Annotated in this window: 50 protein-coding genes and 3 tRNA genes; 10 read left to right on the forward strand and 43 right to left on the reverse strand. The window is 74.7% G+C overall.

Features of this window, described 5'->3' with window-relative positions:
- From ACYVG5_RS17345 to ACYVG5_RS17395, 11 genes are all read right to left on the reverse strand, one after another.
- A partial coding sequence (locus ACYVG5_RS17345) for an AAA family ATPase (RefSeq protein WP_460683389.1) occupies positions 1 to 2486 on the reverse strand: 2486 nt, incomplete at its 3' end.
- Between the two features lie 127 nt (positions 2487 to 2613).
- The gene (locus ACYVG5_RS17350; RefSeq protein WP_222049320.1) at positions 2614 to 2820 is read right to left on the reverse strand and encodes a hypothetical protein; all 207 of its coding nucleotides are present in this window, start codon (positions 2818 to 2820) and stop codon (positions 2614 to 2616) included.
- 225 nt (positions 2821 to 3045) lie between these two features.
- Complete coding sequence (gene mutM, locus ACYVG5_RS17355; protein ID WP_222049253.1) at positions 3046 to 3921, reverse strand: bifunctional DNA-formamidopyrimidine glycosylase/DNA-(apurinic or apyrimidinic site) lyase; 876 nt, start codon at positions 3919 to 3921, stop codon at positions 3046 to 3048.
- A gap of 3 nt (positions 3922 to 3924) precedes the next feature.
- Positions 3925 to 4722 carry a ribonuclease III gene (gene rnc, locus ACYVG5_RS17360; protein ID WP_460683390.1) on the reverse strand — a complete coding sequence of 266 codons (798 nt, stop codon included), beginning with the start codon at positions 4720 to 4722 and terminating at the stop codon, positions 3925 to 3927.
- 23 nt (positions 4723 to 4745) lie between these two features.
- Positions 4746 to 4925, reverse strand: a complete 180-nt coding sequence (gene rpmF, locus ACYVG5_RS17365) for a 50S ribosomal protein L32 (protein ID WP_222049252.1) — start codon at positions 4923 to 4925, stop codon at positions 4746 to 4748.
- A gap of 2 nt (positions 4926 to 4927) precedes the next feature.
- Positions 4928 to 5590 carry a YceD family protein gene (locus tag ACYVG5_RS17370; RefSeq protein WP_222049251.1) on the reverse strand — a complete coding sequence of 221 codons (663 nt, stop codon included), beginning with the start codon at positions 5588 to 5590 and terminating at the stop codon, positions 4928 to 4930.
- Positions 5591 to 5717: 127 nt separating this feature from the next.
- Positions 5718 to 6407, reverse strand: coding sequence for a hypothetical protein (locus ACYVG5_RS17375; RefSeq protein ID WP_222049250.1), 690 nt, complete (start codon positions 6405 to 6407; stop codon positions 5718 to 5720).
- Positions 6404 to 6889: a pantetheine-phosphate adenylyltransferase gene (gene coaD, locus ACYVG5_RS17380; RefSeq protein WP_222049249.1), complete on the reverse strand. Its 486-nt coding sequence runs from the start codon at positions 6887 to 6889 to the stop codon at positions 6404 to 6406. The genes ACYVG5_RS17375 and coaD overlap by 4 nt, the downstream gene beginning before the upstream one ends.
- On the reverse strand, positions 6886 to 7440 hold the full coding sequence (rsmD, locus tag ACYVG5_RS17385; protein WP_222049248.1) for a 16S rRNA (guanine(966)-N(2))-methyltransferase RsmD: 555 nt from the start codon (positions 7438 to 7440) through the stop codon (positions 6886 to 6888). The genes coaD and rsmD overlap by 4 nt, the downstream gene beginning before the upstream one ends.
- A complete protein-coding gene (gene recG / locus ACYVG5_RS17390; protein ID WP_222049318.1) occupies positions 7437 to 9623 on the reverse strand; it encodes an ATP-dependent DNA helicase RecG in 2187 nt (728 codons plus the stop codon). Before recG ends, rsmD begins: the two co-directional genes overlap by 4 nt.
- Before the next feature lie 86 nt (positions 9624 to 9709).
- Positions 9710 to 11332, reverse strand: a complete 1623-nt coding sequence (locus tag ACYVG5_RS17395; RefSeq protein WP_222049247.1) for a DAK2 domain-containing protein — start codon at positions 11330 to 11332, stop codon at positions 9710 to 9712.
- Positions 11333 to 11565: 233 nt separating this feature from the next.
- Here ACYVG5_RS17395 and rpmB point away from each other — a divergent pair, with 233 nt between their 5' ends.
- Positions 11566 to 11748, forward strand: coding sequence for a 50S ribosomal protein L28 (gene rpmB / locus ACYVG5_RS17400; RefSeq protein WP_425487829.1), 183 nt, complete (start codon positions 11566 to 11568; stop codon positions 11746 to 11748).
- Positions 11749 to 11941: 193 nt separating this feature from the next.
- Here rpmB and ACYVG5_RS17405 read toward each other — a convergent pair whose 3' ends face one another.
- From ACYVG5_RS17405 to ACYVG5_RS17415, 3 genes are read right to left on the reverse strand one after another with little or no spacing between them, the layout of a single operon-like run.
- The gene (locus ACYVG5_RS17405) at positions 11942 to 12565 is read right to left on the reverse strand and encodes a cytidylate kinase-like family protein (RefSeq protein WP_222049246.1); all 624 of its coding nucleotides are present in this window, start codon (positions 12563 to 12565) and stop codon (positions 11942 to 11944) included.
- Positions 12553 to 13119 carry a GNAT family N-acetyltransferase gene (locus tag ACYVG5_RS17410; protein WP_222049245.1) on the reverse strand — a complete coding sequence of 189 codons (567 nt, stop codon included), beginning with the start codon at positions 13117 to 13119 and terminating at the stop codon, positions 12553 to 12555. The genes ACYVG5_RS17405 and ACYVG5_RS17410 overlap by 13 nt, the downstream gene beginning before the upstream one ends.
- Entirely contained in the window at positions 13103 to 14137 is a 1035-nt protein-coding gene (locus tag ACYVG5_RS17415; protein WP_460683391.1) for a thiamine-phosphate kinase, read from the reverse strand. The genes ACYVG5_RS17410 and ACYVG5_RS17415 overlap by 17 nt, the downstream gene beginning before the upstream one ends.
- A gap of 107 nt (positions 14138 to 14244) precedes the next feature.
- Here ACYVG5_RS17415 and ACYVG5_RS17420 point away from each other — a divergent pair, with 107 nt between their 5' ends.
- Positions 14245 to 14478 (forward strand): Lrp/AsnC ligand binding domain-containing protein, encoded by a 234-nt coding sequence (locus ACYVG5_RS17420; protein WP_222049316.1) that lies wholly within the window; start codon positions 14245 to 14247, stop codon positions 14476 to 14478.
- A gap of 130 nt (positions 14479 to 14608) precedes the next feature.
- Positions 14609 to 15148, forward strand: a complete 540-nt coding sequence (locus ACYVG5_RS17425; protein ID WP_460683392.1) for a DUF3515 family protein — start codon at positions 14609 to 14611, stop codon at positions 15146 to 15148.
- A 160-nt stretch (positions 15149 to 15308) separates the two neighbouring features.
- On the opposite strand, the gene ACYVG5_RS17430 is transcribed toward ACYVG5_RS17425, so the two are convergent.
- The 6 genes from ACYVG5_RS17430 to ACYVG5_RS17455 all read right to left on the reverse strand — a co-directional run bounded on the left by ACYVG5_RS17430 (position 15309) and on the right by ACYVG5_RS17455 (position 21722).
- Entirely contained in the window at positions 15309 to 15962 is a 654-nt protein-coding gene (locus ACYVG5_RS17430; RefSeq protein ID WP_222049244.1) for a hypothetical protein, read from the reverse strand.
- The gene (locus ACYVG5_RS17435; RefSeq protein ID WP_222049243.1) at positions 15959 to 17158 is read right to left on the reverse strand and encodes a D-alanine--D-alanine ligase family protein; all 1200 of its coding nucleotides are present in this window, start codon (positions 17156 to 17158) and stop codon (positions 15959 to 15961) included. The genes ACYVG5_RS17430 and ACYVG5_RS17435 overlap by 4 nt, the downstream gene beginning before the upstream one ends.
- 31 nt (positions 17159 to 17189) lie before the next feature.
- Positions 17190 to 18362, reverse strand: a complete 1173-nt coding sequence (locus ACYVG5_RS17440; protein WP_460683393.1) for a cystathionine gamma-lyase — start codon at positions 18360 to 18362, stop codon at positions 17190 to 17192.
- Positions 18363 to 18376: 14 nt separating this feature from the next.
- Entirely contained in the window at positions 18377 to 19372 is a 996-nt protein-coding gene (locus ACYVG5_RS17445) for an NAD(P)H-dependent glycerol-3-phosphate dehydrogenase (RefSeq protein ID WP_222049241.1), read from the reverse strand.
- Positions 19369 to 20178, reverse strand: a complete 810-nt coding sequence (locus ACYVG5_RS17450) for a lysophospholipid acyltransferase family protein (RefSeq protein WP_222049240.1) — start codon at positions 20176 to 20178, stop codon at positions 19369 to 19371. Before ACYVG5_RS17450 ends, ACYVG5_RS17445 begins: the two co-directional genes overlap by 4 nt.
- Positions 20179 to 20282: 104 nt before the next feature.
- Entirely contained in the window at positions 20283 to 21722 is a 1440-nt protein-coding gene (locus ACYVG5_RS17455) for a serine hydrolase domain-containing protein (protein ID WP_222049314.1), read from the reverse strand.
- Between the two features lie 97 nt (positions 21723 to 21819).
- On the opposite strand from ACYVG5_RS17455, the gene cofC reads away from it, so the two are divergent.
- From cofC to ACYVG5_RS17470, 3 genes are read left to right on the forward strand one after another with little or no spacing between them, the layout of a single operon-like run.
- Positions 21820 to 22494, forward strand: coding sequence for a 2-phospho-L-lactate guanylyltransferase (gene cofC / locus ACYVG5_RS17460; RefSeq protein ID WP_460683394.1), 675 nt, complete (start codon positions 21820 to 21822; stop codon positions 22492 to 22494).
- Positions 22495 to 22535: 41 nt separating this feature from the next.
- On the forward strand, positions 22536 to 24638 hold the full coding sequence (locus ACYVG5_RS17465; RefSeq protein ID WP_460683395.1) for an RNA degradosome polyphosphate kinase: 2103 nt from the start codon (positions 22536 to 22538) through the stop codon (positions 24636 to 24638).
- Between the two features lie 9 nt (positions 24639 to 24647).
- Entirely contained in the window at positions 24648 to 25589 is a 942-nt protein-coding gene (locus ACYVG5_RS17470) for an NUDIX hydrolase (protein ID WP_222049237.1), read from the forward strand.
- Positions 25590 to 25635: 46 nt separating this feature from the next.
- Here the strand turns inward: ACYVG5_RS17470 and leuD are convergent, their stop codons facing one another.
- On the reverse strand, positions 25636 to 26241 hold the full coding sequence (gene leuD / locus ACYVG5_RS17475; protein ID WP_222049236.1) for a 3-isopropylmalate dehydratase small subunit: 606 nt from the start codon (positions 26239 to 26241) through the stop codon (positions 25636 to 25638).
- A 4-nt stretch (positions 26242 to 26245) separates the two neighbouring features.
- On the reverse strand, positions 26246 to 27685 hold the full coding sequence (gene leuC / locus ACYVG5_RS17480) for a 3-isopropylmalate dehydratase large subunit (RefSeq protein WP_222049235.1): 1440 nt from the start codon (positions 27683 to 27685) through the stop codon (positions 26246 to 26248).
- 86 nt (positions 27686 to 27771) lie between these two features.
- Here leuC and ACYVG5_RS17485 point away from each other — a divergent pair, with 86 nt between their 5' ends.
- Both ACYVG5_RS17485 and ACYVG5_RS17490 read left to right on the forward strand, forming a co-directional pair.
- Positions 27772 to 28473, forward strand: a complete 702-nt coding sequence (locus tag ACYVG5_RS17485; RefSeq protein ID WP_460683396.1) for an IclR family transcriptional regulator — start codon at positions 27772 to 27774, stop codon at positions 28471 to 28473.
- A gap of 97 nt (positions 28474 to 28570) precedes the next feature.
- Positions 28571 to 29686: a sulfite oxidase gene (locus tag ACYVG5_RS17490; protein WP_246630522.1), complete on the forward strand. Its 1116-nt coding sequence runs from the start codon at positions 28571 to 28573 to the stop codon at positions 29684 to 29686.
- On the opposite strand, the gene ACYVG5_RS17495 is transcribed toward ACYVG5_RS17490, so the two are convergent.
- From ACYVG5_RS17495 to ACYVG5_RS17555, 13 genes are all read right to left on the reverse strand, one after another.
- A complete protein-coding gene (locus tag ACYVG5_RS17495) occupies positions 29683 to 30018 on the reverse strand; it encodes a hypothetical protein (RefSeq protein ID WP_222049233.1) in 336 nt (111 codons plus the stop codon). The two genes, ACYVG5_RS17490 and ACYVG5_RS17495, sit on opposite strands and share 4 nt — an antisense overlap.
- Positions 30019 to 30050: 32 nt before the next feature.
- A complete protein-coding gene (locus ACYVG5_RS17500) occupies positions 30051 to 31733 on the reverse strand; it encodes a sodium:solute symporter family protein (RefSeq protein WP_222049232.1) in 1683 nt (560 codons plus the stop codon).
- A gap of 218 nt (positions 31734 to 31951) precedes the next feature.
- Positions 31952 to 32024 (reverse strand) — tRNA-Glu (locus tag ACYVG5_RS17505).
- A 131-nt stretch (positions 32025 to 32155) separates the two neighbouring features.
- Positions 32156 to 32228 (reverse strand) — tRNA-Glu (locus tag ACYVG5_RS17510).
- A 53-nt stretch (positions 32229 to 32281) separates the two neighbouring features.
- A tRNA-Gln gene (locus ACYVG5_RS17515) sits at positions 32282 to 32353 on the reverse strand.
- 88 nt (positions 32354 to 32441) lie between these two features.
- The gene (locus ACYVG5_RS17520) at positions 32442 to 33875 is read right to left on the reverse strand and encodes a CPBP family intramembrane glutamic endopeptidase (RefSeq protein WP_222049231.1); all 1434 of its coding nucleotides are present in this window, start codon (positions 33873 to 33875) and stop codon (positions 32442 to 32444) included.
- Positions 33872 to 35362, reverse strand: coding sequence for a glutamate--tRNA ligase (gene gltX, locus ACYVG5_RS17525; protein WP_222049230.1), 1491 nt, complete (start codon positions 35360 to 35362; stop codon positions 33872 to 33874). The genes ACYVG5_RS17520 and gltX overlap by 4 nt, the downstream gene beginning before the upstream one ends.
- Positions 35359 to 36171, reverse strand: coding sequence for a fumarylacetoacetate hydrolase family protein (locus ACYVG5_RS17530; protein WP_222049229.1), 813 nt, complete (start codon positions 36169 to 36171; stop codon positions 35359 to 35361). The genes gltX and ACYVG5_RS17530 overlap by 4 nt, the downstream gene beginning before the upstream one ends.
- A gap of 81 nt (positions 36172 to 36252) precedes the next feature.
- Positions 36253 to 37884: a thiamine pyrophosphate-dependent enzyme gene (locus ACYVG5_RS17535; protein ID WP_222049228.1), complete on the reverse strand. Its 1632-nt coding sequence runs from the start codon at positions 37882 to 37884 to the stop codon at positions 36253 to 36255.
- A gap of 3 nt (positions 37885 to 37887) precedes the next feature.
- On the reverse strand, positions 37888 to 38862 hold the full coding sequence (locus ACYVG5_RS17540) for an ABC transporter substrate-binding protein (protein WP_222049227.1): 975 nt from the start codon (positions 38860 to 38862) through the stop codon (positions 37888 to 37890).
- Between the two features lie 44 nt (positions 38863 to 38906).
- On the reverse strand, positions 38907 to 39773 hold the full coding sequence (locus ACYVG5_RS17545; protein ID WP_246630521.1) for an ABC transporter ATP-binding protein: 867 nt from the start codon (positions 39771 to 39773) through the stop codon (positions 38907 to 38909).
- Positions 39773 to 40561: an ABC transporter permease gene (locus ACYVG5_RS17550; RefSeq protein ID WP_460683397.1), complete on the reverse strand. Its 789-nt coding sequence runs from the start codon at positions 40559 to 40561 to the stop codon at positions 39773 to 39775. Before ACYVG5_RS17550 ends, ACYVG5_RS17545 begins: the two co-directional genes overlap by 1 nt.
- Before the next feature lie 2 nt (positions 40562 to 40563).
- Entirely contained in the window at positions 40564 to 41409 is an 846-nt protein-coding gene (locus ACYVG5_RS17555) for an ABC transporter permease (RefSeq protein WP_222049226.1), read from the reverse strand.
- Between the two features lie 275 nt (positions 41410 to 41684).
- On the opposite strand from ACYVG5_RS17555, the gene ACYVG5_RS17560 reads away from it, so the two are divergent.
- Positions 41685 to 42428, forward strand: coding sequence for an IclR family transcriptional regulator domain-containing protein (locus ACYVG5_RS17560; RefSeq protein WP_222049225.1), 744 nt, complete (start codon positions 41685 to 41687; stop codon positions 42426 to 42428).
- A 76-nt stretch (positions 42429 to 42504) separates the two neighbouring features.
- On the opposite strand, the gene cimA is transcribed toward ACYVG5_RS17560, so the two are convergent.
- From cimA to serA, 3 genes are all read right to left on the reverse strand, one after another.
- The gene (gene cimA, locus ACYVG5_RS17565; protein ID WP_222049224.1) at positions 42505 to 44109 is read right to left on the reverse strand and encodes a citramalate synthase; all 1605 of its coding nucleotides are present in this window, start codon (positions 44107 to 44109) and stop codon (positions 42505 to 42507) included.
- A gap of 245 nt (positions 44110 to 44354) precedes the next feature.
- Positions 44355 to 45377 carry a 3-isopropylmalate dehydrogenase gene (locus ACYVG5_RS17570; RefSeq protein ID WP_222049223.1) on the reverse strand — a complete coding sequence of 341 codons (1023 nt, stop codon included), beginning with the start codon at positions 45375 to 45377 and terminating at the stop codon, positions 44355 to 44357.
- Positions 45378 to 45505: 128 nt separating this feature from the next.
- Positions 45506 to 47119 carry a phosphoglycerate dehydrogenase gene (serA, locus tag ACYVG5_RS17575; protein ID WP_460683398.1) on the reverse strand — a complete coding sequence of 538 codons (1614 nt, stop codon included), beginning with the start codon at positions 47117 to 47119 and terminating at the stop codon, positions 45506 to 45508.
- Between the two features lie 184 nt (positions 47120 to 47303).
- Here serA and ACYVG5_RS17580 point away from each other — a divergent pair, with 184 nt between their 5' ends.
- Complete coding sequence (locus ACYVG5_RS17580) at positions 47304 to 48113, forward strand: hypothetical protein (RefSeq protein ID WP_222049222.1); 810 nt, start codon at positions 47304 to 47306, stop codon at positions 48111 to 48113.
- A 139-nt stretch (positions 48114 to 48252) separates the two neighbouring features.
- On the opposite strand, the gene ilvC is transcribed toward ACYVG5_RS17580, so the two are convergent.
- The 5 genes from ilvC to ACYVG5_RS17605 form a co-directional block, all read right to left on the reverse strand.
- Positions 48253 to 49281 carry a ketol-acid reductoisomerase gene (ilvC, locus tag ACYVG5_RS17585; protein WP_222049221.1) on the reverse strand — a complete coding sequence of 343 codons (1029 nt, stop codon included), beginning with the start codon at positions 49279 to 49281 and terminating at the stop codon, positions 48253 to 48255.
- 99 nt (positions 49282 to 49380) lie between these two features.
- A complete protein-coding gene (gene ilvN / locus ACYVG5_RS17590; protein ID WP_222049220.1) occupies positions 49381 to 49905 on the reverse strand; it encodes an acetolactate synthase small subunit in 525 nt (174 codons plus the stop codon).
- Between the two features lie 2 nt (positions 49906 to 49907).
- The gene (locus ACYVG5_RS17595) at positions 49908 to 51851 is read right to left on the reverse strand and encodes an acetolactate synthase large subunit (protein WP_222049219.1); all 1944 of its coding nucleotides are present in this window, start codon (positions 51849 to 51851) and stop codon (positions 49908 to 49910) included.
- Between the two features lie 271 nt (positions 51852 to 52122).
- A complete protein-coding gene (locus ACYVG5_RS17600) occupies positions 52123 to 54807 on the reverse strand; it encodes a bifunctional diguanylate cyclase/phosphodiesterase (protein WP_222049218.1) in 2685 nt (894 codons plus the stop codon).
- The gene (locus tag ACYVG5_RS17605) at positions 54804 to 57467 is read right to left on the reverse strand and encodes a putative bifunctional diguanylate cyclase/phosphodiesterase (RefSeq protein WP_460683399.1); all 2664 of its coding nucleotides are present in this window, start codon (positions 57465 to 57467) and stop codon (positions 54804 to 54806) included. The genes ACYVG5_RS17600 and ACYVG5_RS17605 overlap by 4 nt, the downstream gene beginning before the upstream one ends.
- Between the last annotated feature and the right edge of the window lie 23 nt (positions 57468 to 57490).

Here is a 57490-nt window from a genome sequence, read left to right on the forward strand (position 1 = left end):
TCCCGCACGCCGGCCGCGACCCGGGCGCCACGCTCCCGGGCGGCCCGGGCGGCGGCGGCCCGGTCGCGGGCGGCCCGTTCCTGGCGGGCCTGCCGGCGCAGCTGCTCCGCCCGGCCGGACAGCGACCGGGCGCGCTCCTCGGCGGTGCGCACCGCCAGCCGCGCCTCGGTCTCGGCCTGCCGGGAGGCGGCCGCGGAGGCCCGCAGCCGGTCGCGCTCGTCCGGGGACGGCTCCTCCTCCATCGCGGCGGCCTCGGCCTCGGCCTGCCGTCGCTCCAGGTCGGTCAGGCCCTCGCCGGCCTGCTCCGCCGCCTGTTCCGCGCGTACCCGGGCGGCGGCCAGCTGCTCGGCCTCGGCGAGCGCCGACCGGCCAGCGGCGCCCAGCTCGGCGATCTCGGTGGCGACCGCCGATCGGGTGCGCTCCCCCGCCTGCCGCGCCGCGAGCGCCGCTTCGACGTCGGCGGAGCGGTCGGCGGCCGCGGCGCGGACCGCGGCGAGCGCGTCGGCGAGCGCCGCGGCCCGGTGCTGGGCCCGGGTCAGCTCGGCGGCCGCCTCGTCGACCCGGGCGCGGACCTCGAGGCCGGACGGCGCGTCCCGCTGCCCGCCGCGGGCCCAGTCGGCACCGAGCAGGTCGCCGTCGGCGGTGACCGCCCGCACCCGCGGGTGCACCCGCAGCAGGTCCACGGCCGCGGACAGGTCGGCGACGACGGCGACCCGCTCCAGGGCCCGGGCCAGCGCCGGCCCCAGCTCGGCGGGGGCCTCGACGAGGTCCAGCGCCCAGCGGGCGCCGTCCGGCAGCTCCGGCCAACCCTCCCGGCCCACCGGCGGCAGCCCGCCGGTGACCAGCAGGCCCACCCGGCCACCGGCCCCGCCGGTGAGGTGGCCCAGGGCAGCGGCCGCCTCCGCCACCCCGGCGACGACGACGGCATCGGCCATCCCGCCCAGCGCCGCGGCCACCGCGACCTCGTCGCCGGGGTGCACGACCAGCTGGTCGGCAGCCGGGCCGAGCACCCCGGGCAGGCCGCTGGCCAGCACGGCCGCGGCCCCGTCGGCGGGGGTGAGCCCCAGCGCCAGGGCGTCACGACGGGCCTGCCACCCGGCCCGGTCGCGCTCGGCGGACCGTTCGGCGTCGGCGAGCCCGCTGACCCGGCGGGCGGCGGCGGTGTGTGCGGTGACCGCATCGGCGTGTGCGGTGACCAGTTCTCCGTCGCCGTCGGCGGCCTCCGCCACCGAGCTGCGGCGCTCGGTCAGCCGCCGCCCGGCCAGCTCGGCACGCTCGGCCGCCTCGGCGGCCGCGGTGGCCAGCCGCTCGATCTCGGCCTGCCCGGCGGCAGCCCGCGACCGCCCGGCGGCGACCTGCCCGGACAGCCGGGCGAGCTGCTCGCGCCGGTCGGCCAGCGCCCGGGCGGCCGCGACCAGCGCCCGCTCGGCCTCGGTGAGGGCCTGTTCTCCCTCGGTGCGGGCAGCGACCGCGGTGGCCAGCCGGGCCCGCTCGGCGGTGAGGTTGTCGGCCAGTTCCGCCTCGGTCGCCTCGACCCGGTCGGCCTCGGCGTCCAGGGCCTCGGGATCGCGGCCGGCGGTGCCGGCGGGCGCGGCGGCGGTGAGGTGCCGGTGCCGCTCGGCCGCCAGCTGCGCCACGCTGCGGAACCGCTCGGCCAGCGTGGACAGCCGGTACCAGGTGTCCTGGGCGGTGGCCAGGCGCGGCGCGTCCGCGGCCAGCTCGGTCTCCAGCCGGGACTCGGTGGTGGCGGCCCCGGTGAGCGCGGCCTCGACCCCGGCCCGGCGGGCGCGGGCGGCGCTCTCGTCGGCGACGTCCCGGTCCAGGGCGTCACGCAGCGCCACCAGGTCGTCGGCGAGCAGCCGCAGCCGGGCGTCGCGCAGGTCGGCCTGGACGCCGGCGGCGCGGCGGGCCACCTCGGCCTGCTTGCCCAGCGGCTTGAGCTGGCGGCGGAGCTCGGCGGTCAGATCACCGAGCCGGTCGAGGTTGGCCTGCATCGCCTCGAGCTTGCGGAGCGCCTTCTCCTTGCGCTTGCGGTGCTTCAGGACGCCGGCGGCCTCCTCGACGAAGGCCCGCCGGTCCTCCGGGCGCCCGGACAGGACGGCGTCGAGCTGCCCCTGGCCGACGATGACGTGCATCTCCCGGCCGATGCCGGAGTCGCTGAGCAGCTCCTGGACGTCGAGCAGGCGCACCTTGTCGCCGTTGATCTCGTACTCGCTCTCCCCGGAGCGGTACATGCGGCGGGTGATCGACACCTCGGTGTACTCGATCGGCAGCGCGCCGTCGGTGTTGTCGATCGTGAGGGTCACCTCGGCCCGGCCGAGCGCCGGGCGGCCGGCGGTGCCGGCGAAGATGACGTCCTCCATCTTGCCGCCGCGCAGGCTCTTGGCGCCCTGCTCGCCGAGGACCCAGGCGATGGCGTCGACGACGTTGGACTTCCCCGAGCCGTTGGGGCCGACGACGGCGGTGATGCCCGGTTCCAGCCGCAACGTGGTCGCGGACGCGAAGGACTTGAAGCCCTTGAGCGTCAGGCTGGACAGAAACAGGGCCCCGTCCCCCTCACCACTCGCGAGCTCGCGGCGAGCCTCTGGACGGGGCCATGCAAGCAGAGTCCGATTATGCCGAGGTGCTCGCGAGCGCGGGGGCGCCGACCGGCTCCTCGGCCATGCCGAGCAGCTCGCGGGCGATGGTCGCGTCGCGCTCCTCCTGGAGCACCGCGACCTGGGCCTCGAGACGCCGGACCCGGGCCCGCAGAGCTGCGTTCTCCTCGGCTACTCGCAGCTCGTGCGGAGCGACGACGGAACCGAACAGGGCCTTGGCCATGGCTTGGGCGGCCTTTCCAGTGCAGGAGGGACCCCGTGGCACCGTCCGGAGGCGGTCTGCGCGCGGGGGCGGGGTGTACTCAGGGTGACACCGGACCGGACCTCGGTCAACGGCACGGGGGCGACTCACTCGTGTCGGGGCGGTGTCGTCTTCGTCACGCCAGGGTGCAGCAACGGCCTCCGTCGTCGGCACCCGCAGCCGCCTCGGGACCCACCTCGACGCCGGTCACCCTGCGCTCCGGGTGCGGGGTCGCGGCTGGCACCGCGGGCAGCTGTAGCTGGATCGGTTCATGAACGACTCCCGGACCACCGGCGTCCCGCAGCGCGGGCAGGGCCGGTCCTGCTGGCCGTAGACGGCGAGGTGGCGGGAGAAGTAGCCGCTCTGCCCGTTGACGTCGACGTACAGCGAGTCGAAGGAGGTGCCGCCCTGCTCGAGGCTCTCGCCGAGCACGTCCCGGACGCCGTCGAGCAGGTCGGCCGCCTGCGCGCGGGTGAGCCGGTCGGTCGGCCGGGTGCCGTGCAGCCGGGCCCGCCACAACGATTCGTCGGCGTAGATGTTGCCCACTCCGCCGATGAGAGTCTGGTCCAGCAGGGCGCGCTTGACCTCGGTGCGCCGGCGCCGCAGGGCAGCGCTGAAGGCGTCGACGTCGAAGCCGGGGTCCAGCGGGTCGGTGGCGATGTGTGCCAGTCGCGGCGGCAGACCCCCGCCGTCCTCCTCGACGGCCAGCCCACCGAAGGTGCGCTGGTCGACGAACCGCAGCTCGTGGCCACCGTCGGTGAACCGGAACCGGGCCCGCAGGTGCACCTCGTCGGGCTCCTCCGGCTTCTCGACCAGCAGCTGGCCGCTCATGCCCAGGTGGGCGACGAGCGCGCGGCCGGAGGGCACCCCGTCCGGCTCGGTCATCGGCAGCCACAGGTACTTGCCGCGCCGGTGGGCGGCGGTCAGGGTGCGGCCGGTCAGCGCGGCCACGAAGTGGCCGGCGCCCTCGAGGTGCCGGCGGACGGCCCGGGGGTGGTGGACCTGCACCTCGGCGATCGTGCGGCCGGTCACCCAGCGGTCCAGCCCGCGCCGGACCACCTCGACCTCGGGTAGCTCGGGCACGGATCAGTCCTCGACGGTGAGGGCGCGCCAGGCGGCCTCGGCGGCTTCCTGCTCGGCGGCCTTCTTCGTGCGCCCGGTGCCGCGGCCGTGCACGGTGCCGCCGAGCATCACCACGGCGGTGAACGTCTTGGCATGGTCGGGGCCGTCGTCCTGGACGTCGTAGGCCGGGGCACCCAGGCCCTGGGCCGCGCCCAGCTCCTGGAGGCTGGTCTTCCAGTCCAGGCCGGCGCCACGGGTGGCCGACTCGGCCAGCAGCGGGTCGAACAGCCGGTGCACGAGCGCGGCGGCGGTGTCCAGCCCGAGAGCCAGGTGCACCGCACCGAGCAGCGCCTCGAGGGCGTCGGCGAGAATCGAGTCCTTCTCCCGGCCGCCGGTGGTCTGCTCGCCCCGGCCCAGCAGCAGGTGCGGGCCGATGCCGCCGTCGCCCAGGGCACGGGCGACCTGCGCCAGGGACGTCATGTTGACCACCGAGGCGCGCAGCTTGGCCAGCTGCCCCTCGGGCAGGCCGGGACGGCTGCGGTAGAGCTCGTCGGTGACGACCAGGCCGAGGACCGAGTCGCCCAGGAACTCCAGGCGTTCGTTGGTCGGCAGCCCACCGTGCTCGTAGGCGTACGAGCGGTGGGTCAGCGTCAGGGTGAGCAGGTCGCCGGGGAGCTCGACACCGAGGGCGTCGAGCAGCCAGGCGGCGGCGCGCTCGGAGTGCGCCGGGCCGACGTCGTGCGGACCCGGCGGACGGCCGACGGTGGCCCCGGTCGCGGCCTGGCCGCCCGGGGACACCGTCGGAGAGGTCGTCCTCGTCACGCCGGGCCTACGCGGGGTCCGGGTCAGACCGCGAGGACCTGGCGGCCGTCGTGCTGGCCGCAGGTCGGGCACGCCTGGTGCGGGGGCTTGAGCTCACCGCAGGCGCGGTTCGGGCACGGGGTCAGGGTGGGGGCACTGGCCTTCCACTGCGACCGGCGGGAGCGGGTGTTGCTCCGGGACATCTTCCTCTTCGGGACGGCCACGGTCAGATCTCCTCTGGGTTGGTGCGAGCGGACCCCGGCTGGGGCCCCTCCGCGCTGTCGGTCTTCTCGGCACTGTCGGTCTCTCCGGCGAGGCGGGCGGCGAGCCCGGCCCATCGGGGGTCGAGAACCTCGTGCGAGTGGTCGGCGGGCAGGTCGTCCAGCCGCTCTCCGCAGTCCACGCACAACCCGGCGCAGTCGGGGGTGCAGGTCGGGGACAGCGGCAGGGTCAGGACGACGGCGTCCCGGACCAGCGGGGCCAGGTCGAGGTGCTCGCCGTCGATCCGGCGCACCTCGTCCTCCTCGCTGGTGGCCTCGGTGGTGCTGCCGGCGTAGGCGTAGAGCTCCTGGACGTCCAGCTCCAGGGAGTCGGTGACCGGCTCCAGGCAGCGCGCGCACTGACCGGCCACGGGGACGTCGACCTGGCCGGAGACCAGCACGCCCTCCATGACCGACTCCAGCCGCAGGTGCAGCTGCACCGGGGCGCCCTCGGGCACGCCGATCATCTCGACCCCCCAGCCCGCCGGGGCGGGCAGGGTGGCGTTCCACTCCCGCATGGAGCCGGCGCGCCGGCCGAGCTCCCGCAGGTCCAGCTTCCAAGGGTCGGCGGCGGAGCGCCGGACGTCCGTGGACGCGGCACCAGGGCGGGGCGATGAGGCAGCAGGCATGTCAGTACTCGTTGTCGGCAGTGGGGGCGGCCGGCGCGGGACCCTCCGGAGGAGGGGCGTCAGCGACCGGACAGAGCTGTCAGCCTACCCGATCGCCGCACCGCGCCTCGCTGGCCGCCGGGAACGGTCAGGGCTGGCGCAGGTTGGTCCGCGCCTGGTCGACCGAACGCACCATGTGGGCCAGCGTGTTCCCGAAGTCGGCCAGCCGGGTGTCGACGTACCCGTCGACCTCGGCGCGCATGCGCGCCACCTCCGCCACGGTCTGCGCACCCAGTTCGTCGGCCCGGCCGACCGCGCTGCGGTAGACCTCGGTCTCGGTGACCAGCCGGTCGTGCTCCTCCTGCGCGGCGGCGACCAGTTCGGCCCGCCGGGCCTCGCCGTCGGCGATCAACTGGTCGCGCCGGCGTCGCCCCTCGGCGACCAGCGCCTCGGCCTCGGCCTCGGCGTCGGCCAGGACCTGGTCGGCCTGGTCCTGGGCCGCGGCGATCACCTCGTCGCGCTGCCGGCGGGCGGTACCGATCAGCTCGTCGCGCTGCAGACGGGCCGAGCCGATGACCTGCTCGGTCTCGCTGCGGGTGCGCCCGGTCAACCGCTCGGCCTCGGCCTGCGCCTGCTGCAGGATCTCGGTGCGCTGCTCGACGATCGCGCCGGCCTGCTGCACCTCCTCGGGCAAGGACTCCCGCAGCTCGTCGAGCAGGTCGAGCAGGTGGTCGCGCGGGACCATGCACGATCCCGACATCGGCACGCTGCGGGCGTTCTCGATGACCGTGGTCAGCTCGTCGACGGTCTCGTAGAGCCGGTACACCACCTCGGTCATGGCGTGGGCCCCATCCCCTGCGCCACGAGCCGGTCGTTGACGCCCGTGGGCACCAGCGACGAGACGTCGCCGCCGAACTTCGCGATCTGCTTGACCAGGCTGGAGGACAGGTGCCCGACCTGCGGGGCGGTGGGCACGAAGAGCGTCTCGATCCCGGCCAGCTCACGGTTCATCTGGGCCATCTGCAGCTCGTACTCGAAGTCACCGACGGCGCGCAGCCCCTTGACGATGACCGGCACGTCGTTGGCCCGGCAGTACTCGACGAGCAGGCCCTCGAAGCTGTCGACGGTGACGTTGGGCAGGTCCACGACGGTCTCGCGCAGCAGCGCCATGCGCTCCTCGACCCCGAAGAGGCCGGCCTTGCCCGGATTCACCAGCACGGCCACCACCAGCTCGTCGTAGAGGGCGGCGGCACGGGTGATGACGTCGACATGGCCGTTGGTGACCGGGTCGAACGAACCAGGACAGACCGCTCGCCTCACGGTGCCCGACCGTACCGGAGCACGGCCTCCCCGTAGCGCCGATCGCGGACGGCGGTCAGGGGTGTCGGCCACGCCCACGGTTCCTCGCGGCTGGACCGCTCGACCATGACCACCGCCTCGGGAGCCAGCCACCCGCCGTCGAGGAGGGCCTGAAGCACGCCGAGCACCTGCGGGACACCCACCGCGTACGGCGGGTCGGCCAGCACCAGATCGAAGGCGGCCGGCGCCGGCCCGGTGACGACGGAGGACACCGCGGCGCCGATCACCCGGGCTCCAGGGAGCCCGACCGCGGCGACGTTGGCCCGCAGCACCGGCAGCACCCGCGGCCCGTTCTCGACCAGCACCGCCTCGACGGCCCCGCGGGACAGCGCTTCCAGCCCCAGGGCGCCCGACCCGGCGTAGAGGTCGAGCACCCGGGCGCCGTCGAGGTCGAGCAGGGAGCCCAGCGAGTTGAACAGCCCCTCCTTCGCCCGGTCGCCGGTCGGCCGGACGCCGGAGGAGGGCACGGCCAGCCGCCGGCCCCGGGCGGCCCCGGCGATGACCCGGGTCACGCCTTCTCCAGGTAGTCGGCGCGGTCGTCCAGGGCCAGCGCGGCGACCTCGGCGGCGAGCTCCGGGTGGTCGGCCAGCCCGCCGCCGTGCTCGACCAGCGCGGTGGCCTCGGCCCTGGCCTCGGCGATGAGCGCCTCGTCGTCGAGCAGGGACAGCAGCCTGACCCCCGACCGGCGGCCGGACTGCGCGGCGCCGAGCACGTCGCCCTCGCGGCGGGTCTCCAGGTCGAGCCGGGCCAGCTGGAAACCGTCGGTGGTGGCAGCCACCGCGGCCAGCCGCTGACCGGTGGCCGAGGACGAGGACACCTCGCTGACCAGCAGGCACAGCCCGGCGTGAGCGCCGCGCGCGACCCGGCCGCGCAGCTGGTGCAGCTGGCTGACCCCGAACCGGTCGGCGTCCATCACCACCATCACCGTCGCGTTCGGGACGTCCACGCCGACCTCGACGACGGTGGTGGCGACCAGGACGTCGACCTCGCCGGCGGCAAAGGCCCGCATCCGGGCCTCCTTGTCCTCCGGGGTCAGCCGGCCGTGCAGCACCTCGACCCGCAGCGCCGACAGCGGCCCGGCGCGCAGCCCCTCCGCGACGTCGAGCACCGCCAGCGGCGGGCGCCGGTCGCCGGCGCCCTTCTCCTCCGGCGGGGCACCGTCGGCGTCGTCGGGGCCGTCGTCGTCCCTGCCGCCGGCGCCCTCCTCCTCGCCGATCCGCGGGCAGACGACATAGGCCTGCCGGCCGGCGGCGACCTCCTCGCGCACCCGGGCCCACGCCCGGTCCAGCCAGGCGGGCTTCTCCCCCACCGGCACCACCGAGCTGGACACCCCGCCGCGGCCGGCCGGCAGCTGGCGCAACGTGGAGGTCTCGAGGTCGCCGTAGACGGTCATCGCCACCGTGCGCGGGATGGGCGTGGCGGTCATGACCAGCACGTGCGGCGGGCGGGCGCCCTTGGCGCGCAGCGCGTCGCGCTGCTCGACGCCGAACCGGTGCTGCTCGTCGACCACGACCAGCCCGAGGTCGGCGAACTCGACCCCCTCCTGGAGCAGCGCGTGCGTGCCCACGACGATCCCCGCGCTGCCGTCGGCCACCGCGGCGCGGGCCGAGCGCCGGACGGCCGCCTTCTGCGAGCCGGTGAGCAGGGTGACCCGGGTGCCCGCCGGATCGCCGTCCAGCTCCCCGGCCCGGCCGAGCGGACCGAGGATCGCGGCGAGGCTGCGCGCGTGCTGCGCGGCGAGCACCTCGGTGGGGGCCAGCAGCGCGGCCTGCCCCCCGGCATCGACCACCTGGGCCATGGCACGCAGCGCGACGACGGTCTTGCCCGAGCCGACCTCACCCTGCAGCAGCCGGTTCATCGGCTGCTCGCGGGCCAGCTCGGCGGCGAGCTCCGCACCCACCTCCTGCTGCCCCTCGGTGAGGGAGAACGGCAGCCGCTCGTCGACGGCGTCGAGCAGGCCGCCGCCGCGCCGCGGCCGGGCGATGCCGGGCTCGAGCGCGGCCGCGCGGCGCCGCGCGGCCAGGGTGACCTGCAGGACCAGCGCCTCGTCCCACTTGAGCCGCTCATCGGCCTGCTCGACCTGCGCCGTGCTCTCGGGCCGGTGCTTGTGCAGCAGCGCCGTGGCCAGGGTGACCAGCCCGTGACGGCGGCGGACCGCCTCGGGCACCGGGTCGTCGAGCGCGCCCTCCAGCGCGTGCGGATCGGCCAGCAGCAGCTTGACCGACTTCTGGATCACCCAGCTGGAGACGTCCTTGCTGGCCGGGTAGATCGGCACCAGGGCACGCGCCCAGTCGTCGTCGTCCCCGGTGATCACGTGGCAGTCGGGATGGGTGAACTGCAGGGCGCCCTGCCATTTCCCGACGGTGCCGGCGAACAGCCCCCACTCCCCCACCGCGAGGTGGGCGTGCCGGTGGTTGAAGAAGACCAGCCGCATGCTGCCGGCGCCGTCGCCGACGGTGACCTCGGTGAGGTTGCCGCGGCGCTGTCGCATCGGCCGGGTGGAGACGCTCCGGACCTGGGCCAGCACGGTGACCCGGTCGCCCACCTCGAGGCCGTCGAGCCTGGCCATCTCACCGCGCCTGGCGTACCGGCGCGGGTAGTGCCGCAGCAGGTCGCGCACCGTGCGCAGGGCCAGCTGGTCGGCCATCGCCTTCGCCGTCCTGGGCCCGACCACCTTGACCAGCGGGGTGTCCATCGCGATCACTGCTCAGCCACCTCCTCGCTGCGCTCGTCGGCCGCTCCGCGGACGTGCTGTGCCCCCGCGTTCGCTCGCGAGCTCGCTCACTCGACCCCGACCAGCAACGGCACCGCCCCCGGCCCGCCGGCGTAGCGGACCACCTCCACGGTGGGGTGCACCGTGGCCAGGTGGGCACAGACGGCGTCACCGAGCGCGGCCAGGTCGCCGTCGCCGTCGGCACCGACCACCACGGTCGCCAGCTCGCCCCCGGCGGACAGCAGGCGGTCGAGCAGCTCACGGCCCACCGCGGCCAGGTCCGCGCCCAGCACGACCACGTCTCCCTCGGCGGCACCCAGCACGTCGCCGGCCCGGCACCGGCCGGCCGAGGTGAGCGCCTCCTCCGTCGCGACGGTGACCTCGGCCCAGCGGGTGGCCGCGGCGGCCTCGGTCATCGTCACGACGTCGTCGCCCAGGCGCCGGGTGGGGTCGGCGACGGCGAGGGCGGCCAGCCCCTGCACCGCCGACCGGGTCGGGACCACGACGGTGTCCCGGCCCGCCACCCGCGCACGGTCGGCGGCCCGGGCGGCCTCCGCCAGGAGCTCCGCGGAGTTGGGCAGCAGCACGACCTCCTCGGCGCCGCAGCCGAGCACGGCGGTCAGCAGCGCGTCCTCGTCGACCTCGGCCACCGGCGCGGTGAGCACCGTGACGCCCTCGACGGTGAAGAGGTCGGCCAGCCCGGCCGAGCCGGCGACGGCGACGACGGCCCGGGCGCCGGCCGCCGGCGCGGGCGGGCGGACCGGGGCCAGCGGGGTCACCGAGATGCGGTGCGGGCGGCCGGCCTCGACCGCCGCCTCGACCGCCGCCCCGACGTCGGAGACGTGCACGTGCACGTTCCACTCCCGGCCGCCCGGGGTGTCGACGCCCACCACCACCAGACAGTCGCCGAGCGCGGCCAGCCGGGCCTGCAATTGGGCGACGGCCCGCTCGCTGGAATCGGCCAGCAGGAACTGCACCTCGCTGCCGGGCCCGTCGACGGGCTGGTGCACCGCCGCGGGCGCGACCCGGCTGCGCTGCCGGGATCCGCCGGAGATCGGCGGTCGGACCGGCTCGGACCCGGTGACCGTGCCGACCAGGGCATCGAGCACCAGGCACCAACCCGCGCCCCCGGCGTCGACCACTCCCGCGTCGCGGAGCACCGCCAGCTGACCGGGAGTGGCCTGCAGGGCGCTCAGCGCGGCGTCGGCGGCGGCCCGGACCACGTCGGCCAGCGCCGCGCGCCCACTTTCCACCGCGGCCACCGCCGCCTCCGCGCCGGCCCGCGCGACGGTGAGGAAGGTGCCCTCCTCGGGGTCGGCGACGGCGCTGTAGGCCGCCCGGGACGCCCCGGACAGCGCGGCGGCGAGCGCACGGCCGTCGACCGCGGGGGTGCCGGCCAGCGCGTCGGCCAGCCCGCGCAGCAACTGGGCCAGGATGGCCCCCGAGTTGCCGCGGGCACCCAGGACCGCCCCGCGGGCGAGCACCGACCACGGCGACTCGGCGCCACCGGCGCCCTGCCGGACCAGGGCCGCGTGCCCGGCCTCGGCGGTGAGCAGCAGGTTGGTGCCGGTGTCGCCGTCGGGCACCGGGAAGACGTTGAGCTCGTCGAGCCGGGCGCGGGCACGGGAAAGCGTGTCGACCACGGCGCCGCTCCACCGGCCGACCGCGGCCTCGTCCAGCGCCTCCAGCACGTGCGGGAGGTTACCTGCGCGAGCCGACAGGACCGGCCCGGCGCCGGTCGGCGGAGCCTCCGGGCCGGGCTGTGCGACGTCGCCTGCGGAGACCGGCTACAGTGGTCGGAAGCTGTTGCCTGGGCGCACCGGCGCTGCGCTCCGGCGCACCGCCTGCGCGCTCCACCTGCAGGCACTGGGCCTGCAGGAATTTTTCTGAACCAACCTCCTGGGAGTGATCCACCGTGGCTGCCGTGTGCGATGTCTGTGGCAAGGGGCCCGGTTTCGGTATGTCGGTGTCGCACTCGCACCGCCGCACGCCGCGCCGCTGGAACCCCAACATCCAGGCCGTGAAGGCCATCGTCGGCGCGGGCACCCGTCGCCGCATCAACGCCTGCACCTCCTGCATCCGCGCGGGCAAGGTCGTCCGGGGCTGAAGAAGGACCCCCTTGCCCCCCGCCGCTCGCAAGCTCGCGACGGGACCCTGCAAGGGGGCCTGACCGTTCTCCTCACCCCTCGCAAGCTCCGGGGCGAGCCTCTGAACGGGGCCTGACCCTGCCCTCCGGGGTCGACGAGCTCCACGACCCCGGAGGTCTGCTGACCTCCGGGGTTTGTCGCGTGCCCGCCTGCTCAGCCGATGCCGCGGGCGCGGGCGGCGGTGACCACCAGGTCGACCACCACGTCGTGCGGTAGCGCCGTGGGGTCCACGACCAGGTGGTAGTGCCCAGCGTCCGCCGGGTCACAGCGGTAGAAGTGCCGGACGTAGGCCTCCCGCGCGGCGTCGGCGGCGTCCAGTTCCCGCCGCACCTCGTCGGCCGGCAGGTCGAGCTGCACCCGCGCGGCCGCCAGCCGACGCTCGCGCGGACCGTCGAGCCGGACGTGCAGCGCATCGGGTCGGTCGGCCAGCACCAGCGCCGCCGCCCGGCCCAGCACCACACCCCCGGGGCTGGTGGCGATCTCACCCAGCACCCGCTCGGTCTGCTCCCGGTAGGCGCGTTCGTCGGGCAGCGTGCTCACCGGCAGCACGCCGCCGACCGGGTCGGGCATCGACCCCAGCAAGGTGATCAGCCGCCACAGGCCCCGGGCGATCGTCTCGTCGTTGGCTTCCGCCTCGGCCACCGGGACACCGAGCCGGCCGGCCACGAGCGCGGGGATGGCCCGGTCGTGGAAGGGCAGCCCCAGCCGCTCGGCGACCGCCGGGGCGATGTCCGCCCCGCCTGCCCCGAACGACGCCGACACCGTCACGACGCCCATGCGTCCTCCTCCTCGGCCCGGGCCGGCAGCTGCCCGCCCAGGTCCTCGCCCAGGTCCTCGCCCAGGTCCCTGCCCAGGAAGACCGCGTCCGGGGACCCGGCGTAGATCCCGTAGCCGGGTACCGGTGTGTACCCCGCGCGGGCGTACAACGCCAGCGCCTCGGGCTGCCGGTCACCGGAGTTGAGCACCAGGTGCCCGTGCCCGGCGGCCGCGGCCGTCCGCTCCAGCGCGGACAGCAGCCGACGGGCGATCCCGTGGCGGCGGAAGGCGGGTTCGACGTACATCCGCTTGAGCTCCACGACACCCGGGGTGTGCACCCGCCAGCCACCGCAGCCCGCCGGAACCCCGTCGACCTCGGCCACCAGGAACAGGCCCTGCGGCGGGGAGAACTCGGCCGGATCGACGACGGCGCCGTCCCGGCCGCCGTAGCGGACGACGTACTCCTGCTGCACCCGCTCCACCAGCTCGCCGGCCACCGGGTCGCCGTAGCCGACCGCCCGCAGCTCGATCCGCGGCCGCTCGACCGACGCGGCCGGGTCATCCGAAGTGCGCATGTCCGGTCCCTCCCGTCCCCAGCGCGGCGGCGACGTCCGCCGCGGGGACGCCGTCGACCCGGACGCCCGGTGCGCCCTCGGCGACCCGGCCGACCACGGTGAAGCCGTGCGGCAGGGCGGCCGCCGCGGGGAAGGTGGCGACCAGGGCGTGGTCCTCCCCGCCGGTGAGGACCCAGGCCATCGGGTCACCCCCGAGCGCCGCGGCCACCTGCTGGAGCGGCCCGGGCGGTTCGAGAAAGCCGCGCGCCAGGGCGGCGCGGTCCAGGTCGATCCGCACGCCGCTCGCGGTGGCCAGGTGGCCGGCGTCGGCGAGCAGGCCGTCGCTGGTGTCGCACATGGCGGTGGCCCCGGCATCGGCGGCCGCCGGCCCGGCACCGTAGGGCGGCACCGGACGGCGGTGCGCGGTGACCGCGGCGATCGGGCTGGCGAAGCCGCGGCGCAGCACCGCCAGCCCGCAGGCCGACCAGCCCAGCCGTCCGGCAACGGCCACGACGTTCCCGGGCCGGGCACCGTCGCGGGTCACCGGGGCCCGGCCGCCCAGGTCGCCGAGCGCGGTCACGGACAGGACGACGGCGGCGGAATCGGGGGCGCTGGCCACGGTGTCACCGCCGACCACGGCCGCACCGAAGCGGTCGCACTCGTCGGCCATCCCGGAGGCGATGTCCTCCAGCCAGGCCGCCGGGGTGCCCGCGGGGCAGGCCAGCCCGACCAGCAGAGCGGTCGGGACGGCGCCCATGGCGGCGATGTCGGCCAGGTTCGCGGCCGCGGCCTTGTGCCCGATGTCCACACCGGAGGACCAGTCGCGGCGGAAGTGCCGGCCCTCCACGAGGACGTCCGTGCAGACGACCACCCGGCCGTCGGGGGCCCGCAGCACGGCCGCGTCGTCCCCCGGGCCCACCTCGGCGAGCGCCGCGGTGCCCGACCGGGCGAGTACCCGGGCGATGACCCCGAACTCGCCGATGGCACCGACGCTGTCGGTGGGGTCCGGCGGGGGCACCAGGGGTCGGGGCCGAGTCACCGGTCACCTCCCCGCGCTGCGGTACGTTGCCGGTCGGCCCGCCGTTCGGCAGGCCGGTCGTGCTCCCAGCCGTTGCCGGATCGGTGACGCCCGAGGAAGGTCAGCCCGTGGTCCACGCCTACATCTTGATCCAGACCGAAGTCGGCAAGGCAGCCGCGGTCGCCGCGGCCATCGGACAGATCGCCGGGGTGACCAAGGCGGAGGACGTCACCGGCCCCTACGACGTGATCGTCCGCGCCGAGGCCAACAGCGTCGACGAGCTCGGCCGGCTGGTCGTGGCCCGGGTGCAGTCGGTGGACGGGATCACCCGCACGCTGACCTGTCCCGTCGTCAACATCTGACGCACCCACCTCCGGTGTCGGGGGCAGCACGGCTGCGCCCCGCCGGAACTTCTCCAGGAGCCCAGCTCTGAGCACCGCACCTCCCGAGGGCGACCCGGTCCTGCGCCGCGCCGCGATCGTGGTGACGGCCGTGGTCGTGCCCGTCGTCGTCGTCCTGCTCGTGCTGGTCAACGTGCTCGCGCGCGGCGACGACGCGGATCGGGACGGGGCGGTCGTCGACGTCCAGGGAACGACACCCGCGCCCCGCGGCGACCTGCCGCCCGTGGTCGTGGACACCCCCGAGGTCACCCCGGAGGCCGACCTGGCCTGCCCGGTGCTGATGGGCCAGCTGCCGCTGGAGCTCGCCGGCGAGACCTCCCGCCAGGTCGACTCCGACACGCCCTTCGCCTACGCCTGGGGCGACCCGCCCGTGGTGCTGGTCTGCGGGGTCGACCCGCCGGCCGGCTACGCGGCCGACACCGGCACGCTGGCGATCAGCGGCGTCGAGTGGTTCGTCGACGACACCGACCCGGACGCCTACGTGTGGACGACGGTGGACCGGCTGGTGCCGGTGCAGGTGCGGGTGCCCGCCGAGTACGACAGCGCGCTCGTCACCGCACTGAGCCCGATCATCAGCACCGCGCTGCCCTACACCGAGCCCGCACCCCCGTCGGCCGCGCCGACCGACTGAACGGCCGCCGGGCCACCTGGAACCCGGGGTCCACAGGGGGGCACGGTCAGGCCCGGTCCAGAGACTGGCCCCGAGCATGCGAGGGGTGCGGAGGACGGTCAGGCCCCGCTGCAGGGACCCGCGCCGAGGTACGAGGCGTGGGGGGCAGCGGGGTCCTTCCTCAGCCGCGGGGCAACCGGGCCAGCTGCTCGGCGGTGACCGCCGCGACCTCGGCGCGCGCGGCCTCCGGGGTGTCGGCAGCGGCGGCCACCGACACGGTGAACACCCCGTGCGGGCACCAGGAGAAGGCGGCCGGACCGGCGAGCCCGAGGTGGGGGTCCGGCTCCTCGACGACCATCCCGGCGCAGCCCCGGGGCAACCCGGCGGGGTCGAGGTCGGGCACGCCGCCGTAGTACTCGGCGTCGTTGCGGACCAGGTCGTCGGCGTAGGACGTCGCGCCCATCGACCCGCTGAACTGGTCGACGAACACGCTGGTCAGCGCATTCCCGGCGCGCCAGAAACGCTCCCACCCGTACCGGTAGCCGTAGTCCGCCAGGACGCGGCGCTGGTCGGCGGCGTCCTCGGCGTACCCGGCCACGTCGTCGATCGACTTCTCTCCTGCCGGCGGGTCCAGCTCGTCGTCGGGCACCCGCGGCAGACCCGACGGGACCTCGCGAACCAGCAGGGCCTCCAGGGCGGCCGGCGTCTCCGGCAGGGCGGCCACGCCGGCCCCGCCGGCCGGGCTGGCCTGCCCGGCGACGGTGGAACTGCACCCGGCGCAGCCGACGCCGGCCAGCATCAGCAGGGCCGCCAGCACCGGCAGGGAGCGCGTCACCCGGTGGTCCGGGTGCCACCGTCCAGCACTGCGTCCGGCACCACTGCGTCCGGCACCACTGCGTCCGGCACCACTGCGTCCGGCATCGCGCCGGCCACCAGGCGGTCCACCAGTTCCGGGTACGTCAGCCCGGTGGCCGCCCACATCCGCGGGAACATCGAGATCGGCGTGAATCCGGGCATCGTGTTGACCTCGTTGACCACGAGCCGCTCCTCGCCGGTCGCCGGGTCGGTGCCGAGGAAGAAGTCGACCCGGGCCAGCCCCTGGCAGTCCATCGCCAGGTACGCCCGCACCGACATCTCCTGCACCGCGCGCGTCTGCTCCGCGGTGAGCCGGGCCGGCACGTCGAACTCGACGGCGTCCTCGAGGTACTTGGCGTTGAAGTCGTACCAGTCGGTGCCGGCCCGCAGCCGGATCTCGGCGGGCAGGCTGGCCTGCGGCGGGCCGCCGCCCACCCCGGCGAGCACGCCGCACTCGATCTCCCGGCCGGGCACGGAGGCCTCGACGACGACCTTGGGGTCGACCGCGGCCGCCGCGGCCACCGCCGCCGGGAACTGCGCCCAGTCGGTGACCCGGGTGATCCCGATGCTGGACCCGGCCCGTGAGGGCTTGACGAACACCGGCAGCCCGAGCCGCTCCCGCGCCGCCTCGTCGAGCAGGCCGGGGTCGGCGCACAGTGCGCCGGTGGCGTCGCGCAGCACGACGTGGTCGCCCTGCGGGATGCCGGCGGCTGCGAGGAGCTTCTTGGTGAACTCCTTGTCCATGGACGCAGCGCTGGCGAACACCCCCGAGCCGACGTAGGGCAGCCCGGACATCTCGAGCAGACCCTGGATGGTGCCGTCCTCGCCGTAGGCCCCGTGCAGCACCGGGAAGACCACGTCGACCTCGGTGAGCGCGCCGACCACCGATGCGGGCCCCAGGGCGGCCAGCCCGCGGCCGGCCGGGTGACCGACCAGGGTGACCGCCGCGCCCCCGGACACCTCGGGCAGCACGCCGTCGGTGATCGCCAGCCGGCTGGGATCCCCGTCGGTCAGCACCCACCCGCCGTCCCGGGTGATGCCCACCGGCACCACCTCGTAGCGGGCGGGGTCCAGCGCGCCCAGCACGCTCCCGGCGGAGACGCAGGAGATCGCGTGCTCCGCGCTCCGCCCGCCGAAGACGACAGCGACCCGCAGCTTGCTCGCCTTCCCGGTCATCGAGCCGACCCTAGCCGAGCGGGCACCGCGCTCAGCCGCGCACCGCGGGCAGCGTGTCCAGGGCCGCCCGCAGGTCGGCGACGAGGTCGGCGGTGTCCTCGATGCCGCAGGAGAACCGCACGAAGCCCTCGGAGACGGCGTCGCCACCCCACTGCGCGCGCCGGTCGACGGTGGTGTGGATGCCGCCGAAGCTCGTGGCGGCCACGAAGAACCGGCTGCTGCGCACCAGGTGCAGTACCGCCTCGGCGTCGGCGAACTCGGCCGAGACCACCCCGTTGGGTCGCAGCATCTGCCTGCTCGCGAGCGCGGCGGAGGGGTCCGAGGCCAGCCACGGCCACCGGACGGCGGAGACCGCGGGGTGCTCGACCAGCACCTCGACGAGGGCTGCGGCGTTGGCCGCCTGCCGGGCCAGCCGCAGGTCCAGCGTGCCCATCGAGCGGTGCGCCAGCCACGCCTCGAAAGGCCCGGGCGTGCTGCCGGTGTGCTTGCGCCAGGCGGCCACCCGGTCGTGCAGCTCGCGCCCGGCGCCGGTCGGGGCGGTGCTGACGTGGCCGAGCAGGACGTCGCTGTGCCCGGTGAGCGCCTTGGTGTCCGCGCCCACCGTGACGTCGGCCCCCAGGTCCAGCGGTCGCTGCCCGATCGGGGTCGCGGTGGTGTTGTCCACGACCAGCACGGCACCCGCGGCGCGGGTCGCGCGGGCGATCGCGGCGATGTCGCAGACATCCAGCCGGGGGTTGCTCGGCGTCTCCAGCATCACCAGCCGGGCGCCCTCGAGATCGCCGCGGGCGGCCACCTCGCCGATCTCCGGGGTCGACACCATCTCCACCCGGACGCCGAACCGCGCCAGGTGCTCGGTGGCCAGCAGCCGGGTGCTGTAGTAGCCGTCGGTGGGCAGCACCACCCGGTCCCCGGCGCGCAGCACCGCCATCAGCGCGGCGCTGATCGCGGCCATGCCGGAGGCGAAGGACAGGCAGTCGCCGCCGTCCAACTCGCCGACCGCCCGCTCGAACACCCGCAGCGTGGGGTTGTCGGGGCGGGCGTAGGCGTCGGCGCCGCCGGCGCCGGGCGGCAGGTCGCCGAGGTGGTAGGGCGCGGCGAAGACCGGCGAGGGGCGCAGCGGTGCCCCGGGGACGACGGGCTCGTCGCCGGCGTGGACCAGCCGGGTGCCGTCCCCGAGCCGGCCGGACGGTGCATCGGTGCTCACGGGGGTCCTCTCGGTCATTCGGGCTTGGCCTCGCGGGACATGATCTCCCGCACCATCCGGCCGGCCGACTCGCCCTCGTGGCAGACCCGGACGACGGCCTCGGTGATCGGCACGTAGACGTCGTGCGCGCGGGCCAGGTCCAGCACCGAGCGGCAGGACTTCACCCCCTCCGCCGTCTGCCGGGTGGTCTGCTGCACCTCGGCGACGGACATGCCCCGGCCGATCCGCTCGCCGAACGTACGGTTCCGCGACAGCGGGGAGGAGCAGGTGGCCACCAGGTCGCCCAGGCCGGCCAGCCCGGCGAAGGTGGCCGGCTCCGCGCCCAGGGCCACGCCCAGCCGGGCGGTCTCGGCCAGCCCCCGGGTGATCAGCGAGGCGCGGGTGTTGTTCCCGAAACCCATCCCCTCGGTGACGCCGACCGCCAGCGCGATGACGTTCTTCACCGCCCCGCCCAGCTCGCAGCCGACCAGGTCGGCGTTGGTGTAGGGCCGGAAGTACGGCGTGTGGCAGGCCGCCTGCAGCGCCTCGGCGCGCGCGGTGTCGGTGCAGGCGATGACGGTGGCGGCGGGCTGCTCCTCGGCGATCTCCCGGGCGAGGTTCGGCCCGGACAGTGCGGCCACCCGGTCGGGCGTCGCACCGGTCACCTCGCAGATGACCTCGCTCATCCGTTTGGTGGTGCCCAGCTCGACGCCCTTCATCAGCGACAGCAGGGACGCCGCGGGCGGCAGCAGCGGCGCCCAGTCGGTGAGGTTGGCCCGCAGGGTCTGCGACGGGACGGCGAGCACCACGATGTCGGCGCCGTCCAGCGCCTCGGCGGCGTCGGTGGTGGCGCGGACCCGGTCGGGCAGCCGGATCCCGGGGAGGTACTCCGGGCTCTCCCGCGTCCCGGTGATGGCGGCGACCAGCTCGGCGCGACGGGCGTGCAGCACCACCTCGGTGCCGGCGTCGGCGAGCACCTTGGCGAACGTCGTCCCCCAGGAACCGGCGCCGAGCACTGCCGCGCGCGTCATGCCGCGTCCCCGGGCAGGTCACCAGGCAGTTGCCGGTGCGGTCGCGCGTGGAAGGCGGCCGGCGGCCGCTCGCCGCGCAGCTCCCCGAGCTGGTCGCGCACGCGCACCATGAGCAGGTCGGTCACCTCGCGGAGCAGCTCACCGGTCAGCGGCAGGCCGGCGCGCACCTGGGCACGGAGCGCGGTGAGGTCGACCGGCTCGCCGACCAGGTAGTCCGCCGGCGCCCGTAGCTGCAGGTGCAGCCGCCGGGCGTGGTAGTCGTGCACCCGCTGGGGCCCCCACTGCGCCACCGGGAGAACGGCGGCGTCGGTGGTGAGCGCCAGCCGGGCGACGCCGGTGCGGGCCTGCATCGGCCACCAGTCGGGGTCGCGGGTCACCGATCCCTCCGGGTAGATGACCACGACGTCCCCGTCGGCCAGGGCCTGGCGGGCGGCGTGCACCGACGACGCGGCCTCGCTGGACCCGCGGGAGACCGGGATCTGCCCGGCGGCGCGCAGGATCGTGCCGGCGAGACCGACGAAGACGGTGTCCTTGGCCAGGAAGTGCGGCACCCGGCCGTGGTCCCAGACGAGCCGGGCGCAGGCCAGCGGGTCGAGCACCGACACGTGGTTGGCGACCAGCAGCACCCCGCCGATCGGCGGGATGCGCCGGCCGTGCCGGTACCGGAGCTTGAAGACCACGGCGGCCACCGGGTACACGACGAACACGCACAGCCGCAGCGCCCACGGGATCGGACGCCGGGTCAGCCGGCGGGGCGGTCGCGGGGCGTGCTCGTCCACGGAGGCCGCAGGGAGCTGCTGCGACACGGGTCACCTCTTCGGGTCGGGCGAGTGGTGCGGCTCATGATCGTGCCTCCTGGCGGCGCCGGGGGTGCCACTGCCCCCCGGGCGCTGCCGGCGACCGCTGCGGGTCAGCCGGCCGGGGCCCGGCGCACCTGCCCGGCGCGCTGGGCGCGGAACACCTCGACGGGCCAGGAGGAGATCCCGCCGGTCCGCACCCGGGTGGCGGCGCCATCGGCATCCCACTCGTAGTCGACCGTCTCCCCGGCCGAGCCGAAGCCGGCCACCGACTCCATCCGCAGCGTGTCCGGGCCCTCGACGGTGAGCTCGAGGTGGCCCTCCACCGGGTCCGGGGCGCTGGGGTGCAGCAGCACCAGCCGGCCACCGAGCAGCGCCACGTCGACGACCCCCCACAGATTGGCGAAGCGGCCGGCGAACCGGGCCGGGTCGGCGCCGCCCGCCGGGGCGGCGGCAGGCGCCGGCTGCTCCGGCCCGGCCAGCGCGAGGTCGAGCAGGGCGAACAGCCCGCGCGCGAGGACGTCGGCCGGGCCGTCGACGGCGTTGGTCAGCACGCTGACCACCACCTGCGCCTCGGGATCGATCCAGGTGCGGGTGATGTGCCCGGGGTACCCGCCGCTGTGCCCGACCAGCCGGCGGTCGCCGGCGGTGCGCAGATCCATGCCGAGGCCGTAGTGGCGCACCTCCTCGTCGTGCGCGCGCACCTCGGACTCCGGCCGGCGCATCAGCCGCTTGCTGGCCTCGCCGAGGAGGCCGGCGGCACCGGTGAAGTGCGCGGCGCCGAAGGTGGTGAGGTCGGTGGCGGTGGAGAAGAAGCCGGTGGCCGCCGCCATGGCCCGGGTGTCGACGTGCGGGATGCGCAGCCGGACGTCCTCGCCGTCCAGCAGGCCGGTGTGCCCGGCGGCGTACTGGGCGGCCCGCCGGGCGTCCCACTCCGGTCCGGTGTCGGCCAGCCCGAGCCGGTCGACCACCTCCCGCTGCACGTGCGCGGCGTAGCTGGTGCCGGTGACCGCCTCGATCGCCAGGCCGAGCAGCGAGTAGCCGACGTTGGAGTACTTGAAGTGCTCGTTGCGCCCGAACACCGCGCCGCCGTCGGCGGCGAGGTCCAGCAGGGCGGCCGCGTCGGGAAAGGGCTGCAGGAGCTGCCAGTGGTCGTTGTCCCGGCCGTCGCGGACGACGCCGCCCTGGTGGCCGAGCAGCTCGCGGACGGTGACGGCGGCCACCTCGGGGGCCCGCTCCCGCACCGCCGGGACCCAGTGCCCGATCGGGTCGTCCAGCCGCATCCGGCCGGCCTCGACCAGCTGCAGGACGGCGGTCGCGGTGAAGGTCTTGGAGTGCGAGGCGATCCGGAACAGGTGCCCAGGAGTGAGCTCCGCACCGCTCTCCAGGTCGGCGACCCCGAGCGCCGTGGAGAGCACGAGCCGGTCACCGACCCGGACCGCGGCCTGCACGCCGGGCACGCGCAGCCGCCGGCGCTGGTGCGCCAGCCAGGACTCCAGGTAGGGCGCGGCTGCGACGGCCACCTCGGCGGCCCGGGTGGGCGGAGTGCTCATCGTGGTCGTCTCCAGGGTCTCGCGCGGGCCCCGGCTCGGAACGGGCGGGCGGGCGGGCGGCGCGACGGTGGGTCGCCGGATGTGCTGAGCTTCCCAGGTGGCGGGACGGGCGGTGCGGCGGTGGTCGGTGGTGGTGCCGGCCAAGCAGCTCGCCGTCGCCAAGACGCGGCTGCGCCCGCTCACCGGTACCGGCGGCCGGGGCCCGGAGGACCACGTCGAGCTGGTCCTGGCGCTGCTGACCGACACCGTGGCCGCGGTGGCCGCCTGCCCCGCGGTGGCTGCGGTCGTGGTCGTGACCGACGACGTGCGGGCCGCGGACGTCGCCGCCACGCTGGGCGCCCGCGCCGTTCCGGACGAGCCGCGCCGCGGGCTGAACCCGGCGCTCGCCCACGGCGCCCGGGCGGCCGGGGCCGGGCCGGTCGCCGCACTCTCCTCCGACCTGCCCGCGCTGCGCCCGGCCGAGCTGGCCGGCGCGCTCGCGGCGGCCGACGGGCACGCCGCGGCGGGCAGGCCCCGGTGCTTCACCACCGACGCGGCCGGCACCGGCACCACGCTGCTGACCGTCGCCGCCGGCGACCTCGGCCCCCGCTTCGGCCCGGCCTCCGCCGCGGCCCACGGAGCCTCCGGGGCGGTCCGGCTGACCGGCCCGTGGCCGGGGCTGGCCCGGGACGTCGACACCCCGGCGGACCTGCTCGCCGCCCGGGCGCTCGGCCTGGGCCCGGCGACCGGGGCGCTGCTGGACCGGCTGCTCCCGGCGACCTGCTCCGGCTGATCCATCGCCCGCCGTTCACCCGGATGCGGCACGATCAGCGGGTGCCCCGAGAGACCCCGCCGAGCGACGCCCCCCTACCGGCCGACCGGTACCTCAACCGGGAACTGTCCTGGCTGGACTTCAACGCCCGCGTGCTGGAGCTGGCCGAGGACGACAGCGCCCCCCTGCTGGAGCGGGTGAAGTTCCTGGCCATCTTCGCCAGCAACCTCGACGAGTTCTTCATGGTCCGGATCGCCGGGCTGAAACGGCGGCAGAGCACCGGCCTGACGGTGCGCTCCGCCGACGGGCTGACCATCCGGGAGCAGCTGGCCCGGGTCACCGACCGCACCCAGGACCTCGTGCACCGGCACGCCGGGGTCTTCAACAAGGACGTCGGCCCCCGGCTGGAGGCCGAGGGCATCCGGATCGTCCACTGGGACGGCCTGGCCGACGACGACGCGATGCGCCTGCGCGAGTACTTCCGCGACCAGGTGTTCCCGGTGCTCACCCCGCTGGCCGTCGACCCGGCCCACCCCTTCCCCTACATCAGCGGGCTCTCGCTGAACCTCGCCGTCTCGGTGCGCGACCCCGAGACCGGCGCCCCCCGTTTCGCCCGGCTCAAGGTGCCCAACAACGTGCCGCGGTTCATCCCGGTGGGGGCGGTCGGGGCGCTGGGCACAGAGCGCGAAGCGGTCTTCCTGCCGCTGGAGGACCTCATCTCCGCCCACCTCCAGCAGCTGTTCCCCGGCCTGGACGTGCTCGACCACCACCTGTTCCGGGTCACCCGCAACGCCGACGTCGAGGTGGAGGAGGACCGCGACGAGGACCTGCTGCAGGCCCTGGAGCGGGAGCTGGCCCGCCGGCGCTTCGGCCCGGCGGTGCGGCTGGAGGTCACCGAGTCGATGGACCCGCAGATCCTCGACGTCCTGGTGCACGAGCTGGAGATCAGCCCGGCCGACGTCGTGCACGTCCCCGGCCTGCTGGACCTCGCCGCCCTGACGGCGCTGTACGACCTGGACCGCCCCGAGCTCAAGGACGAGCCGTTCGTGCCGGCCACCCACCCGCGGCTCAGCGAGGGCGAGACACCCAAGAGCGTGTTCGCCACCCTCCGCGAGGGCGACGTGCTGGTGCACCACCCCTACGACTCCTTCGCCACCAGCGTGCAGCGCTTCATCGAGCAGGCCGCGGCCGACCCCAACGTGCTGGCGATCAAGCAGACGCTGTACCGCACCTCCGGCGACTCCCCCATCGTCTCGGCGCTGATCGAGGCCGCCGAGGCGGGCAAGCAGGTCGTGGTGCTGGTCGAGATCAAGGCCCGGTTCGACGAGGAGGCCAACATCAGCTGGGCACGCTCGCTGGAGCGGGCCGGCTGCCACGTCGTCTACGGGCTGGTGGGCCTGAAGACCCACTGCAAGACCGCACTGGTGGTGCGCCGGGAGAGCGGCGTGCTGCGCCGCTACTGCCACATCGGAACGGGCAACTACAACCCGAAGACCGCCCGCATCTACGAGGACCTCGGCATCCTCACCGCCGACCCGCGAGTGGGCGCCGACCTCACCGACCTGTTCAACACCCTCACCGGCTACTCCAGGCAGACCACCTACCGGTCGCTGATGGTGGCCCCGCACGGGGTGCGCGCCGGGCTGGTGGAGAAGATCCGGCGGGAGGCACGCCACGCCGCCGAGGGCAGGCCCTCGGGCGTCCGGATCAAGGTGAACTCACTCGTCGACGAACAGATCGTCGACGCGCTCTACGAGGCCTCGGCGGCCGGCGTCCCGGTCGAACTGGTCATCCGGGGCATCTGCACGCTCCGCCCGGGGGTGCCGGGCATGAGCGAGAACGTGCACGTCCGCTCCATCGTCGGGCGCTTCCTGGAGCACTCGCGGGCCATGTCCTTCGTCAACGCCGGCACCCCGGAGTGGTGGATCGGCAGCTCCGACCTCATGCACCGCAACCTCGACCGCCGGGTGGAGGTGCTGCTGCGGGTCAACGACCCGGTCGTGCAGCGCGACCTGCAGCGGGTGTTCGACGCCTCCCTGGCCCCCGACGTGCGCAGCTGGCACCTGACCGCCGACGGCAGCTGGACGCTGACCGGGGAACGGGACCACCAGGCCGAGCTCCTCGCCGATCGCGGTGAGCGAGCCAGCGAGTTCACCAGTGGGTAGGGCAGCACGGTGAGCACGCTGGCTGACCGGCCGGCCGGGGTGCGCGCCGCCGGCGGCGCGCTGTGGCGCGCCCGGGCCGACGGAACGCTGGAGACCGCACTGGTCCACCGGCCCAAGTACGACGACTGGTCGCTGCCCAAGGGCAAGCCCGAGCCGGGCGAGCACCTGCTCGGGACCGCGGTCCGCGAGGTGCGCGAGGAGACCGGCCTGGACGTCGTCGTGGGACGGCGCAGCGTGCGCACGCGCTACGCCGTCCGCACCCGGGACGGCGGGACGGCCGCCAAGGAGGTGGACTACTGGCTGATGCAGGTCACCGGCGGCGGCTTCGCCGTCAACGACGAGGTCGACGAGCTCTGCTGGCTGCCGGTCGCCGAGGCCACCGACCGGGTGACGCACGCCCATGATCGCGCGGTGCTCGACGACCTCGCCCGCACCGACGTCCCGCGCGCTCCGGCCCTGCTGCTCGTGCGGCACGCCAGCGCCGGTGAGCGCGCGGACTTCGACGGCCCGGACGCGCTGCGCCCGCTGGACCGGGCCGGCCGCGCGCAGGCCCGGCGGCTGGCCGACGTGCTCCCGGTGTTCGGGCCGGTCGACCTGCTGTCGGCCGAGCCGGTGCGCTGCCGGGAGACCCTCGAGCCGCTGGCCGGCCGGCTGGGCCTGGACGTGCGGCTGCTCCCGGAACTGGGCGAGCAACGGTTCAGCGACGACCCCCGGGGCGGGCTGGCAGCGATCGAGGCGCTGCTGGCCGCGCCTCCCGCCCGGGGGGTGACGGTGGTCTGCAGCCAGGGCGGCGCGATCCCGTCGGCGCTGATGGCGCTGGGCGTGCGCTGGGCGGGCGTCGCGGGGGCGCTGTGGCCGCCGTCGGCGAAGGGCAGCGTGTGGGCGCTGGGCGGCACGCCGGGGGCGCTGACCGCCGACTACTACCGCGACGTCGTCACCGACCCGGTCTGACCAGGCCGACCCCGAGCCACCACCATGGCGGCTCGGGGTCAGCAGGTCAGCCGGCGCGGGCGGGCAGCGTCTTCGGCAGCCAGGACGGCCGGGACGCCTCGAAGGCCGTCACGTCGTCCAGGTGCCGCTCGGTGAGGCCGACGTCGTCCAGCCCCTCCAGCAGCCGCCAGCGGGTGTAGTCGTCGACCTCGAACGGGACCGCGGTGTTCCGGTAGGTGACCTGCTTGGCCCGCAGGTCGACGGTCACCGCGGTGGTCGGGTCGGCCTCGACCGCGGCCCACAGCGCCTCGACGTCAGCCTGCGGCAGGGTCACCGTGAGCAGCCCCGACTTGGTCGAGTTGTTGCGGAAGATGTCGGCGAACCGGGAGCTGATCACGGCCCGGAAGCCGCCGTCGAGCAGCGCCCACACGGCGTGCTCGCGGGAGGAGCCGGTGCCGAAGTCGGGCCCGGCCACCAGCACCGAGGCGTCGGCGTACTGCGGCTGGTTGAGCACGAAGTCCGGCTCGTTCGTCCGCCAGGCGACGAACAGCCCGTCCTCGAAGCCGGTCCGGGTGATCCGCTTCAGGTACTCGGCCGGGATGATCTGGTCGGTGTCGACGTTGGTGCGGCGCAGCGGGGCGGCGGTGCCGGTGTGCGTGGTGAAGGCGTCCATCGGGTCAGGCTCCAGCTCGGGTGGAGGGGCGGGTGGCGATGCCGTTGTCGAGGTCGGCCGGGGCGGTGAGCTTCCCGGTCAGCGCGGTCGCAGCGGCAACGGCCGGGGACACCAGGTGGGTGCGCCCGCCCTTGCCCTGCCGGCCCTGGAAGTTCCGGTTGCTGGTCGAGGCCGCCCGCTCCCCCGGCTTGAGCTGGTCGGGGTTCATGCCCAGGCACATCGAGCAGCCCGCCCCGCGCCACTCGGCGCCGGCGTCGAGGAACACCCGGTCCAGGCCCTCGGCCTCGGCCTCCAGCTTGACCTGCACCGACCCGGGGACGACGAGCATCCGGGTGCCGGCGTCGACGTGCCTGCCCTTCAGCAGGGCGGCGGCGACCCGCAGGTCCTCGATCCGGCCGTTGGTGCACGAGCCCAGGAACACGGTGTCGACGTCGATCTCCCGCAGCGGCGTGCCGGCGGTCAGGCCCATGTAGGCCAGGGCGGACTCCGCGGCCCGCTGGTCACCCTCGTCGGCGAACTGCGCCGGGTCGGGGACGACGCCGTCGATCGGCAGGCCCTGGCCGGGGTTGGTACCCCAGGTGACGTAGGGGGTGAGCGCGGCGGCGTCGATGTGCACCTCGCGGTCGAAGGCGGCGTCGTCGTCGGTGTGCAGCGTCGACCAGTACGCCACCGCGGCGTCCCAGTCCTCGCCCTGCGGCGCGTGCGGGCGACCCTGCAGGTAGTCGAAGGTGGTCTGGTCGGGGGCGATGAGCCCGGCGCGCGCGCCGGCCTCGATCGACATGTTGCAGATCGTCATCCGGGCCTCCATCGACAGCGCCTCGATGGCGCTGCCGCGGTACTCGATGACGTGCCCCTGGCCGCCGCCGGTGCCGATCTGGGCGATGACGGCCAGGATGACGTCCTTCGCCGAGACGCCGGCGGGGAGTTCGCCGTCGACGGTGACGGCCATCTGCTTGGCCGGCTGCTGCGGCAGCGTCTGGGTGGCCAGCACGTGCTCGACCTCGCTGGTGCCGATACCGAAGGCCAGCGCGCCGAACGCGCCGTGGGTGGAGGTGTGGCTGTCACCGCACACGATGGTCATGCCCGGCTGGGTCAGACCCAGCTGCGGGCCGATGACGTGCACGATGCCCTGGTCGCGGTCGCCCATCGGGGCCACCCGCAGGCCGAACTCCGCCGCGTTGCGGCGCAGCGCGTCCACCTGGGCGCGGGAGACCGGGTCGGCGATCGGGCTGAGGATGTCCAGCGTCGGGACGTTGTGGTCCTCGGTGGTCATGGTGAGGTCCGGCCGGCGGACGGTGCGCCCGGCGGCCCGCAGCCCGTCGAACGCCTGCGGGCTGGTGACCTCGTGCACCAGGTGCAGGTCGATGTAGAGCAGGTCGGGCTCGCCATCGGTACGCCGGACGACGTGCGACTCGTACACCTTCTGCGCCAGTGTCTGGCCCACGGTGGTCCTCCTCGAACGGGCAGGTGGCGGCAGCTCGGCCGCCTCACCCACTGGTGTCTCATATGGTGGGATGCGAGTATTGCTACGTGGGACAGCCTAACCCCGTTGCCGTGCTGGACAAAGCAGTGACCATCCTGCGCGCGGTCGCCGACGAACCGGCGAGCCTCGCCGACCTGGTCGCGCGCACCGGCCTGCCCCGGGCAACCGCCCACCGGCTGGCCACCGCGCTGGAGGGCCACCGCCTGCTCAAGCGCACCGCCGGCGGCGCCTGGGCCCCGGGCCCCGGCCTGGCGGAGTTGAACCGGGGCGGTTCCGACCTGGCCGAGGTCGCCGGCCGGCACCTTCCGGGGCTGCGCGACGCCAGCGGCGAGAGCGCCCAGTTCTACGTCCGGGACGGCGCCAGCCGGGTGTGCGTCGCCGCCGCCGAGCGGGTCAGCGGGCTGCGCGACACGGTTCCCGTCGGCGTCCGGCTGCCGCTCACCGCCGGCTCGGCGGCGCACGCGCTGCTCGCCTTCGCCCCGGCCGAGGAGGTCACCCCGCTGCTGCCCGCCGCCAGCTTCACCGCCCGCACGCTGCTCGACGTCCGGCGCCGCGGCTGGGCGCACAGCATCGCCGAGCGGGAGGTCGGGGTCGCGTCGGTCTCCGCCCCGGTCCGGGACGGCGCCGGTGGGGTGCTCGGCGCGGTGTCGATCTCCGGCCCGGTCGAGCGGCTGGGCCGCCGGCCGAGCCCCGAGGTGGTCACCGCCGTCCTCGACGCTGCCGCCGCGATCTCCCGCGCCGCCCGTTGAAGGACCTGCCTGCCCCCCGCCACTCGCAGGCTCGCGGCGGGCCCCTGCAGGCTGGCCAGGGCTTCCGCTCGTCGTCGGCTGGGCGAAGACTGCTCCCATGACCGCCATGGACACCGCCCGCGGCCGCGCCCGGGTCGCCGAGCCCGGTGAGGGCATCGGCCTCGACGAGCTGGCCCTCGCCACCCGCAACCACGGCCTGCCGCTGGAGGCGCTGCGGTACGACGTGACCCCGCCGGGGCTGCACTACGTGCTGACCCACTTCGACATCCCCGCCGTCGACCCGGCCAGCTGGACACTCGAGGTCACCGGCGCGGTGGAGCGGCCGCTCCGGCTGACCCTCGCCGACCTGCAGCGGCGCGCCCCGGCCACCGGCCGGGTGCTGCTGGAGTGCGCCGGCAACGGGCGGGCCCGGCTCGAGCCGCGGCCGGTCAGCCAGCCGTGGCTGCTGGAGGCGGTCGGCTCCGCCGAGTGGGGCGGCACTGCGCTGGCGCCGCTGCTGCAGGAGGCGCGCCTCTCGGCCGACGCGGTGGACATCGTCTTCACCGGCGCCGACCACGGCGTGGAGCGCGGCGTCGAGCAGGACTACGCCCGCGGCATGCCGGTGGCCGAGGCGCTGCGCCCGGAGACCCTGCTGGCCTGGTCCATGAACGGCTCTCCGCTGCCGCCGCAGCACGGGGCGCCGCTGCGCCTGGTCGTGCCCGGCTGGTACGGCATGGCGCAGGTCAAGTGGCTGACCCGGATCGAGGTGCTCGAGGAGCCGTTCACCGGCTACCAGAACGCCACCGCCTACCGGCTGGCCACCGAGCCGGGAGAACCGGGCGAGCCGGTGTCCCGGATCCGCCCACGGGCCCTGCTGAGCCCGCCGGGCTTCCCGGACTTCATGACGCGGGAGCGCTTCCTGGCGGCCGGGCCGGTGCAGCTGTCCGGGCGGGCCTGGTCCGGCCGCGCGCCGGTGACCCGGGTGGAGGTGAGCACCGACGGCGGGCGGACGTGGGCCGATGCGGTGCTCTCCCCCGTCGACCCGGCCCACCCGTGGGCGTGGCGCGCCTGGACGTGCACCTGGACGGCGGAACCCGGGCCGGCCGAGCTGCTGGTGCGGGCCACCGACGCGACCGGCGGGACGCAGCCGGTCGAGCAGGAGTGGAACCGTCAGGGCATGGCCAACACCCTGGTGCAGCGGGTGCCGGTGACCGTCTTCCCGCCCGGGGACTAGCTTTCGTGGGCCGGACCGCGGTCCTCCGCGGCCCCCTCGGCCGCCTCGGAGCCATCGACGGCAGCGCCGGGGTCGACGACCACCGGCCGCAGCCGCGTCCAGAGCACGAACGCCAGGGCCACGACCACCATCACGATGCCCGACCAGAGGTTCGCGTTGACCCCGCCGGTCTTGACCATGTCCTGCTCCGAGCTCCCGGCCAGCCCCATGACCACCAGGACGACCCCGTACAGGCCGATCAGGCCGGCGATCACGTTGCGGACGTCGTAGGCCCCGGCGGTGTGCCGGTCCCCGCTGTCCGTGCCGTCGTCGGTGCTGTGCGCGCCGCTCATGTGCTGCCCCTCTCGGCTGTCGCTGGCCACGGTCAGCGGAAGATGACGTTGAGCACGATGACCATGACCAGCGAGATGCCGGCCAGCTTGGTGGGCGACTGCCACCAGGGCAGCCGGTGCGCCTCCGGGTCGGTGCGCACCTCCTTCGGCGTCTCGGAGTAGACGAGGCCGGCCAGTTCCGCGACGGGTTTCGGCGCGGTCACCTGGCTGACCACCACGCTCACCGCGATGTCCACCACGAACGCGGCGCCGGCAGCGACGAAGGCCGCCCCCTGCCCGGGCAGCGTGATCACCCCCGTCTCGTTCATCACGAAGACGGCCAGGGCGGCACCGGTGCCCGAGACCAGGCCGGCCCACCCGGCCGTCGGGGTCATCCGCTTCCAGAACATCCCGAGGATGAACGTGGCGAACAGCGGGGCGTTGAACAGGCCGAACAGCGTCTGCAGGTAGTTCATCAGGTTGCTGTAGCCGGCCGCGATGAGCGCCGTGCCGATCGCGACGACCGTCGCCCCGACCGTCGCCCACCGGCCGACGCGGAGGTAGTAGTCGTCGGGACGGTCCTTCTTCACGTACTGCTGCCACAGGTCGTAGCTGAAGACGGTGTTGAAGGCGGAGATGTTGGCCGCCATGCCGGCCATGAAGGCGGCCAGCAGCCCGGCGATCGCCACGCCGAGCAGGCCGTTCGGCAGCACGTCCCGGATCAGCGCCAGGATCGCCTCGTTGTAGGTGAGGCTGCTCTCCTCGCCGGCCTTGAGCGCGGTGATCTCCGGGACCAGGACGGCGGCGATCATCCCGGGGACCACCACGATGAACGGGACGAACATCTTCGGGAAGGACCCGATGACCGGGGTGCTCCGGGCGGCGGACATCGACTTGGTCGCCATCGCCCGCTGCACCTCGACGAAGTTCGTCGTCCAGTAGCCGAAGGACAGCACGAAGCCCAGCCCGAACACGATGCCGATGGTCGACCACACCGGGTTCTCGAAGCCGGAGAGCTCGGTCGCCGGCCACGAGGACAGCTGCTCCCCCTCGCCACCCGGCGAGGCCTGCACCCGGTCGATGAGGCCGCCGACGCCGCCGACCCGGTTGAGGCCGATCAGGGTCAGCGGCAGCAGCGCGGCGACGATCACGAAGAACTGCAGGACCTCGTTGTAGATCGCCGCCGACAGACCTCCGAGGGTGATGTAGCTCAGCACCACCACGGCCGCGACGATCAGCGAGATCCACAGCGCCCAGCCCAGCAGCGCCTCGACGATCGTGGCCAGCAGGAACAGGTTGATCCCGGCGATGAGCACCTGGGCGAGGGCGAAGCTGAGCGCGTTGACCAGGTGCGCCCCGGTGCCGAAGCGCCGGCGCATGAACTCCGGGACGCTGCGCACCTTGGACCCGTAGTAGAAGGGCATCATCACGACGCCCAGGAACAGCATGGCCGGCACCGCGCCGATCCAGAAGTAGTGCATCGTCGGCATGCCGTACTGCGCGCCGTTGGCCGACATGCCGATGATCTCGACCGCGCCCAGGTTGGCCGAGATGAAGGCCAGTCCGGTGACCCAGGCCGGCAGGGACCGGCCGGACAGGAAGAAGTCGAGGCTGTCGGACACCCGCCGGCGGGCGGCGAAGCCGATCAGCATCACGACGGCGAAGTAGGCGACGACGAGCGCGTAGTCGATGAACGACGCATCGAGCCGCAGGGTGTCGTCGGCAGCGAGGACCACCGCGTCTCCTCTGGTTCGCAGAACGTCTCGGGCCCCCGGCGCCGGTGACCCCTGCTGCCGTCAGGGCGGGGCACCGGGGGCGCGGCGCGATGATCAGCCCCGCGGACGCTAGCACCGCTCCGGCTGCCCGGCAGGTCGATGATCGGTGCCTCGGCGGCCGACGGCGACCGGCAGCACGAGAGCCCCCGACCTGGGCAGGTCGGGGGCTCTGCGCGGTGTAGCCCCGAAGGGATTCGAACCCTCGCTACCGCCGTGAGAGGGCGGCGTCCTGGGCCGCTAGACGACGGGGCCGCGGTGGTGCAGGTGCCGCGACGATGATGCCATGCCGCCGCCGTCGGGCCACCCGGGCCCCCGCCGGGCGGCGGACGGGCCCGGACAGGGCGAGAGCCCCCGACCCGGGAGGTCGGGGGCTCTGCGCGGTGTAGCCCCGAAGGGATTCGAACCCTCGCTACCGCCGTGAGAGGGCGGCGTCCTGGGCCGCTAGACGACGGGGCCAGGCTCTCGTGGTGCTGCCGTGCGGTGGTGCTGGAGGAGATGGTGCTTCCTCGCTGGGGTACCAGGACTCGAACCTAGACTAACGGAACCAGAAACCGTCGGGCTGCCAATTACCCCATACCCCAAGGGTGTTTCCAGCGCCTCATGGCGCCGGGAACGAACTGTACCCGATGCCGGGCCCGGGGTCGCGGGCACCCCCGGGCCGGCGGCGCGTCAACCTCCGCCGCCCACCCCGGGTGCCGTCGGTCCGTGCTGGTCAGGGCGGGGATGGCCACCTCCGGCCGCCGGCCGCGCCCACCGGTCGTCCGGCGGCGGGACCCAGCGCGGGGCGGGCGGCACCCACGGCGGCGCAGGCGGCGTCCAGGCGGCACCGGGGGCCGCCCACAGCGCACCTTGGGGCAGCGCCGAGCGGAGATCGACGGCGGGGCTGAGCACCTCGGGGCGCAACCGCCCCCGCGACCGGGCCACCCAGCACACGAACGCGACCATGGCGAGGATGCCGAGCAGCACGGTGGCCCAGTCGAGCAGCGGGCTGGTGCCCGAGGAGGCATCGATGGCCAGCACCTCGTCGCCGAGCAGCCCGACCAGCACGAAGATCACCACGTTGTTGACCGCGTGCAGGACGATCGCCGCCTCCAGCCCCCCGGTCAGCCAGACCACCGCGGAGAACGCGAGCCCGATGGCGAACCGGTCGAGGAAGGTCAGGAAGTCCGGTGGGAGGTGCGCCAGGGAGAACAGCGCCGCCGTGACCACCCCGGAGACCACCGCGCCGGCCACCGGACGCCCGATCCACCCGGCGATGGCCTGGCTGAGGTAGCCGCGGAAGACGTACTCCTCGGCGGCGGCCTGCAGCGGCGTGGTCAGCAGCACGACCAGCAGCACCCAGAGGAAGGAGGAGTCCGGCCCGGTGACCGCCACGCCGCTGGTGACGACGGCGAGCACCACGGTGAGGCCCACCGCGAGGCCGAGGGTGAGCAGCGCGCGCAGTGTGTAGGGCCACAGCAGCCGCCAGCGCAGCCGCCCGAGCACCGAGGAGGACCAGCCGATGCCCAGGCCGTGCGGCACCACCCAGCAGAGCCAGACGATCGGGATCGCCACGACCAGCGAGGCGTTGGTGACCAGGAGCACCACCGGGTCGGTGAGGTCGTCCAGCGCCAGGTCGGGGGCCACCCCGGTCACGGCGGCGACCACGATCAGGACCACGACGGCGACGAGGTACAGCACACCGAACAGCAGCAGGCCGAGCACCGGACGCCACCAGGCCCAGTCGCGGGCCCGCATCAGCAGCAGGTAGGGCTGCGGAAGGTCGTGCGGCGGGGCGCCGGGCGGCGTGGTCGGCGGCACCGGGCCGCCCGCCGGCCACGGGGCCGGCCCCGGCCAGGCCCCGGGTCCGGGCCCGTAGGCGCCGTACGGCGCGGGCGGGCCGTACGGCGCGGGCGGGCCGTACGGCACGGCCGGCGGTGCCCCGTAGCGGCCGGTCGGCGGCGGGCCGGTGTAGTGGCCCGGGTCCGGCTGCCACGACGTCTGCTGCCCCGGCGGCGACCAGGGGCCCGCACCGGCCGCGGATCCACCCGACCAGGGCTGCCACCCCTCGGGCCGACCAGCCGGCGGGCCCGGCAGCCCGCTCCCCCGGCCCGGCCCGCTCATGCCCCGGTCTGCGCGCGCGCGGCGGCCAGCCGGGCCAGCGTCCGCTCCCGGCCGAGCAGCTCGATCGACTCGTACAGCGGCGGGGACACCGTGCGCCCGCTGACCGCGACCCGCACCGGGCCGAAGGCCTGCCGTGGCTTGCGCCCGAGCCCGTCGACGAGCGCCTGCTTGAGCGCCGCCTCCAGCGCCGGGGTGCTCCACTCGGCCAGCCCGGTCAGCGCGGCCGTGGCGGCGTCGAGGACCTCGGCCGCGTCGGGCCCGGCCAGCTGCTTGGCCGCCGCGGCGGAGTCGAGCTCCACCTCGTCGGTGAACAGGAAGCCCAGCAGGCCGACCGCGTCGGACAGCACGATCATCCGCTCCTGCGCCAGCGGGGCGATCGCGTCGAGCACGGCCCGCTGCTCCGGCGTGGGCGGGTCGGCGATCAGCCCCGCGCCGGCGAGGAACGGCACCACCCAGCTGGTGAACTCCTCGACCGGCAGGGCGCGCAGGTGCGTGGCGTTGATCGCCTCGGCCTTCTTCAGGTCGAAGCGGGCGGGGTTGACGCTGACCCGGGTGACGTCGAAAGCATCGACCAGCTCGGCCATCGAGAACACGTCGCGGTCCTCGGCGATGGACCAGCCCAGCAGCGACAGGTAGTTCGCCAGCCCCTCGGGCAGGAAGCCGCGCTCGGGGTAGACGTCGAAGTTCGCCTGCGGATCCCGCTTGGACAGCTTCTTGCTGCCGTCCCCCATCACGTAGGGCAGGTGACCGAAGCGCGGTGTCCCGGCGGCGACCCCGATGTCGGTGAGCGCGGCGTAGAGGGCCAGTTGGCGCGGCGTGGAGGGCAGCAGGTCCTCCCCGCGCAGCACGTCGGTGATCTGCATCAGCGCGTCGTCGACCGGGTTGACGAAGGGGTACAGCGGCGCACCGTTGCCCCGCACCAGCACGAAGTCGGGCACCGACCCCGCGGCGAACCGCACCTCGCCGCGGACCAGGTCGGTCCAGGCGAGGTCCTCGTCGGGCATCCGGAGCCGGAGCACCGGCGAGCGGCCCTCGTCGCGGAAGGCGGCCTTCTGGGCGTCGGTCAGGAAGCGGTCGTGGTTGTCGTACCCGAGCTTCGGGTCCTGCCCGGCAGCCCGGCGCCGCGCGTCGACCTCCTCGTTGGTGGAGAAGGACTCGTAGGCGTGCCCGGACGCGAGCAGCGACGCGGCGACCTCGCGGTAGACGTCGTGCCGCTCGGACTGCCGGTAGGGGCCGTGCGGGCCGCCGACCTCGGGGCCCTCGTCCCAGTCCAGGCCCAGCCAGCGCAGGCTGTCGAGCAGGTGGCGGTAGGAATCCTCGGAGTCGCGGGCGGCGTCGGTGTCCTCGATCCGGAAGACGAACGTGCCGCCGGAGTGCCGGGCATGCGCCCAGTTGAACAGCGCGGTGCGGATGAGCCCGACGTGGACCATGCCGGTCGGCGAGGGGCAGAACCGGGTCCGCACGCCGCCGGCGGGCGGAGCCGTCATCGGGGCGTCCCCGCCGTCGACGTCGGGTCGGCACCGGCCACGGTGTTGGCCAGCGTGCCCAGGCCCTCGATGACGCACTCCACGCGCTGCCCGGGGGCGATGGGGCCCACCCCGGCGGGGGTGCCGGTGAGCACGACGTCGCCGGGGAGCAGGGTCATCACCCTCGAGATGTGCGAGATCAGCGTGGGCAGCCCGAACAGCAGCTGGCTGGTGCGGCCGGACTGGCGCAGCTCGCCGTCCACCCGGCAGGTGATCTCCAGGTCGGCCGGGTCCTTGCCCAGGCCGCGCAGGTCGGTCTCGATCCACGGGCCCAGGGGGCAGAAGGAGTCGAAGCCCTTGGCCCGCGTCCATTGGCCGTCACCGCGCTGCATGTCGCGCTCGGAGACGTCGTTGCCGATCGTGTAGCCGAAGACGCTGTCCAGCGCCTGCTCGGGGCTGACCTGCCGGGCGCCGCGGGCACCGATGACGACGGCGAGCTCGACCTCGTGGTGCACGTTGGTGCTCCCGGCCGGGATGCGGATGGCGTCACCGGGGCCGATTACCGACGTCGAGGGCTTGAGGAAGATCAACGGCTCCGCCGGCGCCTCGCCGGTCTTCATCTCGGCGATGTGGTCGGCGTAGTTCTTCCCGATACCGACGACCTTGCTGGGCAGGATGGGCGAGAGCAGCCGGACGTCGGCGGCGGCGAACCGCTGGCCGGTGAAGGAGATCTGGCCGAAGGGGTGCCCCTCGATCTGGGCGACCTGGCCGTCCCCGTCGAGGACCCCGAAGGACATGCCGGCTGGGTGGGCGAAGCGGACGATGCGCACGTCGATGAGGTTAGTCGGGCCGGGGACCGGCGCCCCGGCCGCGTCGCCGGGCCCGGGGCAGCCGGTCAGCCGGTCAGCCGGTCAGCCGGAGAAGTGCTGCTCCGGGGTGACCTCCACGTCCAGCAGCAACGGCCCGGTCATCCCCGGCAGCTGCGGGACGACCTCGTCCAGCACCTGGACCAGCTCGGCGTGGCTGGTGATCGCCCGGGCCGGGCAGCCGAACGCGGTGGCCAGTGCGGACAGCCGCACCTCGGGGAAGCTCGGCCAGGGCGCCTTGCCGCTCCCGTGCGCCTCGGCCAGCCGGTCCATGATCGCGTACCCGCCGTTGGCCAGGACGACGAAGAGCGTGCCGACGCCGTAGTGGGCCGCCGTCCACAGCGACTGGATCGCGTACATCGACGAGCCGTCCCCGAGGACGGCGACCACCGGCCGCTGCGGCTGGGCCATCCGGACCCCGACCGCGGCCGGCATGCCGAACCCGAGCCCACCCATGGCCGCGGACAGGAAGCCCAGCGGCCGGCGGGCCGGCACCATGGCCTCCAGGAGCTGGCGGGACGAGGGGCTCTCCTCCACGACCACGGTGTCCGGCGCGAGCCGCTCGGCCAGCAGCGCGTAGACGTGCGGGGCCCGCAGCGGTTCCCCCGCGGCCGGCGGGGGCACCGTCGGGACCGACCGCGCCGGTCGGCCCGACGGCGGTCGGGCGGTCAGCCGGCCGGCGAGCGCGGCGCAGAACGGGCCCGGATCGGTGACGACCGCGAGGTCGGCCGGGCTGTGGTGCACCTCGGCGGGATCGTCGCTGACCAGCACCACCCGGGCGCCGGGGTCGGTCAGGGCGCCCGGCTCGTAGCCGTAGAGCCGGAAGGCCGGCGCGCCGACGACCAGCACCAGGTCATGACCGGCCAGCACCTGCCGCAGCCGACCGCGGCCGGAGGGCAGGTGCCCGCCGAACCGGGGGTGGTCCTGCGGAAAGCCCGCCCGGGCGCTGAACGCCTCCTGGAACACCGGCGCGTCCAGCCGCTCGGCCACCGCCGCCAGGGCCGCCCAGGTGTCGGCCCGGTCGGCTCCGGCACCCACCACCAGGGCCGGCGACCGGGCACCGTCGAGCAGGGCCGCCACCTCGGCGACCGCCGTCGGGTCCGCGCCGCCACCCCGCCGCACCAGCGCCGGCGCGGCCTGGGGCCCGTCGTCGTCCATCGGCTGGAGCCAGTCGTCCATCGGCACGACCACGATCGCCGGGCCGCGGCCGGTGACCGCCTCGTGGTAGGCCCGGGCGACCGCACCGGGCACGTCGCGCGCGATGGCCGGCTGGGTGACCCACACCGGGTACTCCCCGGCCAGCCCCTCGAGCCGTCCGGTGAGGAACGGCTCGAGCGCCAGGTGCCGGCGGTCCTGCTGCCCCACGAGCACGACCAGGGGCGCCCGGTTGACCCGGGCGGTGGCCAGCGCGCCGACGGCGTTGCCCAGGCCCGCCGTGGTGTGCAGGTTGACCAGCGCCGGGCGGTCGGCGGCGATCGCCCAGCCGGTGGCGACCCCCACGACCGACCCCTCGTGCAGGGCCAGCACGAACCGGAAGTCGTCGGGCAGGCCCGCCAGGAACGCCACCTCGGTGGAGCCCGGGTTGGCGAAGATCGTGGTCAGGTCCAGCCGACGGAACACCTCGAGCGTGGCGTCCCGGACGGTCCGCGCCCCGGACGCGCCGGTGGGGTCGTCCATCGGTCAGTCGGTCGCGAGCAGCGCGTCGACGTCGACGGGGTCGCTGGTGATGCCGTACTCCTGCATCAGCTCGGCGACCTCCTCCAGCGACGCCACGTTGATGTCCTGCGGAAAGGCCGGCAGCGCCATCTCCGCGGCGACCTCCGGGGAGATCTGGGTGTAGGTGGTGACGATCCGGCGCACCTCGTCCGGGTTGTCCTGCGCGTACTGCAGCGACTCGCCGATCGCGGCCTGGAAGTCGTCGACCAGTTCCGGCTCCTCGGCGAGCACCTGCTCGGTGGTGAAGTACGTCGCGACGGTGAGGTCGTCGACCGCCTCGGCGAAGTTGGCCAGCACCGTGCGCGCGCCCTGGTTGGTCGCGGCGGTGACGAACGGCTCGACCACCCACGCGGCGTCGACGTCACCGCCGGCCACCGCGGCCGGCATGTCCGGGAAGGGCAGCTCGATGAAGTTGATCGTGCTCGGGTCGCCGCCGGCGTCCTCGACCGCCTTGCGGATGGTCAGCCCGCCGATGTTCTGCAGGTTGTTCACCGCCACGGTCTTGCCCGCGAGGTCCGCGGCGGACTGGACGGGTGAGTCGGCGGCGACCACGACGGCGGAGAAGTCGGTCTCCGGGTCACCGGTGGAGGAGTTCCCCTCGGCCACCACCCGGAGCGGCAGCCCCTGGGAGGCGGCCAGCAGCACCGAGGTCACGTTGCCGAAGGCGAACTGAAAGTCCCCGGCCACCACACCGGGGACGGCGGCGGCGCCACCGGAGCCGGGCACCAGCTCGAGGGAGATCCCGCGGTCGGAGAAGAAGCCCTGCTCCTGCCCCAGGTAGATGGGTGCGACGTCGACGATCGGGATGACCCCGACGGTGAGCTGGCGGGTGCCGTCCTCCCCCGTCGGCGCGGCGCCACCCCCCTCGTCGGAACCGCCGCAGGCGGTCGCGGTGCCGAGCAGCGCCAGGGTGACGATCGGGACGAGCAGGCGGCGCATGGGGGTCTCCTTCGACTCCGGCAGGACGGCAGCGGGCGGGACGGTCAGGCGGGGGTCGTCGCGGCCGAGGCGCCGGTCGCCCCGGCGGGGGCGGGCTCACCACCACGGCGGTGCTTGGCGAGCTGGATCTGCTCGTAGACGTGGTGCCGCAGCTCGGCGAACCGCGGCGAGGACCGGGTGTCGAGCTGGTTGCGCTCGTCCGGCAGGTCGATGGTGAGGTCCTCCATGATCACCGTCGGGGAGGACGACAGCACCAGCACCCGCTCCCCCAGGTACACCGACTCGTCGATGTCGTGGGTGACGAACAGGATCGTGACGCCCAGCTTGTGCCACAGCGACCGGATGAGGTCCTCGAGGTCGGCGCGGGTCTGCGCGTCGACGGCCGCGAACGGCTCGTCCATCAGCAGCACCTGCGGCTGGTAGGCCACCGCCCGCGCGATCGCCACGCGCTGCTGCATCCCGCCGGAGAGCTGCCAGGGGTAGGCGCTGTGCGCCTCGGCCAGCCCGACGGCCTCCAGGGCGTCCCGGACCAGCTCGGCCCGGCGCTCCTTGGCCATCTTCTTCTGCTTCAGCGGCAGCTCGACGTTCTGCTCGACGGTCATCCAGGGGAACAGGCTGCGCCCGTACTCCTGGAAGACCACCGCCATCGACGGCGGCGGGCCGGTGACCTGCGTCCCGTCGAGGGTGACCGTGCCCGACGTGGGTTCCAGCAGGCCGGCGATCACCTTCAGCAGCGTCGTCTTGCCCGCCCCGGAGGGGCCGACGATGCAGACCAGCTCGCCGTTGCCGACGGAGAAGGTGAGGTCGCGGACCGCCTCGACGGTGCGGCCCTGGCCGGTGTAGGTCTTCTGCACCTTGGCGACGTCCAGCAGCGCGGTGCGCCCCGTGGGGGTGGCGGTCGGGTCGCTCATCACTTCTCTCCTCGTTGCGATCGACGCAGGCCGTGGTACCAGCGCAGGCTGCGCCGCTCGAAGAGGGCGAACAGCAGGGACATGACGAACCCGAGGATGCCCAGCAGCAGGATGCCGCTCCACATCTCCGGGATGGCGAAGCTCCGCTGGAACTGGATGATCGCAAAGCCCAGCCCGTTGAAGCTGCCGAACAGCTCGCTGATGACCATCAGGATGATCGAGATCGACAGCGCCTGACGCATTCCGGCGATGATCTGCGGGCTGGCCGAGGGCAGCACCAGGTGCCGCATCCGAGCCCAGCCGCTGACCCCGTAGGACCGGGAGGTGTCCGAGAGCACCTCGTCGACGGCCCGGACCCCTTCGACGGTGTTCAGCAGCACCGGCCAGATCGCGCCGAACACGATCACGATGATCTTGGCGGTGTCGCCGATGCCGGCGAACAGGAACAGGATCGGGATCAGCGCCGGTGGGGGGATGGCCCGGAAGAACTCCAGGACCGGCTCGGTCAGCCGGCGCAGCGTGCGGTTGGCCCCGAGCAGGATGCCGAGGCCCACGCCCAGCACGACGGCCCCGGCGTAGCCGATGACCAGCCGGGTGACGCTGGGCAGCACGTCGTCCACGAGCCGGGGGCCGAACCAGACCTCGCCGAACGTGGTGAGGATGGTCTGCAGCGGCGGCGAGTAGTAGTTGGTGCTGCCGGCCGACAGCACCCACCACAGCGTGACGAGCACGACGGGGAGCGCGAGCGCGACGAACAGGCTGCGCCCCCAGCGCAGGACGGTCTGCACGGTCAGCCTCCGATGTCTGCGCGCATCGAGGAGTGCCAGGACAGCGTCCGGCGCTCCAGGGCACGGGCCAGCAGGTTGATGACCACGCCGAGCAGGCCGGTGGTGATGACCAGCCCGTAGACCAGTGGCACCGCACCGCTGGACTGGGCGACGGCGATCTCCGCACCCAGGCCGCGGCCCACGCCGACCAGGCCGGCGGTGACCGCCAGGATCAGCGCCACCGCCGCGGCCAGCCGGACGCCGGTCATCACGTAGGGCAGCGCGGTCGGCCAGATGAGGTAGCGCAGCCGGGCGACCGGCCCCAGCTGGTAGGAGCGCGCGGTCTCCCGCGCGACCGGGTCGACGTCCTGCACGCCGTAGAGCACCTGGATCAGCACCTGCCAGAAGGAGGCGTAGATGACCAGGAGCAGGGTCGACTGGAGCTGGAACCCGAACAGCAGCACGGCCAGCGGGATCAGCGCGACCGAGGGCACCGGGCGGAGGAACTCGATGGTCGAGGCGGTGTAGCGGCGCAGCACCTCGACGCTGCCGAGCAGCAGGCCCAGGGCGATGCCGGCGACCAGCGAGATGCCCAGCCCGATCCCCCAGCCCAGGAGCGTCTCGGTCATCGCGTCCCAGAACCCGGCCGTCTGCACCTCGTCAACCATCGCGGTGACCATCGCGCTCAGCGGCGGGAAGTAGTCGCGCGAGACGATCCCGGTGCGGGGCAGCACCTCGAGCAGCACGGCGAAGCCGACCAGGCCGAGCAGACCCAGCGCCGAGGACGGCGGCGTGAACCGCCGGCGGGCGGGGACGAGGCCGGCCTGGGCGTCGGGGGTGTCCAGGGTGGGGGCGTCGGTCGCGGTCATGCGGGCGCGGGGCGCGTGCGACGGCGGCGGTGTCGGCGCATCGGGGGTGGTTCCTCCGGCGGGGTGTGGTGGCGGCGCTGGGCGCGGGACCGGGGTCGGGTCACTGACGTGCTCGCCATGCGGGAACGAGCTGGCCCTCGGTTACGGTGTGCGCTAGACGCACGACCGTTCACCCAGTGGACCGTAAGTGGTGGGCCGGGTGACGTCAATCTCCGGTCGAAAGGGCTGGCATGGCGCTGCAGGACACTACGGAGGGGTCTCGCGGGGCGCCCTTCGTGCAGTCGCTCGAGCGGGGGCTGGCGGTGATCCGCGCCTTCGACGGCGACCACCGGCAGCTGACGCTCAGCGACGTGGCCCGCCGGACCGGGCTGCCCCGCGCCGCCGTCCGGCGGTTCCTGCTCACCCTGGTCGAACTGGGCTACGTCCGCACCGACGGCCGGCTGTTCTCCCTGCGCCCCCGGGTGCTGGACCTGGGCTACGCCTACCTGTCGAGCACCTCGCTGCCCGAGGTCGTGCAGCCCCACCTGGAGGACTTGGTCGCCCGGGTGCACGAGTCCTGCTCGGTGTCGGTGCTCGACGGCGACGACATCGTCTACGTGGCCCGGGTCGCCACCAAGCGGCTGATGACCGTCGCGATCAACGTCGGCACCCGGTTCCCGGCGTACGCCACGTCGATGGGCCGGGTGCTGCTGGCCGCCCGCCCCCCCGCCGAGCGGGCCGCGTACCTGCGCACCGCCCGCCTGGATCAGCTCACCCGGCACACGGTGACCGACCCGGACCGGCTCGCGGCGGTGCTGGCCGAGGTCGCCGGCCAGGGCTTCGCGCTGCTGGACCAGGAGCTGGAGGAAGGGCTGCGCTCGATCGCCGTGCCGGTGCGCGACGCCACCGGCGGCGTGGTCGCGGCCATGAACGTCTCCGCCTCGGCCCGGCGCGGCCCCGAGGCGCTGTACCGCGACGTGCTCCCCCCGCTGCGGCAGGCCGCCCTCGCGGTGGAGGCGGACCTGCGCCGGACCGCCTGAGCCCGGCCGGCCGGCCGGCCCTCCTGCAGGGTCCCGCCGCGAGCCTGCGAGCGGTGGGGGGCAGGAGGGTCCTTCTTCAGCCGGCGGTGGGAGCGCGGTGCCGCACGGCGTAGGTCAGGGCGTCGACCAGCGCGTGCCACGAGGCCTCGACGATGTTCGCGTGCACCCCCACGGTGGTCCACTCCCGCACCCCGTCGGTGGTGTCGACCAGCACCCGGGTGGTGGCGCTGGTGCCGCCCTGCCAGCCCAGGATCCGCACCTTGTAGTCGGCCAGCGAGACCTGGGCCAGGGAGGGGTAGCGGTTGACCAGCGCCTGGCGCAGTGCGTTGTCCAGCGCGTTCACCGGGCCGTTGCCCTCGCCGGTGCTGATGATCCGCTCGCCGTCCACGTGCACCTTGACGGTGGCCTCGCTGACCACCACCCCGTTGCCCCAGTGCTCCACCGAGGACCGGTAGCTCTCCAGCTCGAACAGCGGCTCGGGGGCGCCGGGCAGCTCCGAGCGCAGCAGCAGCTCGAAGGAGGCGTCGGCCGCCTCGAAGGACCAGCCGTCGGCTTCCAGGACCTTCACCTGGTCGACCACCCGGCCGATGGCGTCGCCCTGCCCGGCGAGATCCACCCCGAGCTCGCGGCCCTTGAGCTCGACCGAGGCCCGGCCGGCCATCTCGGTGACCAGGATGCGCATGTCGTTGCCGACCACGCCGGGGTCGAGGTGGTTGTACAGCTGCGGGCTGACCTTGATCGCGCTGGCGTGCAGGCCGGCCTTGTGGGCGAAGGCGGAGGCACCGACGAACGGCTGGTGGTCGTCGGGGGCGATGTTGGCCAGCTCGGCGATCGCGGAACTGACCCGCTTGAGCTCGGCGACGCACTGCGGGGGCACCACCGGCAGCCCCATCTTGGTCACCAGGTTGGCGATCAGCACGAAGGTGTCGGCGTTGCCGGCCCGCTCGCCGTAGCCGTTCGCCGTTCCCTGCACGTGGGTGGCCCCCGCCTCCACGGCGGCGAGCGAGTTGGCCACCGCGCAGCCGGTGTCGTCCTGGCAGTGGATGCCCAGCCGCCCGCTGGTCCGGGCCCGGACGTCGGCGACGACCCGGCCCACGCCGGTGGGCAGCATGCCGCCGTTGGTGTCGCACAGCACGCCGACCTCCGCTCCGGCGGCGAAGGCGGCCTCGAGCACCCGGACGCCGTAGTCGGGGTCGGCGGCGTGGCCGTCGAAGAAGTGCTCGCAGTCGACGAACACCCGTCGTCCGTGCCCGACCAGGTGCGCGACGGTGTCCGACACCATCGCCAGGTTCTCCTCCAGGGTCGTGCGCAGCGCCTCCCGCACGTGCCGGACGTCGGACTTGGCGACCAGGCAGACCACCGGCGTCCCGGCGTCGAGCAGCGCCTGCACCTGCGCGTCCTCCGCCACGGCGACACCGGCCTTGCGGGTGGCGCCGAAGGCGACCAGCTGCGCGTGCCTCAGGTCCAGCTCGGTGCGGGCCCGGGCGAAGAACTCGGTGTCCTTGGGCAGCGCGCCCGGCCAGCCGCCCTCGATGAAGCCGACGCCGATCTCGTCGAGCAGACGCGCGACGGCGAGCTTGTCGGCGACGGAGTAGCTCACGCCCTCGCGCTGGGCGCCGTCGCGCAGCGTGGTGTCGAAGACGTGGAAGTCGACGGGCTGTGCCTGGACTGGCGGGACCACTGGTGCTCCTGGGTGAACGGTACGGGCCCCGAACACGAAAAAGACCTCCCGGAAAGGGGAGGTCGGCGCGCAGTCGGGGTGGGGACTGCGCGCTAGATGATGATGATCGTGTCGGGAGCGGACATCGGGTTCAGTACAGCACGGCGCGCGGCTCCCCGGAACAGCGGGCCCGGCTCACCCGGACGGCCCGCCCGCAGGGGCCCACGCCGAGCGGAGCGAGGTGTGGGGGGCGGGCGGGTCCTTGTTCAGCCGCCGGCGAGGGCGGTGAGCCGGTCGCCGACCTCGGCGGTGCGGACCTGGGCCTTCGGGTCGCGGGTCGACAGGTCGAAGGCGACCGCGGCGTTGACCCGCTTGGCCTGGTCGGTGCGGCCCAGGTGCTCCAGGAGCAGGGCGACCGAGAGGACGGCGGCGGTCGGGTCGGCGAGGCCCCGGCCGGCGATGTCGGGCGCCGACCCGTGCACCGGCTCGAACATGCTCGGGTTGGTGCCCGAGGCGTCGAGGTTGCCGCTCGCGGCCAGCCCGATCCCGCCGGTCACGGCGGCGGCGATGTCGGTGACGATGTCGCCGAAGAGGTTGTCGGTCACGATGACGTCGTAGCGGGACGGGTCGGTGATGAAGTACATCGACGCCGCGTCGACGTGCTGGTAGGCGACGGTGACCTCCGGGAACTCGGCCGCGACCTCCTCCACCGTGCGGGACCACAGCGATCCCGCGTGGGTGAGCACGTTCGTCTTGTGGATCAGCGTGAGGTGCCTGCGCGGCCGGGCGACGGCGCGCTCGAACGCGTACCGGACGACGCGCTCGACGCCGAAGGCGGTGTTGAGGCTGACCTCGGTGGCGACCTCGTGCGGGGTGTCCCGGCGCAGCACGCCACCGTTGCCGACGTACGGGCCCTCGGTGCCCTCGCGGATGCAGAGCATGTCGATCTCGCCCGGCTCGGCCAGCGGGCTGCGGACGCCGTCGAAGAGCCGGGCGGGGCGCAGGTTGACGTGGTGGTCGAGCTCGAAGCGGAGCTTGAGCAGCAGGCCGCGCTCGAGGATGCCGGCGGGCACCGACGGGTCGCCGACGGCGCCGAGCAGGATCGCGTCGTGCTGCCGCAGCTCGTCGAGCACCGCGTCGGGCAGCAGCTCGCCGGTCCGCTGCCAGCGGGCGGCCCCCAGGTCGTAGGGGGTGGTCTCGACGTCCGGGGCGACCGCCCTCAGGACCTTGAGGCCCTCGGCCACCACCTCGGGACCGATGCCGTCTCCAGGGACCACTGCCAGGCGCATGAGGTCAGAGGTTAGTGGGCCGGCTCGACGGCCTGCGCACCCGCTCCGGCCGACGCTCCCCGGCAGGGACGCGCTCGCCCCCGGCGAGCGGTTGCTCGCCGGGGGCGTCGGGTGCCGAGCGGGACCGGTCAGACCGGGTTGAGGTCGGCCGCGCGGGCCTGCCGGGCACCGATGCGCCCGGCGATGTCGCCCAGCAGCTCGCTGCTCACCGGGCTGTCGACGGTGACCGCCATCAGCGCGTCGCCGCCCTGGGTGGTGCGGCTGACCTGGGCACCGGCGATGTTGATGCCGGCCTCTCCCAGTGCGGCGCCCACCGCGCCGACGACGCCGGGCCGGTCGGCGTAGACGAAGAACAGCAGGTACCCGTCGGCCGAGAGGTCGAGGTCGAAGCCGCCGACCTCGGTCAACTTGGGCACCTGGTTCTTGCCGTAGAGCGTGCCGGAGACCGTGATCCCGGTGCCGTCGGACATCGCGCCGCGGACGGTGATGAGGTTGCGGTAGTCGGGGCTCTCCGGGTCACTGGTCAGCGCGACCTCGAGCCCGCGCTGTCCGGCCAGCAGCGGCGCGTTGACGTAGGTGACCGGCTCCTCCACGACGTCGGCGAAGACACCGCGCAGCACCGCGAGCGAGACGACGGAGACATCGAACTCGGCGATCTTGCCGAGCACCTCGACGTGCACCGACTGGGCCAGCCCGCCGGCGACCGCGGTGAAGACCCGGCCGAGCTTCTCCGCCAACGGCAGCCCCGGGCGCACGTCCTCGGCGACGATGCCGCCGGCCTGGACGTTGACCGCGTCGGGGACGAAGTCGCCCTGCAGCGCCAGCCGGACGCTGCGGGCCACCGCGGTGCCCGCCTTGTCCTGCGCCTCGGTGGTGGAGGCGCCCAGGTGCGGGGTCACGACCACGTTGGGCAGGCCGAACAGTGGGCTGTCGGTGCAGGGCTCCTTGGCGTACACGTCGATGCCCGCGGCCCCCACCTGCCCGGACCCGAGGGCGGCGGCCAGCGCGGCCTCGTCGACCAGCCCGCCGCGGGCGGCGTTGACGATGATCACGCCACGCTTGGTGGCGGCGAGCTGGTCGGCACCGATCAGGCCCAGCGTCTCCGGGGTCTTGGGCAGGTGGATGGTGATGAAGTCCGACTCGCGCAGCAGCTCGTCCAGGGAGACCAGCCGGACGCCGAGCTGGGCGGCCCGGCCGGGCTGGATGTAGGGGTCGTAGGCGATGAGGGTGACGCCGAAGGCGGCCAGCCGCTGGGCCACCAGGACGCCGATCCGGCCCAGGCCGACGACGCCGACGGTCTTCTCGGTCAGCTCGACACCGGTGAACTTCGACCGTGCCCATTTCCCTGCGCGCAGCGAGGCGTCCGCCGCCGGGATGTGCCGGGCGGCTGCCAGCAGCAGCGCGACGGCGTGCTCGGCGGCGCTGACGATGTTGGAGGTGGGGGCGTTGACGACGAGCACGCCGCGCTCGGTGGCGGCGGCGACGTCGACGTTGTCCAGGCCGATCCCGGCGCGGGCCACCACCTTCAGCTGCGGCGCCGCCGCGAGCGCCTCGGCGTCGATCTGGGTGGCCGACCGGATCAGCACGGCGGCCGCATCGGCGAGGGCCGGCAGCAGGGCGGCGCGATCAGCGCCGTCGACGTGCCGGATCTCGACGTCGGTCCCCAGCACCTCCAGGACACTGGGAGCGAGCTCCTCGGCGATCAGGACGACGGGCGCGGGCCCCGGCACAGGAACGGTCACAGGGCAGCAGCCTAGGAGCGTGCCGTCGGCGGCGGATCAGCGGCCGTCGCACCGGGGCTCCCGGGCGGGTCCGTGGGCCCCTCCGACGGCACCCCTGCGGGTACCGCGAGCTTGCTCCGGTGCGGCCCGCGCAGCCATCCTGGCGCGGCAGCGCCGGTGCCGCCGGCCTCGTGCGGAGGAGACCATGAGCGACGAGCGCCACGACCAGCAGCCCGGCCGGCCGGCCGGGCAGGACTCCCCTGCCGACCAGCCGTACGGACAGTCCGGCGGGCAGCAGTACGGCCAGGCCCCGCAGTACGGCCAGGCCCAGCAGTACGGCCAGGCCCCGCAGTACGGCCAGCCGCCGCAGTACGGCGGGTCGACCCAGTACGGGCAGCCGCCGCAGTACGGGCAGCAGGCGCCGTACGGCCAGCAGACCCAGTACGGCCAGACCGCCCAGTACGGCCCGCAGTACGGCCAGCCCTCCCCCTACGGCCCCTACGGCCCGTACGGCGGCTCCGGGGTGCCGGCCCGTCCGGGGTCGGTCATCACCGCCGCGGTGCTGGCTTTCGTGTACGGCGCCTTCGGCCTGCTGGCCGCGGTGGGGATGCTCGCCTTCGGAGCGGTGGTCGACGACCTGATCGGCATGATCGAGGAGAGCGACGAGTCGCTGGGGGCCATCGACCCGGGGGCCGTCGACGCCGCCCGGGCGGGCCTCGTCGTCTTCGGTCTGATCGCGCTGGCCTGGACGGTGCTCATGGTGTGGGGCGCGGTGCTGGCCATCCGTGGGCGCAGCCGGGTGCTGCTCCTGGTCGGTGGCTCCATCGCGATCGCGGTCACCGGGTTCGTGCTGTTCGCCGCGGTCCTGGGGGCGACGGATCCGAACACCCAGGACGCGGCGGGCGGCGTCGTCCTCGGCCTGGTGCTGTTCCTCGGCGCGCTGGCCATCGTGGTGCTGCTGTGCCGGAAGAGCGCGGCCCAGTTCTTCGCCGCCCACCGCGCCCGCCGGTCCTGACGCACGAGGGCCCCTGCCGCACCGGTCGGTGCGGCAGGGGCCCCTGGACGTGCTGGAACGGCCCCCTCGCAGGAGGCATGGCCCCTCTGCAGGGTCCCGCGCCGAGCGTGCGAGGCGTGGGGGGCAGAGGGGTCCTTCTTCAGTTCCGGGCAGCGCTGCCGGTGTAGTCGTCCGCGGTGGACACCCAGCTCATCAGCCCGCGCAGGTGGCGGCCGGTCTCCTCGATCGGGTGCGCCTCGGCGGCGGCCCGCTTGGCCGTGAAGTCCGGGGCGCCGGCGTCCTGGTCGGCGATGAACGCGGCCGCCCAGGAGCCGTCCTGGATCGCGCCGAGGATGTCCTTCATCGTGCCCTTGACGTGGTCGTCGACGACCTTGGGCCCGGAGGTGTAGTCGCCGTACTCCGCGGTGTCGGACACCGACCAGCGCTGCTTGGCGATCCCGCCCTCGTACATGAGGTCGACGATCAGCTTGAGCTCGTGCAGGCACTCGAAGTAGGCGATCTCGGGCTGGTAGCCGGCCTCGGTCAGCGTCTCGAAGCCGGCGGTGACCAGCGCGGACATGCCGCCGCACAGCACGGCCTGCTCACCGAACAGGTCGGTCTCGGTCTCCTCGGTGAAGGTCGTCTTGATCACGCCCGCCCGGGTGCCGCCGATGCCCTTGGCGTAGGAGAGCGCGAGCGCCTGCGCCGCGCCGCTGGCGTCCTGCTCGACGGCGATCAGGCAGGGCACGCCCTTGCCGTCGCTGAACTCGCGGCGCACCAGGTGCCCGGGGCCCTTGGGGGCGACCATGGCGACGTCCACGCCGGCCGGGGGCTTGATGTAGCCGAACCGGATGTTGAAGCCGTGGCCGAAGAACAGCGCGTCGCCGTCCTGCAGGTTGGGCTCGACCGACTCGGTGTAGAGGTTCCGCTGCACGTGGTCCGGGGCCAGGATCATGATCAGGTCGGCCTCGGCGGACGCCTCGGCCGGGGTCAGCACGCGCAGGCCCTCGGCCTCGGCCTTGGCCCGGCTCTTCGAGCCCTCGGGCAGACCCACGCGGACGTCGACGCCGGAGTCGCGCAGCGACAGCGCGTGGGCGTGGCCCTGGCTGCCGTAGCCGAGGACGGCGACGGTGCGCCCTTGGATGATCGAGAGGTCGGCGTCGTCGTCGTAGAAGATCTCGGCGGCCATGGAGGCGATTCCTTCCGGTGGTACGTGCTTTATCGCGATAAAGCTCGGTGGGGACCGGCGTCCGTCATCGGGCGCCGGGAGTTCGGTGGTCGGGTGCGGCTAGGCGGTGCGCTCGACCGGGCGCAAGGTACCGGCGCCGCTCATCGACCGCGGACCGCGGCCCAGTGCGACGGTGCCGGACTGGGCCATCTCCTTGATGCCCAGCGGGGCGAGGACGGCCAGCAGGGCCTGCAGCTTGTCCGGCGTCCCGGTGGCCTCGAGGGTGACGGTGTCGGTGTTGACGTCGATCACCCGGGCGCGGAACAGCTCGGCGGTCTGCAGCACCTGGTGCCGGTCGGCCAGCGGCGCGCGGACCTTGACCAGCAGCAGCTCACGCTGCACCGCCGCGGTGTCCAGCTCCACGATCTTGATCACCTCGATCAGCTTGTTCAGCTGCTTGGTGATCTGCTCCAGCGGCTGGGCCTCCGCGTCGGCGACGATCGTCATCCGGGACAGGTCGGGGTTCTCGGTGGGCCCCACCGCGAGGGACTCGATGTTGTAGCCGCGCCGGCTGAACAGCGCGGAGACCCGCGCCAGCACGCCGGACTTGTTCTCGACCAGCACCGAGAGCGTGTGTCGCGTCATCCCTACACCTGTCCCTCTCCGAAGACCGGGCGCACGTCGCGCGCGGCCAGGATGTCGTCGTTGCTGGCGCCGGCGGCCACCATCGGCCAGACCTGCGCGTCGGAGCCGACGATGAAGTCGATGACGACCGGGGCGTCGTTGATCGCCATGGCCTTCTCGATCACCGCGTCGACGTCGTCCTTGCTCTCGCACCGCAGGCCCACGCAGCCCAGCGCCTCGGCGAGGGTGACGAAGTCGGGGATGCGCACCTGCTTGACCGACCCGTCGCCGGTGTGGGTGTTCAGCCGGGTGTTGGAGTAGCGCCCCTCGTAGAAGAGGGTCTGCCACTGCCGGACCATGCCGAGATTGCCGTTGTTGATGACGGCGACCTTGATCGGGATGCCCTCGATGGCGCAGGTGGCGAGCTCCTGGTTGGTCATCTGGAAGCAGCCGTCACCGTCGATGGCCCACACCGTGGTGTCCGGGCAGCCGTACTTGGCGCCCATCGCCGCCGGGACGGCGTAGCCCATGGTGCCCAGGCCACCGCTGTTGAGCCAGCTGCCCGGCTTCTCGTAGGAGATGAACTGGGCGGCCCACATCTGGTGCTGGCCCACACCGGAGGCGTAGATCGCGTCGGGCCCGGCGATCGCGCCCAACCGCTCGATCACGTACTGCGGGGACAGCGCGCCGTCCTCGGGCCAGTCGTAGCCCAGCGGGTACTTCGCCCGCCACTGCTCCAGCTGGGCCCACCAGGAGGTGAGCTCCGGGGCGCGCCCGGCGGCGTGCTCGGCCTGCAGCGCGCTCACCAGCTCGGCGATGGTGGCCTTGGCATCGCCCACGATCGGCACGTCGGCCCGGCGGTTCTTGCCGATCTCGGCCGGGTCGATGTCGGCGTGGACGATCGCCGCGTGCGGGGCGAAACTCGACAGCTGACCGGTCACCCGGTCGTCGAACCGCGCCCCGAGGGCGACGAGCAGGTCGGCCTTCTGCAGCGCGGTGACCGCGGTGACGTTGCCGTGCATGCCGGGCATGCCCAGGTTCTGTGGATGGCTGTCGGGGAAGGCGCCGCGGGCCATCAGGGTGGTCACGACGGGGGCGCCGGTCAGCTCCGCGAGGGCCGCCAGCTCCTCGGTGGCGCCGGCCTTGAGCACGCCGCCGCCGACGTAGAGCACGGGGCGTGCGGCGCCGGCGATCAGCGCCGCGGCCTCCCGCACCTGCTTGCCGTGCGGCCGGGTGGTCGGCTTGTAGCCGGGCAGGTCGATCCGCGGCGGCCAGTCGAAGTCGGTGGTCGCCTGCAGGACGTCCTTGGGGATGTCGACCAAAACCGGGCCGGGCCGGCCGGTGCAGGCCAGGTGGAAGGCCTCGGCGATCCGCTGCGGGATGTCCCGGGCGTCGGTCACCAGGAAGTTGTGCTTGGTGATCGGCATGGTGATGCCGCGGATGTCGGCTTCCTGGAAGGCGTCGGTGCCGATGGCCGCGGTCGGCACCTGGCCGGTGATCGCCACCACCGGAACCGAGTCCATGTAGGCATCGGCCAGCGGCGTGACCAGGTTGGTGGCACCCGGGCCCGAGGTGGCCATGCACACCCCGACCCGGCCGGTGGCCTGGGCGTAGCCCTGGGCGGCGTGCCCGGCGCCCTGCTCGTGGCGGACCAGCACGTGCCGCAGCGCGGAGTCGAAGAGGGGGTCGTAGGCCGGCAGGATCGCCCCGCCGGGGATGCCGAACACGACCTCCACGCCGACGGCCTCCAGGGAGCGGACCAGGCTCTGCGCCCCGGTGATGCCGGTGGCCGGCTCGGCGGCGGCCTCGGCCATCGTCCGGGCGGTCGTCTCGACGCCCAGACCGGCCTGGGCGGCGGAGTCGGTCGGCGTGGTCGCGGTCGCGGGGGCCGGACCGGCACCGGGCGCCGGACCGACGGCGGTAGCGGATGCCGGGGCGGGTCGGCCGGCGCTGCTGGTGGTGCTCATCTTCGACGATCTCCCTGGGCGGGGGGCGGGGGCGGCGAGGGGCGAGATCGTTGGCCGGTCGGACTCCCGGCCAACAAAAAACCCCTCGTGCCGTTGGCACGGAGGGGTGGCGCGTCGGTCGGGGTGGACCGGCGCGCTAGGCGATGACTACGAGGAGGGTGCGGCGCACACGGACACTGTGCGCCGGGAAGGCGCCCTACGTCAACCACGACATCCCATCAGGTGGACTCCCGGGACAGGATCCGTGGGACGCGGCATGCTGCGGAGCCGGTCAGACCGCCGTCGCCACCACACCGGCGGCCGGGACGGCGTCGAACAGACCACCGTCGAAGCCGTCGACCACGGCCGCGATGTCGGCCACCTCGGTGGGCCGCCCGAGCAGGTAGCCCTGCAGGTAGGCGCAGCCCATGTCCCGCAGGGCGGCCATCTCCTCCGCCGTCTCGACCCCCTCGGCCGCGACGTCGATCCCCAGCCGGCGGCCCAGGTCGATGACGCTCTGCACCAGGGCGGCGCTGCGCTCGTCGTGCGCGATGTCGGCCAGGAACTCCCGGTCCATCTTCAGCACGTCGACCGGCAACCTGGCGAGGTAGGCGAACGTCGAGTACCCACGCCCGAAGTCGTCCAGGGCGATCCGGCAGCCCAGGTCGTGCAGGGTCTGCAGGTCGCCGTCGGCCCGGTCGCGCTCGTTGATGAACAGCGACTCGGTGACCTCGAGCAGCAGCCGGTCGGCCGACAGCCCGGCGGCCCGCAGCGCGGCGGTGACGTCGGGGACCAGGCACCCGGCCTGCAGGTGGCGCACGCTGATGTTCACGCCGAGCCGCAGGTCCCGCCCGTCCCGCAGCAGGTCGGCCAGCACGACGGTGGCCTGGCCGAGCACCCACCGCTGCAGCGGCACGATCAGGCCGTCGTCCTCGGCGAGCGGGACGAACTCCTCCGGCGACACGTCCCCCAGCAGCGGGTGCCGCCACCGCAGCAGGGCCTCCACACCCAGCACCCGCCGGTCGGTCACCCCGATGATCGGCTGGTAGACCACCCTCAGCTGGCCGCGGCCCAGCGCGTCGGGCAGATCCCGGGCCAGCCGGGTCCGCCGTCCGGTGGCGGAGTCGGCCGCCTCCCCGGCGCAGCGCACGCAGTCCTTGCCGGCGGCCTTGGCCGCCCGCAGTGCGAGGTCGGCCTGCCGGATCGTGGTCGGCACGTCGTCGGCCGGGTCGAGCGCGGTGACCCCGATGCTGCAGGAGACGTCGAAGCGCAGGTCCGGGCCGCCTCCGCCGGTGGGCACCGAGCGGTGCACGTCACGCAGTTCCGCGACGATCCGCTCGGCCAGCGCGGTGGCCTCCTCCAGGCCGGCGGCCACCAGGACGGCGAACTCGTCGCCGCCCAGCCGACCCACCAGGTCCCGGTCCCGGACGGACGTGCGCAGCCGGGCGGCCACCTCGACGAGCAGCAGGTCCCCCGCCTCGTGGCCGGCCACGTCGTTGACCGCCTTGAAGCCGTCCAGGTCCAGCATCAGCAGGCAGCCGGGGTGTCCCTCGGCCGCCCGGCTGCGGGCGTCGGTCAGGGCGGCCATCAGCCGGGCCCGGTTCGGCAGCCCGGTCAGGTAGTCGGTGTAGGCCAGCCGCTCCAGCTCCAGCTCGCTGCTGCGCCGGTGGTCGACGTCGCGCAGGTGCACCACGAGCCCGTGCCGGTGCCCGCCGTCCGGCCCGCCGTCGGGCATCCCGGGCAGCACCGCGGAGCTCACCACCCGGACCGCCTCGACGTTGCGCCAGCCACCCTCACGGGCGCGCAGCCGGAAGACCCGCCCGCGCGCGCCCGCAGGGTCGGGAACCGGATCGAGCACCCGGTCGAGCTCGGCCCGGTCCTCGTCGTGGACGAGGTCGGCCAGCCGCCGGCCGGCCACGTCGCGGGGCGTCCAGGCCGTCGGGCCGCGGCCGCCCCCGGAGCTCCAGGTGATCCGGCCGTGGGAGTCGAGCAGGATCGTGAGGTCCGCGGCACTGTGCACCAGCGTGCGGAAGTAGGCCTCCGTGCTCAGCACCTGCCGGGTCAGCCGGGCGCCGTCCGCCGCCCAGACCAGCGTGCGGGCGAGGATGAGGGCGAGCAGCACCGCGGCGGAGACCGCTTCGACCGGCGTGAGCGGCCGGCCGGCCACCCCGCCGACGAGGAGCACCAGGATGCCGCCGAACCCGACGCAGTAGCTGAGCACGACCCCGGCCAGCGGCGCCGCGGCCACCGCCTCGTCGCTGCGCGCGCTCGGCCCGGGGTCGCGGGCCAGCGCCAGGGTGCCGGCGGCCAGCACCGCCAGGTAGCAGGTGCTCGTGACGACGTCGAGCAGCGTGGACGGGAACGCCGCGGCCCGCGCACCACTGATCATCGTCGCGGCCAGCGAGACGAAGGCCAGCAGCAGCAGGCCGGCCGCGGGCCGGCGGGCCGGGGTCACCGCGGCGAACGTCACCAACCCTCCGGCGCACAGCACCGCGCTCACCGCCGGGTAGCCCACCGCGAGCACCGGGTCGGTGCCGGTGGTGCCGGTCGCCAGGGGGGCCAGCACCTCGACCAGCACGCCCAGCGCGATGAGCGCGACGATGCCGTCCAGGGCCACCGGTGCGCGCAGCAGCACGGCCACCGGTCCGCTGGCCGCCAGCGGCAGGTCGGGCAGGCCGGTGGCGACCGGGTTCACCCCGACCCCGGCCGCCGCGCGCAGCGCGTGCCCGAGGCCGAGCAGCACGGCGATGAGCGCGAACGCCCGCCAGGTGGCGGCCGCCACCGGGTCGAGCCGGCGGCAGTGCCGCAGCACGAGCGCGCCGACGACCCAGGTGGCGAGCGCGAGGCCGGCCGGTGCGAGGTGCCCGCGCACGCCCGGGGCGAGCACCTGGAGGCAGCCGAGGACCACGGCGGACCCGGCCAGGCCGGCGGCGACCACGGTCCGGGGCCAGCCGGGTGCCGGGCCGGAGGCGGTCACACCCGGCCGGGGATGCCGGGCCACAGCTGGCCGGCCCCCTGCTCCAGCAGCTCCTCCAGCGCGGCCAGGCTGACCGGCCGGGAGAGCAGGAAGCCCTGCGCGTAGCCGCACCCCAGGGACTCCAGGACGGTCAGCTGCGCGGTGGTCTCCACCCCGACGGCGACGACGTCCACGCCCAGCGCGGCGCCGATGCCGACGATCGACTCGCACACCGCCCGGGTGTAGCGGTCCCGGTCGACGCGGGCGAGGAAGGACCGGTCCAGCTTGATGATGTCGACCGGCAGCCGGGACAGCTGGGGCAGCGAGGACTGGCCGCTGCCGAAGTCGTCGAGCGCCAGGTGCACGCCCATCAGCCGCAGCGCGGCGACGTCGGCCGCCACCCGCTCGCCGCCGACGGCGACCGCCGCCTCGCAGATCTCCACGACCAGCCGCTCCGGGGGCAGGCCGCTGGCCTGCAGGGCGCCGGACACGTCGCCGACCAGGGTGCCCGACGCCAGGTGCGGCAGGGAGATGTCGACGCCGAGCTTCAGCGCGAGCCCCTGCTCGGGCAGCCCCGCCGCGGCGGCGGTGGCCTCCCGCAGGACCCAGCGCTGCAGGTCGACGTCCAGGCCGGCGCGCGCGGCGACGGGCAGGAACTCCTCGGGCAGCACGTCACCGAACACCGGGTGCCGCCAGCGCAGTGACGCCTCGACCCCGGTGACCCGCTGGTCGGCCAGCCCGACGATCGGCTGCCAGGCCAGTCCGAGCTCGCCCCGTTCGCGGGCGCCCACCAGGTCGCGGCGCAGCTGCTCCGCGCGGTCGCGGGCCGCACCCATGGCGTCGGTGTAGCGGCGCACCGTGCCGGGAGCCGCGGCACGGGCGTCCCGCACGGCCAGGTCGGCGCGGTCGAGGGCCTCCCGCTCGGACAGCCCCGCGGACAGCGGCACGAGCCCGACGGCCGCGGTGAGGTCGACCAGGCCGGAGCCGGTCGCCAGCGGCTGCTCGATCACCGACAGGCAGCGGGCGGCCACCCGGTCGGCGTCCGCGCGGGTGCCCATCGCCAGGACGCTGAACGTCCCGGTGCCGATCCGGGCGACCTGGTCCTCACTGCGCAGCGTGCTGCGCAGCCGGCGGCCGATCTCGACCAGGGCGACGTCGACGACGTCGCCGCCGGAGCGGTCGAGGGAATCGTGCAGGCCCTGCAGCTCGAAGAGGAGCAGCGAGGCGCCCTCCGCGGGGGCCGGCGGCTCCGGGGTGCCGGAGCCGTCGGCGCCGGCAGTCCCCGGCTCGGCGTCGGCCCGGTCACTGAGCGCGCCGAGCCGGCTACTCAGGGCGACCAGCTGGGCGGCCCGGTTCGGCAGGCCCGTCAGCGGGTCGGTGAAGGCGATGGAGTGCAGCTGGTCCTCGCGGTCCAGCCGTGCGGTCACGTCGCGGCAGTGCAGCACCAGGGCCTGAACGTCGTCATCGGCACGCAGGTCGCTGACGCCGGTCTCCAGCACGCGCCAGCACCCGCGCGGCGCGGGCAGCCGGAAGGTGCGCAGCCCGGCCGGTCCCGCCCCCGCCCCTGCCGCCTCGCCGGTCAGCCAGCCGGCGACCGCCTCCGCGTCGTCGGGGTGCACGACGCTGGGCAGCCGGCTGCCCACCAGGTCGGTGCCGGCGGCGGCGGTCCCGGCGGCCAGGGTCGGCGCGGCCCACGTGACGCGCAGGTCGCCGTCGAGGATCAGCACGGCGTCGCTGCTGGAGCGCACCAGGGAGCGGAAGTAGGCCTCGCTGCGGTCGAGCCGCCGGGCGACCCGCGCCTCGTCCCGGGCGGTGACCGCCCGGTGCAGCGCGGTGAGCACGAGGCCGGCCAGCACGGCGGCCGCGGCCACCGGGCCGTGGCCGGCACCGAGCACGGCGGACGCCACGAACAGCAGGGCGGCCACCACCATCACCAGGTGCGGGAGCACCTGCCCGGCGAGGCCGAGCCCGGCGGCCCGCCCGGTGGGAGGCGCCTCGCCGGCGGCATCCGGGCCGTGGTCGCGCCGCACCGCCAGCACGACCAGGAGCAGGGAGGCCACCTGGAGGACGGGCACCCAGGTGGTCAGGCCGGTGAGGTGGCCGCTCGAATCCAGGATGGTGACGGCGTGGCCGGCGGCCGTGGTGGTGACGGCGAGCAGCAGGGCCGCACCGGGAACGCGGCGTCCGGCGGAGGCGGAGACCAGGACCAGCACGGCCGACAGCAGGGCAGCCGTTGCCGCGCAGGAGACCTCGAGGGCGGTGCGGGTGGCGACGTCGAGGGGTGGCCCCTGGAGCACCGGGCCGACGACGAGCACCTGGGCCAGCACCATGGCCGCGCTGAAGAACAAGGCCGTCTCGGTGACCAGCCGGGCCCCGCCCCGGCGCAGCTGCGCCCAGGTCAGCAGGGAGAGGACGCCGGCGGCGGCGAGCACGAGGGACGGGACGGAGGCCAGCGACCGGGTCGCGGCCTGCGGGACGTCGCCGGGAAAGGCGGGCAGTCCGGCGACGGCATCGCCCACGACGCCGAGGAGCACGGCCACCGCCAGCAGCGACCAGCCGCGCGCACCGCCGGGTGGACGTCGCCCGGCCCGCCACAGCACCGCCACCGTGACCAGGGCGGTGGTCAGCACCACGAGGTGCGCGGCCCAGGGTGCGGCGCCGCCGGCCGCACCGGTCAGCACCGGGACGGCCAGTAGCCACCGTC

This window comes from Modestobacter lapidis (assembly GCF_054780755.1).

Bases quoted from the DNA above. Each gene is read 5' to 3' on its own strand.
- ACYVG5_RS17490 (WP_246630522.1), top strand. From the start codon at position 28,571: ATGACCGCCATGGACACCGCCCGCGGCCGCGCCCGGGTCGCCGAGCCC.
- ilvC (WP_222049221.1), bottom strand. From the start codon at position 49,281: ATGGCCGCCGAGATCTTCTACGACGACGACGCCGACCTCTCGATCATC.
- ACYVG5_RS17535 (WP_222049228.1), bottom strand. From the start codon at position 37,884: ATGGACGACCCCACCGGCGCGTCCGGGGCGCGGACCGTCCGGGACGCC.
- ACYVG5_RS17545 (WP_246630521.1), bottom strand. From the start codon at position 39,773: ATGAGCGACCCGACCGCCACCCCCACGGGGCGCACCGCGCTGCTGGAC.
- ilvN (WP_222049220.1), bottom strand. From the start codon at position 49,905: ATGACGCGACACACGCTCTCGGTGCTGGTCGAGAACAAGTCCGGCGTG.
- gltX (WP_222049230.1), bottom strand. From the start codon at position 35,362: ATGACGGCTCCGCCCGCCGGCGGCGTGCGGACCCGGTTCTGCCCCTCG.
- ACYVG5_RS17495 (WP_222049233.1), bottom strand. From the start codon at position 30,018: ATGAGCGGCGCGCACAGCACCGACGACGGCACGGACAGCGGGGACCGG.
- ACYVG5_RS17570 (WP_222049223.1), bottom strand. From the start codon at position 45,377: ATGCGCCTGGCAGTGGTCCCTGGAGACGGCATCGGTCCCGAGGTGGTG.
- recG (WP_222049318.1), bottom strand. From the start codon at position 9,623: ATGGACACCCCGCTGGTCAAGGTGGTCGGGCCCAGGACGGCGAAGGCG.
- ACYVG5_RS17580 (WP_222049222.1), top strand. From the start codon at position 47,304: ATGAGCGACGAGCGCCACGACCAGCAGCCCGGCCGGCCGGCCGGGCAG.
- ACYVG5_RS17350 (WP_222049320.1), bottom strand. From the start codon at position 2,820: ATGGCCAAGGCCCTGTTCGGTTCCGTCGTCGCTCCGCACGAGCTGCGA.
- ACYVG5_RS17375 (WP_222049250.1), bottom strand. From the start codon at position 6,407: ATGACCGAGGTGGTGTACCGGCTCTACGAGACCGTCGACGAGCTGACC.
- ACYVG5_RS17405 (WP_222049246.1), bottom strand. From the start codon at position 12,565: ATGGGCGTCGTGACGGTGTCGGCGTCGTTCGGGGCAGGCGGGGCGGAC.
- ACYVG5_RS17410 (WP_222049245.1), bottom strand. From the start codon at position 13,119: ATGCGCACTTCGGATGACCCGGCCGCGTCGGTCGAGCGGCCGCGGATC.
- ACYVG5_RS17370 (WP_222049251.1), bottom strand. From the start codon at position 5,590: ATGCCTGCTGCCTCATCGCCCCGCCCTGGTGCCGCGTCCACGGACGTC.
- ACYVG5_RS17555 (WP_222049226.1), bottom strand. From the start codon at position 41,409: ATGACCGCGACCGACGCCCCCACCCTGGACACCCCCGACGCCCAGGCC.
- leuD (WP_222049236.1), bottom strand. From the start codon at position 26,241: ATGGACGCCTTCACCACGCACACCGGCACCGCCGCCCCGCTGCGCCGC.
- ACYVG5_RS17435 (WP_222049243.1), bottom strand. From the start codon at position 17,158: ATGACCGGGAAGGCGAGCAAGCTGCGGGTCGCTGTCGTCTTCGGCGGG.
- ACYVG5_RS17540 (WP_222049227.1), bottom strand. From the start codon at position 38,862: ATGCGCCGCCTGCTCGTCCCGATCGTCACCCTGGCGCTGCTCGGCACC.
- ACYVG5_RS17520 (WP_222049231.1), bottom strand. From the start codon at position 33,875: ATGAGCGGGCCGGGCCGGGGGAGCGGGCTGCCGGGCCCGCCGGCTGGT.
- ACYVG5_RS17595 (WP_222049219.1), bottom strand. From the start codon at position 51,851: ATGAGCACCACCAGCAGCGCCGGCCGACCCGCCCCGGCATCCGCTACC.
- ACYVG5_RS17445 (WP_222049241.1), bottom strand. From the start codon at position 19,372: ATGACGCGCGCGGCAGTGCTCGGCGCCGGTTCCTGGGGGACGACGTTC.
- ACYVG5_RS17455 (WP_222049314.1), bottom strand. From the start codon at position 21,722: ATGAGCACTCCGCCCACCCGGGCCGCCGAGGTGGCCGTCGCAGCCGCG.